The sequence below is a fragment of the Pseudomonas sp. genome (assembly GCF_048269965.1).
Lineage (GTDB): Bacteria > Pseudomonadota > Gammaproteobacteria > Pseudomonadales > Pseudomonadaceae > Aquipseudomonas.
On the sequence record NZ_JBLWTV010000002.1, the window covers coordinates 222,554 to 280,224 of the forward strand.

Sequence of the window (57,671 nt, forward strand, 5' to 3'; positions counted from 1 at the left end):
TGGGGTGCCATGCGGTCGCGTCCCAACAACAATTCAAGAGTCCGCCCATGGCCCGCCCCCTGATCCTCACCCCCGAAAACACGCTTCCCGAAGACGGCCTCGCCGGCACCTTGATCGCCCGCGTCTGGCTCCCTGGCGACTTGGCCGGGCCGGTTCCGGTGCTGCTGCATGAAGATGGCGTGTTCGACCTCAGCCCGCTGTCACCCACCCTGGCCGGACTGTGCGAGCTGGAAGACCTGGCCGTGCGCGTGCATGACAGCCGCGCCCGGCGCCTGTGCAGTGTCGCCGAGCTGCTGGCCAACAGCGGCAGCCAGCGTGACGTCGGTCGGCCGACCCTGCTGGCACCGGCCGATCTGCAGGTGATCAAGGCTGCCGGCGTGACCTTCGCCGCCAGCATGGTCGAGCGGGTGATCGAGGAGCGTGCCGGCGGTGACCCGCAGCGCGCCGAGGAAATCCGTGCTCAGGTGCGTGAGTTGATTGGCGATAATCTGCGCAGCATCGTGCCCGGTTCGGAGAATGCCCAGCGTCTCAAGGCGCTGCTGCTGGAAAAGGGCCTGTGGTCGCAGTACCTGGAAGTGGGCATCGGCCCGGACGCCGAAGTGTTCACCAAGGCGCCGGTGCTGGCGGCCGTCGGGAGCGGCATGGACATCGGCATTCATCCTGGCTCGGCCTGGAACAACCCGGAGCCGGAAGTGGTGCTGGTGGTCAACAGCCGTGGCCAGGTGCTCGGTGCGACCCTCGGCAATGACGTCAATCTGCGTGATTTCGAGGGCCGCAGTGCGCTGCTGCTGAGCAAGGCCAAGGACAACAATGGTTCGTGCGCCATCGGTCCGTTCATCCGCCTGTTCGACCAGAGCTTCAGCATCGACGACGTGCGCAATGCCGAGGTCGATCTGCATGTCGAGGGCGATGAGGGCTTCGTGCTCAAGGGCCGCAGCAGCATGAACCAGATCAGCCGCGATCCGCTGGATATCGTCGCTCAGACGCTCAACGCCAACCACCAGTACCCGGACGGCTTCCTGCTGTACCTGGGCACGCTGTTCGCCCCGACCGAGGATCGTGACCAGCCGGGCAACGGCTTCACCCACAAGCTGGGCGATCACGTCAGCATCAGTAGTCGCCAGCTCGGTGGCCTGCACAATCGGGTGCAGCACAGCAGTGCGCTGGCGCCCTGGACCTTCGGCCTGCTGGCTTTCATCGACAACCTGGCCCGCCGCCAGCGGGCCTGACTGGCCCCTAGCCCAGCGCCTGCTGCTCGCTGCGCAGGTGCTCCAGCAGCAGGCTTGCCAGCGGCGACAGGCTGCTGCCGCGGCGGTGGATGATCGAGCACGGCTCGTTGCGTGCCTGCAGGTCCAGTGGCAGGCGGCGCAGCAGGCCGAAGCCCTCGCTGGAGCAGGCGATGGAGTGGGGCATCACCGCCACCAGCTGCGGGTCTTCCTGCAGCAGGCTGAGCATGGTGAAGGTCGAGGAGGTCTCCAGCGGGTAGCGGGGAAACTCCAGGCCGGCTTCGCCGAACTCGCGCTCCAGCACCGTGCGCATCGGCGTGCCGGTGGGGTAGACCACCCAGCTGTAGCCGCTCAGATCGGTCAGGCTCAGTGCCGGGTTGCCCTGCTGCGGATGCTGCGGCGCGGCCACCAGCGCCAGGCGTTCGGCGTGCAGGCTCAGGCATTCGTAGTCGTCCGGGTGCTGGCTGCCGCTGGTTCGGGCGATGGCCAGGTCCAGGCGGCCTTCGTCGAGCAGCTTGAGCAAGCGCGGGCTGATGTCTTCGACGATCTGCACGGAAATCTCCGGTTGCATCTGCCGCAGGCTGGTGAGTGCGCGCAGCATCAGCGGCACCGAGCCGGCGATGGTGCCGATCGCCAGGTGGCCGCCATGACCTTGCAGGATGCTCTGCATTTCCTCATGCAGGTGCGCCAGATCCGAGTGGATGAGCCGCGCATAGCGGATCACGCAACGCCCCAGGTCATTGGCCTGCAGGCCCTGTGCCGAACGCGTGAACAGCGGCGTACCGAAGGTCGTCTCGATTTCGTGCAGCGCCTTGGTCGCACCCGGCTGGCTGATGGCGATGCGTTCGGCCGCGCGATGCAGCGTGCCCAGTTCGTCGAGGGCAATCAGCAGCCGCAACTGGCGAATACGCAGACGGGAAACGATGTAGGTCAGCGGTGGCAGCATGGGGATGACGAAAAGTTATCAGCTAATCAGAAGCTTTCATTAGGCAGCACCGCGGGCAGTTTTTAAAGTGCCCGCCAGCAACGTCGCAATCGCGACGCACAAGAACAACAGAAAAAACGGCAGGAGTGCTGCAATGCGGCTGATTCAGTTTGAGAACGAGCAGGGCCAGCGTCAGGTCGGCGTCGTCGGTGAGGCGCGCGTCAGCGTGGTCAAGGGCGTGGCCACGACCCGTGAGCTGGCGCTGCAGGCGATCCGTAACGGCCATGGCCTGATCGCCGAGATCGAGCGCCTGGGCGTCGAGCCTGGCCCGGCCTATGCCGAACTGATCGAGCAGCGCCGCGTGCTGGCGCCGCTGGATCACGCCGACCCGGCCCACTGCCTGGTGTCTGGCACCGGTCTGACCCACCTGGGCAGCGCCTCCACCCGCGACAAGATGCACCAGCAGGTCGAGGCGCAGCAGGCCGAAGGCAAGCTCACCGACACCATGCAGATGTTTCAGTGGGGCATGGCCGGCGGTCGCCCGGCAGCAGGCAGCGAAGGCGCGCAGCCGGAGTGGTTCTACAAAGGCGACGGTAGCATCGTGGTTCGTCCCGGCGAGGACTTCCCGGTGCCCGACTTCGCCGAAGACTTCGGTGAGGAGCCCGAGCTGACCGGCCTCTATGTGATTGGCGACGATGGCCAGCCGTATCGCATCGGCTTCGCCCTCGGCAACGAGTTCTCCGACCATGTGGTCGAGCGCAAGAACTACCTGTACCTGGCCCACTCGAAGCTGCGCTTCTGCTCCTTCGGCCCGGAAATGCTGATCGGTGAGCTGCCGCGTCATCTGTCCGGCATCAGCCGTATTCGTCGTGGCGACCAGGTGCTGTGGGAGAAGGAGTTCCTCTCCGGTGAGGACAACATGTGCCACAGCCTGGAGAACCTCGAGTACCACCACTTCAAGTACCGCCAGTTCCTCCGTCCCGGCGATGTGCATGTGCACTTCTTCGGCACCGCGACGCTGTCGTTCGCCGACGGCATCAAGGCGCAGCCGGGCGATACCTTCGAGGTCAGCCTCGATGCGCTGGGCGAGCCGCTGCGCAATGGCATTCGCCTGCACCAGCCCGCCGTGAAGGTCGGCGGAGTGCGTCAGCTGTAAGGCCTTTGCGGCCCGGCGGCAGGCTGTCGGGTCGAAATTCCGTTCGGCGGATTGCGGATTGCGCCCTCATGAGGGGACGAATGCCGAAGTTATCACTTATCATATGTCTGACAACTGCAGTAGAGTTGTCACCCCTCGACCCAAAAGGTCGAGGCCTCATTCATTGTCCCGGGGCGGCGTCGCCGTCCCTCCTGACAGGAGAACGCCATGCTGAGTCTGACTGGCCACAATTACATCGGCGGTGAGCGCCGCGCTGCGGGCACCGTGGAGCACAAGAGCCTCGACGCCAGCAGCGGTGAAGCGCTGCCCTACACCTTCATCCAGGCCACGCCGGAAGAAGTCGACGCTGCCGCCCAGGCTGCTGCCGCCGCTTATCCGATCTATCGCAACCTGTCGGCCGTGCGCCGCGCCGAGTTCCTCGAGGCCATTGCCGACGAGATCGATGCCCTCGGTGATGACTTCGTGGCCCTGGTCTGCCGCGAAACCGCACTGCCGGCTGCCCGCATCCAGGGTGAACGTGGTCGTACAAGTGGCCAGATGCGCCTGTTCGCCAAGGTGCTGCGTCGTGGCGACTTCTACGGTGCGCGCATCGACCGCGCCCTGCCGGATCGTCAGCCACTGCCGCGCCCGGATATCCGTCAGTACCAGATCGGTGTCGGCCCGGTCGCCGTGTTCGGCGCCAGCAACTTCCCGCTGGCCTTCTCCACCGCCGGTGGCGACACCGCGTCGGCCCTGGCCGCCGGTTGCCCGGTGGTGTTCAAGGCGCACAGCGGCCACATGGCCACTGCCGAGTGCGTGGCCGATGCGGTGATCCGCGCGGCCGAGAAAACCGGCATGCCCAAGGGCGTGTTCAACATGATCTTTGGCGGCGGTGTCGGCGAGCTTCTGGTCAAGCACCCGGCCATCCTGGCTGTTGGCTTCACCGGTTCGCTGAAGGGCGGCCGCGCCCTGTGCGACATGGCCGCTGCTCGTCCGCAGCCGATCCCGGTGTTCGCCGAGATGTCCAGCGTCAACCCGGTGATAGTCCTGCCGGGCGCCCTCAAGGCGCGTGGCGCCACCGTGGCCAAGGAACTGGCCGGTTCGGTGGTGATGGGTTGTGGTCAGTTCTGCACCAATCCAGGCCTGGTCATCGGCATTCGCAGCGCCGAGTTCAGTGAGTTCGTCGCCGGCCTGGCCGATGCCATGGGCGCGCAGCCGGCGCAGACCATGCTCAACGCCGGCACCCTGCGCAGCTACGCCGGTGGCGTGGCGCAGCTCAAAGGCCATGCCAAGGTCACTCACCTGGCGGGCAACGAGCAGGCCGGCAACCAGGCGCAGCCGCAGCTGTTCAAGGCCGACGTGAGCATGCTGCTCGAAGGCGATCACCTGCTGCAGGAAGAAGTCTTCGGCCCGACCACCATCGTCGTCGAAGTCGCCGACAGCGCCGAGCTGACCCGTGCCCTGCAGAGCATGCACGGCCAGCTGACCGCGACCCTGATCGCCGAGCGTGAAGACCTCAGCGCCTTCCGCGACCTGCTGCCGCTGCTGGAAGTCAAAGCCGGCCGCGTGCTGCTCAACGGTTACCCGACTGGCGTGGAAGTCTGCGATTCCATGGTCCATGGTGGCCCGTACCCGGCAACGTCCGACGCTCGCGGTACGTCGGTCGGTACCCTGGCGATCCACCGTTTCCTGCGTCCGGTGTGTTACCAGAATTACCCGGACGAGGTACTGCCGGAGGCCCTGCAGAACGCCAACCCGCTGGGCATCCAGCGCTTGGTCGACGGCGTGCACAGCCGTGATGCGCTGAACTGATCGGCACGCTGCAACGAAAAATGCCGCACCCGTAAAGGTGCGGCATTTTTCATTCAGGCGGCTGCGTCCTTATTTGGCGGCGGTCTGGGTTTTCTCCACCGCCTGAATGATCACCTTGGCCACATCGGCCGGGCGCGACTGCTGCGGCACGTGGCTGGCGGCGACCTCGGTGGTCTGTGCACCGATCTTCTTGGCGAAGTCGCGCTGCATCTGCGGCACGATCATGCGGTCATCGCTGGCGACGAGGTACCAGGACGGCTTCTGCTTCCAGGCCGCGACGCTGGTGCGGTCATCGAAGGCCGCCGCGCGGATCGGGCCCTGCGTGGCGGTCATGATCGCCGTCTGCTTGGCAGGCAGGTCCTGAGCGAAGTCAGCGGCCATGCCTTGCGGCGTCAGGTAGAGGAAGCCGTTCTTGTCCGCCACGATCTGGCTCGAGCCCGGCGCGGTGGGATAGCCGCCGTACACCTCGCCGGTGGATTGGCCGGCATTCGGCGCGAACGCCGCGACATAGACCAGGCTGCGCACCTTGTCGTCGCCACCAGCCTGGCTGATCACCGTGCCGCCCCAGGAGTGGCCGACCAGCACCACATCGCCATCCTGATTGTTCAGCACGCGCTGGGTGGCAGCGACGTCGTCGGCCAGCGAGGTCAGCGGATTCTGCACCACGGTCACCTTGATGCCCTTATCCTGCAGCAGCGGCACGACCTTGGCCCAGTCGGAGCCGTCGGCGAAGGCGCCGTGGACGATCACCACCGAAGGCTTGGCGTCGGCGGCCTGGGCATTGACTGCGAAGAAGGGGCTGGCGATGGCGAGGGCGAGGATCAGCGGCTTGGTATTGAACATGATTGAATCTCCTGTGCTTGGGGGAGTTCAGTGTCGATAATGCGCCGGTGTCCCGGTATCGGTCGTTTATCCGAGGCCTGCAAATAAAGGAGAGCTGCAAGGTGAATGACGCCGTCGCGCTGGAAGACGTCATGCTGGCGCTGGCCATGGTCGGTGACCTGAGCATGGGCCAGCCCATCGATCAGTCGCGGCGTACCGCGCGCCTGGCGCAATGGCTGGTGCAGGCCGGTGGCGGCGATCAGGCGCAAATCGATGCGGCCCGGCAGGTGGCGCTGCTGCGTTGGTCCGGTTGTACCGCCAACGCCGATGGCTTCATGCATCTGCTCGGTGACGACGTCGGCGGCCGCCGCGCCATGCTGGCACAAACCCTGGATGCCGCCGGCCAACGCGCCATGCTGCGCACCACGCCGCTGGCCCAGGTGCATTGCGAGATCGCCGGCGATATCGCCCGCACCCTGGCGCTGGGGGTGGAGGTCGAGCGAGGTCTGCGCCATATCTTCGAGTGCTTCGACGGCAGCGGTCGCCCGCTGGGCCTGCGTCACCCCGATATCCCGCCGGTGGTGTATCAGGTCGTGTTGGCGGGCGACCTGGAAATCCTCTCGCGCGCCCACGGCCTGGACGCGGCGCTTGAATGGATCGGCGCTCAGGGCGATCGCCGTTATCCCGCTGCTCTCGTCGATCTGCTCAGCCGCCACGCAGCGGATTGGCTGCAAGCGCTGCGCACACCCGAGGGCGTGCAGCCTGTCGGCGGGGCGGAGGTTTCCCTGACCCTGGTGGGCGACGTGATCGACCTCAAACTGCCCTGGCTGGCCGGCTATTCACGCCAGGCCGCGAGCCTGGTGCGCGACGCCGGTCGACTATGGGGGTTGCCCGAGCCGCGCATCGAACTGCTCGCCAAGGCGGCGCTGATCCACGGCCTGGGCCGGGCGGCAGTGCCCAATCGCGTCTGGAGTACGCCCGGCCCGCTGCTCGACGGTGATCTCGAGGCGGTGCGCCTGGTGCCCTACTGGACGCACCGCGCCTGCAGCCAGATCGGTGGCCTGAACGAAGCTGGACAACTGGCCGCGCATGCCTACGAACGTCTGGATGGCAGCGGCTATTTCCGCTCGTTGAGTGGCGACGCCCTGAGCCCTGAACACCGCCTGCTGAGCGCCGCCCTGGCCTGGCTGGCACTGCGCGGCGAGCGCCCCTGGCGCGCCGCCTTCAGCGACGAGCAGGCCGCGCGCGTACTGCTCGATGAAGCCGAACACGGGCGCTTCGACCCACGCGCCTGCCAGGCGGTGATCAGCGCTGCGCACGGCGAGCAGGCGCCGCTGGTCAGCAAGCCCGGCAACGGCCTGCTCAGCGAACGCGAGACGCAGATCCTCCAGCGCATCAGCAGCGGGGCGAGCAACAAGGAGGTGGCGCGCGACCTGGGCATCAGCCCGAGTACGGTGCGCACCCATGTCGAGAGTGTGTTCCGCAAGCTGCAGTGTTCGACGCGCGCGGCGGCGACCCTGAAGGCGCTGACCTTGGGGGTGATCTGACTCAGGGGCCTTGCTGCCCAGGTCATCAGGGATCTTGCCGCCGCTGGGATCGGCTTTCTCAGGATGTGCGCTTGGTTCGTGACCCAATCGCCTCAAATGCTGGCGTAGCAATTTCCAACGGCTGGCCGAGTGCCGTAGGCCTGCTGTCACCTGGCTTTTTCTTGCTGCTCAGGCGCTTCTCCAAGCGCTGCATCTCGGCAAATTCCTGGCTATCCCCGGCAGCGGCTTGCGCCTGTCGACGATGCTGGTCGAACGCCTGGGAACGCTGATGCGTCCACTGGTTCACCTGCTTCCGGCTGACGTTGCCAGCAGTGCGCAGCAGTGGCTGTTCGTTGCAGGCCATGAAACTGTCGATCTACTGCCGCCATTCGGCGAGTTGCCGGTGCTTGCGCTGCACGCAGCTCGGCCAGGGTACGCGTCACCGTGGCGTTGCTGCACGGCTGAGTCGCCCAGCACCAAGAGCGCCGACGCGGCTCGCGGCCTGCTTCTCACTCCCCTGGGGCCTTGGCTGCCGGCATGTGGCGGCCTGGTCGTGTTCGCAAGGCATTCATTGTTGTCAGATGAAAATCAAAACATATGTTGCCATTGGTAAAAATTTATGTGAGATTTTTTACAAATAAAAATAAATACGCCTTCATGGCGTACCCGATCGCCGTCGCGCACCAGCGCCCGGCAGGAGTCCAAGCATGGCTAGCTATTCCTGCCCCCTCGCGGGCGTTGCGCGAAGCCCCGGCACTGCTCGTGCACCCCTCTTCCTGTCCATGAACCAGCGCCTTACTGGCGACGGCTCGTCCTGTTGCCAGGCCGCTGGACGGCCGGCGACCTCATCCGGCGACTGCCCCCGCAGCGGTGCGCGCCAGGGCTTATGTGCGGAGGGTGTATGAGTATTTATCTGATCGGGATACTCGTCAGCGTCGCTATCTACGTTGCGATTGGCAATTACGCCGGGCGCAGGGTCAAGGGCCTCGAGGACTACTACGTGGCAGGCCGCAACGCACCGACACTGTTGATCGTCGGTACGCTGGTGGCCAGCTTCCTGAGCACCAACGCGTTCATGGCCGAAACTGGCTTTGCCTATGAGGGTTACGCCTTCCTGATGCTGGCGCTGACGGCGGTCAACAGCATGGGTTACGTGGTCGGTGCCTTGTTCTTCGGCCGTTATGTGCGCCGTAGCGAGGCGCTGACCATCCCCGAATATTTCGGCAAGCGTTTCGCTTCGCGACGGGTGCAGTGCACCGCAGGGCTGACCACTATTCTCGGCATCACCGCGTATCTGATCGCGGTTACCCAGGGCGCTGCGCTGCTGGTCTCCGAGATCGGCGGTATCGAGTACTGGCAGGCGCTGTTACTGGTGTGGTTCGGCTACACCCTGTTCACGCTCCATTCGGGGTCGGAAGGGGTGGTGCTCACCGATACCCTGATGTTCCTGATGTTCACCGTAGTGGCCTTCCTCGGGATCTGCTACTTGGTCGACGCCACCGGCGGCATACAGCAGACCGTGACCGCGCTGGCAACCTTCGAACAACGTCCAGGCATCCTCGCCTGGCACGGCCTGGAAGGTGACAAGGCATACTGGCCCTCGCATGCCAGTTCGTTGGTCTGGGCGCTGATCCTCGGCGTGGCCTGGGCCGGGGTGGTGGCAGTCAGCCCGTGGCAAACCAGTCGCTACCTGATGGCGCGCAGCGAGCACGTGGTGATCCGCTCGGCCTGCTGGTCCGGGCTCCTTCTGATGCTGCTGTACATCGCGCTGATGCTGATGGGGGCGGTGATCAACCTGCTCAACCCGGCGATCGACAATCCAGAGAAGGCGGTGATCTGGGCGGCCGTGAACGTCATGCCCGGTTGGCTGGGCAGCATTTTGATCATCGGCATCATGGCGGCGGCGCTGTCGTCTTGCTCGACCTTCCTGTCGCTGATCGGTTTCAGCGCCACCAACGACATCGTCGAACTCACGGGCAGTGATGCCGAGAAGCTGCGCTACAGCAGACTGGTGATGCTGGCGGCCGGCCTGGTCAGTCTGGCCATCGCCTTCATCAAACCGTCAGCGATCATGTGGATCACCTATTTCGCCGGCACCCTGTTCGCCTCTTCGTGGGGGGCGGTGGCCTTCATGAGCATCTGGAGCAAGCGCATCACCGCCTCTGCGGCTTTCTGGGGCATCGTGGTTGGCTTCGTCGCCAACATCACCGCCAACGTCCTGCGCAAGTTCGATGTGATCAGCCTGCCGGTCTACCTGGATCCGTTCATCGTTGGCAGCGTGCTCAGCCTGCTGGCCGTCCTGCTGGTCAGCCGCATCAGTACCGTCAGCCATGCCGAGCGCAGCTTTCTCGCACAGATCCATCGGACACCGGTTGAGGAGTGCGATAGCGCCACGGTGGGCGGCACCCTGCTGGTGCCGCGACTGATGATGGCCAGCGGGTTGCTGATCGCCGCCCTGCTGATCAACTACTACGCGATTCCCTACAGCCAGGCGCTGGGACAACCCTGAGAGGTAACACCATGCTGGGCGCATATCTGCTGTCGATTGGTTACGGTCTTTCGGTCTTTATGATGGGGCTGCTGGCGCACGCCGTGGTGCGGCGCGACTACGCGGCGCCGAGGGAACCGGAGCAGGTGGCCGCCGAATGAACGAGGCAATGCTGTGGCCTTCGCCTGTCCGGGGGAGCGCACTGATGCCGCAGGGTTGAGCCTGTTCGTTTCAGAAGCTCGGCGGGCTGATCGCCCAGACCACGATGGTTTCACTGTTGCCGGGGTTACGGTAGCGATGGGGCTCGCGTGACGAGAAGGCGCAGCTGTCCCCCTCGAACAGATGGAAGTAACGCTCGCCGACCCACAGCTCGAGCTGGCCGCTGAGCACGAAGCCCACCTCGTCGCCCTCGTGCGAGTAGCTCTGGGTGCTCTCCGAGCCCGGTGGCATGCGGGTGTAGAGCATCTCCAGCTGCAGGTTCATCTTCGGCGTCAGCAGTTCGTCCACGATGCCCTGGTCGTATTGAAGGCGCAGACGGTTGTTGCGCCGCACTACGTAATTGCGCTCCTCGCTGGGCACCGGCTCCTCGCCGGCAAAGAACCACTGTACGGTCACGCCCAGGCTGCGGGCGATATTGACCAGGGCGGCGATCGACGGAAAGGCCAGGTTGCGTTCCATCTGGCTGATATAGCCTGGCGAGAGGTTGCTGCTTTCGGCGAGCTGCACCAGGGTCATCTTGCGGCGCTTGCGCAGGCCACGGATGCGTTCGCCCAGAAAGGGGCTGTCAGTCAGGTCGTCGGCGGTCGCCGACAGTCCGGTGTCGGTTTGCATTGGGTGGGTCATGCGCAGGCCTTGCTCTCTACCCTGCGGGTTGACGCTTAGCAGGGGACGGGTCGGATATCGGTTTGCCGGCTGCAACAATAGCGCATCTGTCCCGGACGATGGCGGGAAATGCCCACCGTGACATCAGGCAACGTGCCCCGTGGCAGGGTGCATGCCGGGGCAGGAAAGCACGCCGCGACTGCCGGCACCATGCCGTTGCTCGGGGCAGCGCGGACCGCCAGTAGCTCGTTGGCGATACCCTGGCCCCGAGGCGCATAGCTTGCTCCGGGGCACTCTCGCAGAAGGGCTTTATCGCCATCTTGACGTTGATCCGATCGACGTTGCTGCCGGTATTGATCCGGACCCTGGCCTGTCATCGAGCGCGGTTCACACAGACCAGCACCCTGTGCATTTTTCCACGGGCGCGCAGGTGGAAGAGACAGTCCTTGGGCTTAGTAAAAAAAACAAAGATTTTTTTACTAAGGGGAAATTTATGGCTAATGTCTGTTGGCAGTCGTTCCAGTCCGTTGCCCTGCCCGGAGAACTCGCCTGATGAGCAGCACGTTGTTTCCCCATCTGTTCCTGCCGCTGCAGATTCGTGGCGCACGCCTGAAGAACCGCATCATTTCCACCGGCCACGACACCACCCTGCCCACCGACGGACAGGTCAACGACGCGCTGGTGGCCTACCACGAGGCCCGTGCCCGTGGCGGCGTCGGCCTGATCGTCACCCAGGTTGCCGGCGTGCACGAGACGGCTCGCTACACCTCGCAGATGCTGATGGCCACCGAGGACGCCTGTATCGAGGGTTATCGGCGCCTGGCCGAGGCCTGCCACAGCCACGGCTGCAGGGTGTTCTCCCAGCTGTTCCACCCCGGGCGGGAAATCATGGAGAGTGCCGACGGCCTGCTGGCGGTGGCCTGGGCGCCGTCGGTGTCACCCAATGAGCGTTTTCACGTAATGCCGCGTGCCCTCGACCGCGCGTTGATACGGCAGATCGTCGCCGGCTATGGCCAGGCGGCGCGGCGCATGCGTGATGCCGGGCTGGATGGGGTCGAGCTGGTGGCCAGTCACGGTTATCTGCCGGCACAGTTCCTCAACCCGCGGATCAATCGCCGTGAGGACGCGTACGGCGGCGAGCTGGACGGCCGGCTGCGTTTCCTGCGCGAGGTACTCGCCGAGATGCGCGCCTGCACCGACGAAGACTTCGTCATCGGCATGCGCATCTGCGGTGGCGGCGAGCGCGACGAGGAGGGGCTGAGCGCCGCCGAGACGCTGGACGCCTGCGTGCGCCTCGAACCGCTGCTCGACTACGTCAACGTCACCGCCGGCACCTCCGCATCGCTGGGCGGCGCGGTGCACATCGTGCCGCCGATGGCGGTGGCCAATGCTTATCTGGCCACCGACGCCGGGGCATTGCGCCGCGCATTGAGCATCCCGGTGTTCATCGCCGGGCGGGTCAACCAGCCGCACGAGGCCGAGGCCGTGCTGGCCGCCGGCCAGGCCGATGCATGCGGCATGACCCGCGCGCTGATCTGCGACCCGCAGATGCCGGCCAAGGCCGAGCAGGGCCGGGTGGACGACATCCGCGCCTGCATCGCCTGCAACCAGGCGTGCATCGGCCATTTCCATCGCGGCTACCCGATTTCCTGCATCCAGCACCCGGAAACCGGTCGCGAGCTGATCTACGGCACGCTGCGGCCGGCGGCGCGACGCAAGCGGGTGATGGTCATCGGCGGCGGCCCGGGCGGAATGAAAGCCGCCATCACCGCGGCGCAACGCGGTCACCAGGTCACCCTCTACGAGGCGAGCGCCCAGCTCGGCGGCCAGGCGCTGCTGGCCCAGCAGTTGCCGCGCCGCGCCGAGTTCGGCGGTATCGTCACCAACCTGGCGCGTGAGCTGACACTGGCCGGCGTCGAGGTGGTGAAGAACACCCGCGTCGAGCGCAATTTGGTGATGGCCGTGCAACCGGACGCCGTGATACTGGCCAGCGGCGCACGGCCCTACGTGCCCGACCTGCTGTTCGACGGCGACCTCCAGGTGGTCGATGCCTGGCAGGTGCTGCGGCGCGAGGTAAAGGTTGGCGCGCGCGTGCTGGTGGCCGACTGGCGCTGCGACTGGATCGGCCCGGGGATCGCCGAGCTGCTGACGCGCGAAGGCAGTCATGTGCAGCTGGCAGTCAACGGCACTCATGCCGGCGAGACGCTGCCGTTGTACGTGCGTGACGACCTGGCCGCCGAGCTGCATCGCCTGCAGATCCCGGTCACCCCCTACGCACGCCTGTATGGGGGGGATGGCGATACGCTGTATATGCAGCACACGACCAGTGGCGAGCCGCTGCTGTTCGAGGGTATCGACACATTGGTGCTGAGCCTGGGGCATGTGCCGCAGGACGAACTGGCAGCCAGCCTGCGCGATGTGGTCGCCGAACTGCACCTGATAGGTGACTGCCTGGCCCCTCGCACTGCCGAGGAGGCCGTGTACGAAGGCTTGCGCGTTGGCTGGGCGCTCTGACGATGATCGCATCGGTATCTGCCAGGAGTGGGTCAGCGGCATCGACAAGGTGGTGGCGCAGGTCGAGCCCAACCAACTACCGGCGGCGATTTTCCAGCAGACCGACGAGCATGCCTGCGTGGTCCTGTTCGTCCAACAGGGCTGCCGCTATATGGGCCAGGAAAATCGTATTCGTGCCTGCTACCTGCACTGCTGCCTGAAATACGTGAACCGCGAGCCGATGAACAGCACCTGGTTGCCCGAGCGTTTGCAGATCGAAGAGGGTGATAGCGCCATGGCCAGCCGCATCATCAAGCAGGCCACCGAGGCCAAGGCGGAGATCATGCTGGAGCACTTCATCGATCAGGTCGCCACGCCGAAGAAGCTCAAGGGCCAGGCCGAGGGCAAGGCGTGCAACAGGGCCATGGTCAGCGGGTAGTCGGCAGGCAGACATTCGCTGGTGACCAGATAGGTGCAGCCCCAGATGATGGGCGCCAAGGCAGTGATGGAGATGTCCAACAGCTGTCGGTTCGAGTTCATGGCAGAGCCTTTGGTGCAAGGAAGGCCGGCAAGTCGAGGCCGCATGGCAGCCTCTGGGGAGTCAGTCGATTGGTAGGGCTACCGGACGCATCGGTGCACCATCAGCCCCGCGCAACTTGAGCGGCGCGCCGAACCAGGCGAACTGGTAGATCCTGTCGGCGGCCAGTTCCTCCAGATAGACGTTCTGCATGATCGGCACGCCTTTGATCGACAGCATTGAGCTGTGCACCGGAATCCAGTTGTCTTTTTCCTTGGACGGCCAGACATCGGTGCTGATGTTGTCGACACCAATCACCACGGCACCCTGTTCTGCCAGGAAGTCCGCCGACTCGCGAGTCAAGCCCGGGGTGTTGTGCATGTAACGTTCCGGTTCCTTGAACCACTGCATGCGCCCGGTACGTACCACCACAACATCACCGGACTCAAAGCGGATGCCCTGTGCTTTGGCCGTCTGACGCAGATCCTCGACAGTGATGCCGTAGGACTCGGGAAGTACCTCGACGCCTTTGTAACGCGCCACGTCAAGTAGAATGCCGCGGGCGATTATCGGCGGATAGTTCTCGATACCGGCCTTGTGCCAACCGCGATCACCCAGGTGCTCATCAGTGGCGAAGCCGTTATAGATCTTTCCTTTGAGACCGAAGTGCGAGAGCGCGTCGATGTGTGTGCCGGTGTGGGCATACATCGAGATGGCCGACCCGGAGTAGCTGATCAGGCTGTTCTTCTCCTTGCCCAGGCCATTTGGATCGTCAACGATCGTGCCTTGCGGGGTGTGTACGTTCCAGATCTGATAGCGCGGTTGTCCCAGGAAGTAGTAGCTGGGCATGCCCACGTAGTACTCGACACTGAGGTCGTAGGTTTTGCCGCTTTTCACGCGCTTTACGACATTCAGGATCGACTCTGGAGTGATACGGTTCAGGGCGCCAATTTCGTCGGTACTGCCCCAAGGGCTCTGGCCAACCGTGGTGGTATCGGCCTGGGACAGTTGCGCGCTGAGGCAGAGCGCGGTGACAAGTGATAGGTATTTCATGGGACGTTCTCCGCGATAGTTAGCGGTGGCTACTCTAGGTTTGCGCGGAGGACTGAAAAACAGAGTGATCGCGAAAGTACTTTTCGTGCTTCGCAAAAGGCCAGGTGGGTGGGAATGGACAGATTGCAGGCAATGCGCTGCTTCGTGCGGGTCGTCAAACTGGGGAGCTTTTCGGCGGCGGCAGATGAAATGGCGTGCTCCAACGCCACCATTAGCAAGTACGTTAAATATTTGGAAGACTGGATGCAGAACCTGCTGCTGCAGCGCAGCACGCGCAGCCTGCAACTTACGGAAGCCGGACAGCTTTTTTACGAGTACTGCCTGCGTGTTGAGCAGGAAACCCAGGTACTGCACGATCAGCTCAGCGAGGAACGGCAGCAGATAGCGGGTCGCCTGGTGATCTCGGCTCCCGTGTCACTGACGCTGAGCTTGATCGGGCCTCTGCTCCTCGATTTCCAGAGTGAGCACCCGCAGTTGCAGTTGGAGCTGCGCCTCAGTGACCAACCGGTTGACCTGGTGCGCGATGGCATCGATCTGGCGCTACGCGCATCTGCCGAACTGGCTGATTCAAACCTGGTAGCGATGCCGATGACCACGCTGCAGCGAGTCGTGGTGGCAACCCCTGCTTACCTGGAGCGGCACGGAAAACCACTGAACCTGGAAGACCTTGCCGAGCACAATTGCATCGTTTACAGCCGCAGCAGTGACGCCACAGACTGGCAGTTCACCGCAGGTGATGAGATTCGCTCGGTGCGAGTAGGGGGGAGGCTGAGCGTGGATAACAGCCTTATGCTGATTCAGGCGGTGCTTCACCACCAGGGGCTCGGCCTGGTACCGCGGGTAATGGTCGACCGAGAGCTGGCTGCCGGGACTGTGCTGCCAGTACTGACGGATTACCCACCCACGGCGCGAACCCTCCATGCGGTTTACCCGAATCGCCAGTATTTGCCGCGAAGGGTGAGCATGCTGGTGGCCTACCTCAAGTCCCGCTTCAAGGAGACGCTGGAAGCCTCATAGCTCAAGAAATAACGCCGTAAGCCAGCAGGAGTGGGGAAGAGCGTTTTTCCAAACCTGTCGCGCTATTGAGCCTGAGTATCGACTACCAACCTGCAGTGAGCACCTTAGCCCAGTACCTCACCGGTGGAGCGTTGAGGTTAACAGATCGCTGGTACCTGGCGCTGACCTGGCTCCATCGCCGCGAGGCATGGCTGCAGCTAGGTTTCTGGCTAGTACTCAGAACCCCCGCTCGCAAAATAGGGAACCAGGCTTCAAGGCACGGTTTAGGCACATATTTGGCACAACCCGACAAGCAATCGAAACGCGGCGCTGCGGGCAATGCTCACAACAGGCTGAGTATCGGCATGAAGATCAGTTGTGGGAAATAAGCCAATTCAGGATCTGGATCGGCAAAGCCTTGGGGAAAAGACTTTTAAATTACATAGATATGGCGCACTCGGCGGGATTCGAACCCACGACCCCTCCTTCGGAGGCCAATACGGTACAGGAATTTTGGTTGGCGGCAAACGCTCAAAAATGCCCTTAAGTACCGTCCCGCAAGGCTTTGGCCTTATCTCGCTGCCTGCAGTTTATAGCTCTTAGCGGTATCTATGGGTGGTTATCTAGGGCACAAAAAACGAAATTGGCCCCAGCGATTTTGACACCTAGCTAGCCCGGTCTCACGTCCTGCGACTGAACAGATAGTGTGAATGTCGACTAGCTGACAACTGTAGAGACCGATACAGGCCCCCTTTTGCTGCTAGCTGCAGTTCAGCGGGTGATAAAAATAAAAAGCGATCTACAAGAGATCGCCTTGGCCCAAGCTTCATCACCGGTACATAGGCTCGGGAGAGGGCGCTCGGGCAAAGACCTAGCTTAGCATGGAGGGGTCTGCATCGTATTGCATTAAGGTGCCCTGTGGCGTTGCGGGGGCCAGGGTTGCCCTTGCTCGCAAAGCACTCGGCCACTGCCTGCGATTTGCCTAGGGATGGTCTGAAGTAGCCAGATATTTTCTGGCCTCCGCTGCATTGAAATATGCAGATTTTGAGTTCTTCGGAATAACGCTGGTTGCTCATGGCACCAGCTGCGAGAGATCGAATTCGAAAATAAGCTACGGGCATTGATGAACGAGTACGGAGTGAACCTGCGCGGCCTGATCTCCATCATGGATCCACAGACCGGTGCTGCGGTACCTCGGCCGGCCAGTACCAAAGCACCACGTAAGCTGAAGGTTTACAAAAACCCCAACACTGGCGAGGTCGTCGAGGCCAAAGGTGGCAACCGCAAAGTGCTCAAGGCCAGGAAGACAGAGTTCGGTGCCGAGGTGGTCGAGGACTGGCTTCAGTAGTACCGTAAGCCACGAAAGCTCGAAGCCCGCATTTGCGGGCTTTTTAGTTCAGTACAGACAGCTAATCAAGGATGTGATCAACAATGTCCGGTCAACAGAAATCTAAGCGGAGACGAGTCACGCCTGCAAGAAAACAGCGCGATGAGCTGGAAGAAAGCCAAACACGCACCAAAGAATGGCTTACGAGTCAAACCACACGCGCTATTAAACTTCGTTCGAAAGACAAAGAATTCCATGGATTGGAGCGCGAGCTAGTAAACCTGCAAGCCAAGATGGTGCGAGAGTACGAGATCTCCAAGGACATCAAGCACCCTAGAGATGTTGGAAATGTAAGAGAAACCCTGCTCAGAAAATTCTTTATAGAAACAAGGCTACTACCTGGAAGATTCTCAGTCTCAGAAACAAGTGTTCGCGCAGCATCAACTAGTGGCCATCTAAGCAACGAGCTAGATATATTATTTTATGATGCCTTGGATTCATTCACCTTAATGCAGCGACATGACATCTACGAAGTCCTGCCTATCGAGTACTGTTACGGCGCAATTCAAGTCAAATCAAAACTCACAAAGTCGGAGCTGAAAAGCGCATTCAAAAATATTTCTTCTTTCAAGCAGCTGAAGCGAATGAAGAGCAATAGGCCCGAAATTACCTTTGGAAATGAAAGAGTAGAACACAACGGCTTTGGTATAATTTTCGCCTACGATACAGACCTCGACTGGATGACCATAGTACGCGAACTTGAATCAAACGCTGAAGCCTATGAAAGAAGCGCATTACCCAATGCAGTATTCATACTCTCCAAAGGATTCTTTACGTATGGCAACGACAAGTTCTCGAGCGTCTTCAATTCCGACATAGAAAGTCATGAAACGCTGAAAATTAGCGGGCACCCTGACCACCAAGGCTACTGCCTTTACCAGCTCTACGATATTGTATTCAACCTACTCAGATGCACCAGGCTTCAAAGTGCCCTCCCCCAGAATTACTTCAGACTTCCACTCACTGCGGGCAAATATTCTTATGAATATGCTTTCGGGGGTTTTGCAGAACTTGGAAAGTGTGAAGAACATGGAGACTTCTCTCGACTGTACACTCCCGAGAAACTTGAAAAAATAATTACTTGGTGCCAGGCGGCAGAACCGGTCAACTGGATTAAGGCCAATGATATCGCTTATGGAAAAGCCGGCGACAATTTCGAGGCTTATGCCCGTCAACCAGGCGACGTGCGAATTTACAACCCAGAGAATCTGCCACTAACAAATATCTTGGTGCATGAGACTACGCTTATGAGCGATGGGGAAGAGGTAACAGCCAAGGCACTTTCCTATGACGTGATATCAAGTGAAGGCTTGTCCATCTTCATACCCTACTACTATCAAATCACCGAAGACCTAGTCCAAAGCTGTCCTCAATGCCAAAGAAAGAACAAAAGCAAGAGGTAGATGAGATAGCCTCACTAGGCTAGAAAGACAAAAGCCCGCTGATAGCGGGCTTTTGCTTGGAGAGTTCGACCCCCGCGAAGCGCAATCTCCGGAGGGGGGAGCAGCGACCATGAAACAGAGAACCTAGCATTGCGGCCAGCAACGCTGAATCACTACGCGCACCGAGATGGTACACCACCACACACAAACTGCAAAGTTGCTACATTCATGGCAGAACGCCGCCACACTCACGCTTAGGCTGCTTCAAAATTGGGAATCAACGTATCTGCGACCAAGGAAGTGCAGTTCAACGGAACACACCAAAGGATGGTCTGAAGTAGCCAGAAACAAATGGCATCGGCTTATTCATCCTTGGCCAAGTCGCTTGCGGCCTTGCCAAACGACTCCCAGTGGCCAACCAGCTCATCCACGCGATCAGGAATGCGCGGTGACTTACTGAGCACTAGGCAGCGGGTCGTGCCCACATACTCCTCAAGGAGGTAGAGCGTATCTCCGACGTCGACGCCCATCTCCTGCAGAACGTCGTCGGGTAGGCGAATAGCACCGTCGCCGTCCCAGTCCTCAATCACTACATGATTCCGCATCGTGACCCCAGGGAACGGTTGAATGGGTGTCCGCAGGGGGAAGCAACGGCGAGCCGTTGCCAACGAAGTCCCGCGGCGCAGATCGACAGGATAGCAAAAAGCTCCTGGGCTCAGAGCGTTGTAACGACGACTCCCCTCATCTCTAGCCGCAGCTTCTGATATTTGAACTCGCCCCAGGCCTGTTAGCTACCACCGCCGTTGTTGAGCTGAAAATCCCGCAATACCACCGGGGAAATTCACTATCCCCATGCCGCACTCAGCTAATGCACCGGCAGCTCACTGATAGGTCATCGTGACTTCGCTCTGTAGCCACCGTGGCTGCACTCGATTACCGCAGACTGTCGGTGGCAGTCCTGCAAAAACCACTGAGCCGCCACAAGCGCTCACTGGGGCACCTTCGCCGAACTAGCCTAATACACCCTCGTGACGACAGAACCCTCCACCGAATCGCCAATATCCAGCATGCGCCCCCGGAATAAATCGTTAAACCTCGACTGGCCTGGCCTTTCACTCACTCTATTCAAATGACACCGCCCCTGCGGACCATTAAACGGAGCCCACCCGCCAGGACAAATACGTATCATGAGACAGCGGGTTAGCTTGGTAAGCTCGCTCTCAGACAACCTTTGTCAATGTGGCCGTCATGGAAGAAAGCGCGCAACAGCGTTCAGAACGCTATGTATCCGCCCGCAGCCAGCACCCAGCGTGGCTTTTGCTCGCCTCGCGGCGTGCTCCGCTCGTATTGGGCTGCCTGCGCACACTATTCGAGCGGGCGCATGATGGGATCCCCATGGAGGATGCGCTGCAAGCGCTGTCCGAAATGCTGGCTGCTTATGCCAGCCAGGAGCTTTACGAAATCGACCCGGATGCAACGCATCTCCAAGCAGGTCGTGAACTTCGTGAATGGATCAAGCGGCGCCTCGTCGTAGAGCGAGAGGGCCGTATCTACGCAACCGACGCGCTGGAGTCAGCCATCCAGTTCGTAGATTCGCTGGATAGTCGGATCATGACTTCCACAGCATCTCGCCTTTCGGTGGTTCAGCGCGAGATCGAAAACCTGGAAACGGGTCTGAACCCCAGCCCAACTGGCCGTATTGCCAGCCTGCGCCGCCGAATCCAGGATTTGGAGCACGAGCTAGCGCAGGTAGAAGCTGGCCACGTCGTCGTGCTGGATGAAGTGCAGGCGATAGAGGGCATACGCGAGGTATATAACCTGGCCACCAGCCTGCGCGCAGACTTCCGACGAGTTGAAGACTCTTGGCGCGAGGCGGATCGCGCCCTTAGACACTCCATCATCAGCGAACAGTCTCACCGTGGAGAAATCGTCGATCGGTTGTTGGACGGGCAAGATGCTCTACTCAACACGCCGGAGGGGCGTGTCTTCGAAAGCTTCCAGCAGCAACTGAGGCAGTCCGCTGAGCTGGAAACCATGCGTGAGCGCTTGCGCACCATCCTTCGTCATCCAGCGGTTCCAAAGGCGCTGAATCGTCCCCAGCAACGTGAGCTGCGTTGGCTGGCGTTACGCCTGGTTCGGGAGTCGCAGGCTGTGCTCCAAGCGCGCGCCCGAAGCGAGCGTGATGTTCGTGGCTTCATGAAGACAGGGCTGGCCGCCGAACATCATCGCGTCGGACAGTTACTCAACGACTTCTTCAATCTAGCGCTCAGCGTCGACTGGCAACGCCAGTCAGAACGCCGTAAGCCTGCATGTTTACCACCAGTTGGCGTAGCCATTACCGGTGTTCCTGCAATCGAGCGTCTCCGCTTCAAGACCCTGGATGACGATGATACGGGCGAGCTGGATCTGAGTTTGAAGCCGGCGGGGTTGGAGCAGATTGATGATGACTTCTGGGATGCCTTCGACGGGCTGGATCGTGAAGCGCTGATTCATGACACTCTGGCTGTGCTGGTGGAGCAGGGTCGCCCTGTGAGTCTCGTGGAGCTTGCGTCTTTGCTTCCACCTGTTCACGACCTGGAAACCTTTGCGCTCTGGCTGGCGATGGCACGCGAGGCAGGTATCGAGGTGCTGGCAGAGGAGCGTCAGCTCGTGGAGCTAGTTGACGAGGATGAGCAACGCTGGCGCTTCAATCTGCCTTATGTCGGACTCGACCACGAGGCACTCAAGGACATCGATTGGGAGTTGTAAGCATGGCAGGGATCTTCGATCGAATTGCAGGCGCCTCTGGCACCGACGAAACGGAGCTGACGTTGGAGCCCATGGCGTTGGATGACGGCATGGATGATGAACAGCCTCTTATGAGCGCCGCTGTTCAGGTCGATGAGCGCCGGACGCCGCAACGGGTACGTGAGGCCGTACAGGAAATGCTCAAGTACGGGCTGCTGGAAGAAAGTCACAAGCCCAACCTGTATCGCTCAGCGCTTTCCAATATCGAGGCGGTCGACAGAATTCTGGAACCCCTCGACCTTGCCATGGGGGTCGACGAGGTTCGGGGACTGGTGTTTGTTACCGTTCGCCAGGGCGAGGTAGCCGAGCAGGATGAATGGTCGCACCCCCTTGTGCGTCGGCAAAGGCTGAATCTGGAGCAGTCCCTGCTGATAGCCATTCTGCGACAGCATTTCATTGCGTACGAACAGGAAAGCGGTACGGGCGCCAGTCAGGCACTGGTAGCGGTTGATGAACTGATTCCCCAATTGCAGGTTTACCTGGGCGAGCTGGGCAGTGAGGCTAAGGAGCGCAATCGCATCATCACACTGCTGGACCAGCTCAAGGGGCATGGTCTGGTGTCGGCTCTGGATGCTCATGATCGAGTCATCATCCGCCCCATCATTACCCACTTGGCCAACCCAGAAAACCTGCAGGCACTCGTGGCTTGGCTGCGCGAGCAGGTGGAGGGCGCGGCTACGCCGGTTGCTGGTGCTGAGGAGGATGAGGCGTGAAGCAAGCACTACTCTGGCGTGACAGCGAGACCTTCATTCTCAGCAGCATCGAACTCTATAACTGGGGCGGCTTTCAGGGCTATCACCGTGCCGAGATCGATCCCTCAGGCACCGCCGTGATCGGCCCAACGGGTAGCGGTAAAACGACGCTGGTGGACGCACTGATGACCTTGCTGTGCGCCAATCCGCGCTACAACCTGGCCTCCACGGGTGGACATGAAAGTGACCGGGATCTGGTGTCCTATGTGCGGGGAGTAACCGGCCCAGGGGACGGGGGTGTGGAGCAATCTCATATCGCTCGCCAGGGTAAGACGGTCACCGCCATTGCCGCCACGCTCGAGCGTGATGGTACGCAGGTTCGACTGGGTGCTGTGCTCTGGTTCGAGGGCACAAGCTCCTCGGCGTCCGATCTGAAAAAACTTTGGCTTTTAAGCGAGTCCCCCGAGCAGACGCTGGAGCATTGGCTGAGCCAGCATCACGCAGGTGGCATGCGGGCGCTGCGTCAGATGGAGAAGGATGGGACGGGTATCTGGCCTTATCCCAGCAAGAAAGCTTTCTTAGCTAGGCTAAGGGATTACTTCGAAGTGGGTGAAAACGCCTTCACCTTGCTCAACCGCGCTGCCGGCCTGAAGCAGCTCAACAGTATTGATGAGATCTTTCGAGAGTTGGTGCTGGATGATCGCTCTGCCTTCGAGCGGGCTGCCGAGGTCGCAAGCAGCTTCGATGATCTAACGGACATTCACCGAGAGCTGGAAACCGCTAGAAAGCAGCAGCGCTCATTGCAACCGGTCGCCGATGGCTGGGAGCGTTACAAGGCCTTGCAGCAACAGTTACACGATAAACAGACGCTCGAAGGCATTCTTCCGGTCTGGTTCGCCGAACAGGGGTATCGCCTGTGGTTGGCTGAAACCAACAGGCTTGAGAAGGCGCAAAAACAGGCCGAACTGAATCAGGAGCAATGCAGGGGACAGTTTGATATCCAGAAGGGCGTGGTCGATCAGCATCGTCAGCGCTACCTGCGAGTAGGCGGTGCAGAGATAGATCTATTGCGCGCGCGCATCGCGGATTGGGTTCGGGAGTTTGATAAACGGCGCCTGAAAGCCGAGCAGTACCAGCGTTTGGCCAAAGGGCTAGGACTCGTGGAGGAGTTATCAGCCGCTGCGCTCGAGGAAAATCAGCAGCAGATCACGGCACGCCTGGAAGTACTGGCCGAGCAAATTACTGAGGCACGGCAAAAGGCGTTCGATGCAGGCATCGTCCAGAAAGAACTCGATGGCCGCCTGCAGAGCTTGCAGCATGAGCGTGCCGAGGTTGAGCGACGGCCCGGCTCGAACCTGCCTGGGCATTTTCATGCTTTTCGAGGTGATCTGGCGCAGGCGCTTTGCGTCGATGAATCGGCCCTTCCTTTCGTCGCCGAACTGGTGCAGGTCAAGCCCGAGGAGCTGGCTTGGCGGGGGGCCATCGAGCGGGCAATCGGTAGCCACCGGCTGCGTATCCTGGTGCCGCAGGGCTCGTCCGAGGCTGCATTGCGCTGGGTGAACCAACGACACAACCGCTTACATGTGCGCTTGTTGGAGGTCAAGGAACCGTCATCGCGGCCAGTGTTCTTTGACGATGGTTATACCCGCAAGCTGACTTTCAAGGAGCATCCGTACCGAGAAGCTGTAAAGGTTCTACTGGCGGACAACGACCGACATTGCGTGGAAAGCACAGAGCAATTGCGTCATACCCCTTTCGCCATGACGGCCCAGGGGCTGATGTCGGGCAAAGAGCGCTTCTTCGACAAGCAGGACCAGAAGCGCCTCGATGAAGACTGGCTGACCGGCTTCGATAACCGCGACCGTCTGGCCTTCCTGACTGAACAAATTCGCGAGGTCAATGAACAGCTCGCGCCTGCCAAGCTGGCCTTGGATGCTGCCCAGGGCGATGTCCGCAAGTTGGAGGATCAAGCTTCGCTGCTGCAGCGCGTCGAAGAACTGCAGTTCGAGGAGATTGATCTGCCGGGTGCCGAGCGTCAGCTGGAGTCGCTGCGTGCTCAGCTGGACACCCTGACACGCCCCGACTCTGACCTCGCCCTTATCAAGGCTGAGCTGGATGAAGCTGAGGCATTGCTGGACTCTCTGGATCGACAGAGGCAACAACTTATCGAGCAGTGCGGTCAGTTGAAAATTCAGTTCGAGCAGGCCGCATCCGCTACCCGTAAGGCTTATCGCGGCGCCGAAAAGGGGCTGAGCGATACGCAACGTGAGTTGGCGCTAGCGCACTTCCCGACGCTGAGCGCTGCTGACCTCGGCGATATTGTCGAGCTGGAGCGCAAGCATACGCATGAGCTTCAAGGGCAGCTCAAAGCGCTGGGTGAGAAACTGGGCGATCAGAAATCCGAGCTTGCCAAACGTATGTCCGACGCCCTGAAGGTTGACACCGGTGCGCTGTCAGAGGTCGGGCGGGAGCTGGTGGACGTACCAAAGTATCTGGAGCGTCTACGTGTGCTGACCGAGGAAGCCCTGCCCGAGAAACTCAAGCGCTTCCTGGAATACCTCAATCGTTCCTCGGATGACGGCGTCACCCAGCTACTTAGCTATATCGACCATGAAGTCTCGGTGATCGAGGAGCGTCTGGATGACCTGAACAGTACGATGCAGCGTGTTGACTTTCAGCCCGGGCGCTATCTGCGCTTGGTTGCGACAAAGGTCATCCATGCAAGCCTGCGCACCTTGCAACAGGCTCAGCGCCAACTGAACTCGGCGCGTTTCATCGATGATGAAGGCGAGAGCCATTACAAGGCATTACAGGAGCTCGTTGGACTGCTCAAAGATGCCTGCGAGCACAGCAGGAATCAGGGCGCCAAAGCGCTTCTGGATCCGCGCTTCCGCCTGGAGTTCGCGGTCTCAGTGATCGATCGAGAAAGCAAGAGTGTCATCGAAACCCGAACAGGCTCTCAGGGCGGTAGTGGTGGTGAGAAGGAGATCATCGCCTCCTATGTGCTGACCGCATCACTCAGCTATGCGCTTTGTCCCGACGGCAGCAGCCGGCCGTTGTTCGGCACCATCGTTCTCGACGAGGCGTTCTCGCGCAGCTCCCATGCGGTTGCCGGTCGGATCATCGCGGCGCTGAGGGAATTCGGCTTGCACGCTGTCTTCATCACGCCCAACAAGGAAATGCGGCTGTTGCGCCACCATACGCGTTCGGCAGTCGTCGTTCATCGGCGCGGCGTGGAATCCAGTCTAGTTTCCCTGAGCTGGGAAGCGTTGGATGAGCATCATCAACAGCGCATCAAGGCCATGCATGAAGTCGCCCACTGACATCAGTCGCAGCCTGGCCAGACAATGGCAGCGCTCCAGCGTACGCTTGGAACGCTTGCTCAATCCCGCTAGCTGGCCGCAAAGCCTCAACATCGGCAAGCCTTCGGCACGTCTATTCACTGACAACATCCAGGCGGTACTCCGGCATGTGGAGAACTGGCGGAGCGTGAGCGTGGGTAAAGTCGACTGGGAGCCCGTCAGCTACCGAGCAGGGCTGGCCCCCATTTCCTTGCCGATGCGTTGGCACTTGCGTAGCCCCTCCGAATGGATTGCCGCGAGCGATGATCCAAGGGTCAGCCAGGAATACGCTCAACTCGAGTATCTGGTCGAGCAGGTAGACAGTGCCTTTCATGCGCTGCTGGTGGCACAACGGAGCTTGTGGTTGACGAAGCCGTCTGAAGAAGTCGTCGCCACGGTGCGACTCGCCACCCGGTTGTCGCCAGGCTGTGCCCGAGGCCGTCCGCTGCGCCTGCTTGCCGAGCACGGCGTAGACACCAAGTTTTTCGAGCGCAACGCCAGCTTGCTGACCTGGCTCCTCGACGAGCGCTTCGGAGGCGCGGCGTCCGAGCAAGGCCTGACGACTTTTCTGGATGCCTTTGAAGAAAGCAGCCACTGGGTTCTGGTCGTTCCCCTTCAGCCTGAGCTGTTGCCCTTCAAGCGGCTCAGACTCACCACTGCGGAACTGGCCGAAACCCCACTTCCCGGTTCGCGATTGCTCCTGGTGGAAAATGAGCAATGCATTCACTTGCTGCCTGAGAACTTACCGGACACCCTGGCTGTGCTGGGCTCAGGACTCGATTTGCAGTGGCTAGCGTCCGCGCACCTGGCCGGGAAACAGATCGCATACTGGGGCGATATGGATACCTGGGGCTTGCTGATGCTGGCGCGAGCGAGACTCCATCAACCAGCAGTCGAAGCACTATTGATGGAGCAAGAGCTGTTTGAACAGTACTCACCGGTGAGCGCAGTCGTCGAGCCGACCAAAGCTCTGGATTCGGCCCCACCTGGTTTGCTGGCTGACGAAGCGGACTTCTATCGGTATCTGCTGGTGCAAGAACGAGGACGTCTTGAGCAGGAGTACCTGCCAAAGGAACAAGTTGAGCGCGCTATCGAGCAGTGGGCTCGAAAGATCCCTGTATAGAGCGGCTGGCGGTGGGCTCAATAGCCCTGTAATCCTGAGACCGCCTACCCTTAAACCACAGCCTTCAGATATGCCTTCTCTGACATTTCCAACGTTGATCGCTTTAGGCGGCCGGTTTTCAGCGTTGGTCTGCAACGAGTCTTTCCACCTCGTCGACGATCTCAGCTGCGGTGCAGCCCAGGGGGTTAGCTAGCTTGATCAGGGTGGTGATCGTTGGCTGGTTGATGCCCCGTTCCATCAGGCTGACGTAGTTACGCTGCAATTCCGCCTCATGGGCCAATTGCTCCTGGGTGAATCCTGCTTCGACACGCCGTCTGCGCAGGACCTTTCCGAACGCCAATCCGACTTCCACAGATGACTCCCCAAAAGGGAGGACTATCTGGGCGGCGTCATCTCTGGTCTTCACAGTATATTGTGAATTTGGTAAAACGTGACCTCATGGCATGACGTCACCCCAGCGAATTGCAGGGCTGCCTTCCTACATGCCGTCTTCGTAATTGGCTGTAATTCAGTGCAAACGATTAATTTCCGATAAATAAGCAGTTAAATAGAAGGATGTTAAAAGTATATGAGGATTATTGGCATAGCTGCTTATGTGTCATTTGCATTTTTTTTGCAATCAGGAGCCTTCGCTGGCGAAACTGGAGTTCAGCAACTTGTTAAAAGATGCGAGGCTGCTTCCAAGGCTCGCGGGTCCTCACCTGCGCTCTGTTCGTGCACGTTGGAAAGAATGCAGGAGTATGGGTTCACTGATTCGGAGATTGTTAATTTTTCTCGACGAGACTTTAAGCCAAAGGATCTACATGAAACTGAACGCCATATGGACTACAGCATTAAGATTCGATTAATAGCAGGGCAATGCGGCTGATTAGCTTTTCCACAGTCGTCAGTCTAGTCGTACGTCATTGATTATGTGATTTGCCGTAAAGGATTTTATGCGAAACTTTTCTAGGTTTGTTTCATTAGCTCTTGCTAGCTCTATTCTTGCTGGTTGCGGCAGTGAGGATTTCACAGGTGCGTATCGTTATAAGATACCCGGTAGCGAGAGGGTAATGGTTCTCAACGTTCACGGTGATGAGGCCGAGATATTTGGAGAGGATGTGAACGACGGTCGCATCAAACCGCTGGTTAAAATGAATGTTTCAGTAAAAGATAAAAAGTTACTCCTTGATGATGTTAATAGTTCCGAGCGCTTGGCCCTCGCGCGAAATGTAGATGAGCAGAGTGTCGATTGTCTCAACTGCAAGGTGCTTGGCATCAATGACGCATCGGTTTGGAAGTATGACCCTCAAGGACCTTATGACTTGGAGAGGATGCTGAAAGACCAAGCCCTTAAGGATGAAGAGGCACTGAATGCCGAAATGCTCAAGATGCAGGAGCAAATTTATGAGCAGGCCAAGCGAGACGAAGAAGCAACCAAGCTAGGTCCATATGAAGGCGATTGGGTTTATCAGAGAGCAACGAAACAAGATGCCTTGATCATCATGACGGTCTGGCGAAAAAGTCAGATTAAACGCTGGTCATTTCGTTTTGAAACCATGGATCGAATAGGGCAGGAAGTGCCAGGGTTCGAGGTTTCAGATGTTGGGTTGAAGATCAAAGTTGGCTCTGAGAGCCTCCTATACAGTCTCAGCCCTGATAATCAGGTATTGACCTGCACGAACTGCAACAGACCTGAGCGCTGGGTAAAAGCTGACCCCAAGAAAGACCTCAGCGATCGCCATTACGCTCGACAGATGGCTGGCAATCCATAGTCCCTCTTGGGGCTCCCCTGTACGTTGGTGACCAGTAGTGAGCGATGAGCATTGTGGATGCTCATCGCCGTCCCCTCCTCTGCGAGCAGCGGAGCACGGAGGTGTCATTCAGCCATGCTCACGCTGTTCCCAAGTGGCCAGATTTTACGGCAGTAGGACGGCTGCGTCGGAAATCCATAAATATTTCTCATTTCCTAATCTAGGAACTGACGAAATTTGCGGCATCTGCGTTAGTGCAGCGGAACATCGAGTTACCGTGTGTCTCGTATGTAATCGGGAGCGCACGTTGATGAGATGGTTTTTCGTGGTGATGCTTTGCGGTGGCGCAGGCCTCTTTCTAAGCGCCCAATATCAAATCCCGCAATTGTTGCTCTGGCCTTTGCTGGCGCTGGGAACCACGATGTGGGGCTTGGCCAAGTGGATGGAGCGGCAGGAGGCCGAGACGAAGCGCAATCATGATCGCAGGTGATTGGGCCGTAAGGGATTTCCCAATGCTCGCAACGCTGAACTGCGCGCTGTGGGGTAGGCGCTGGCGAGCCAGCCGTCCGGAACTTTGAGCTCATGACCAGGAGATAGCGAGATTGACCCTTCCCTATGAAAGAACACGCGCCATCGTCAAAACCGAGGAGTTCCTGCGTGAACTCTCCCGTCATTCGGGGTTACCGCAGGATATCCGCAGCTATGCGAAAAGCCTGCTCAGGCACTATCCATCTGCCGATCAAATTTTCTCGCTGGGGCGCCTTGAGGAATGCCTGGTAAGCGATGGGCCTGAAGATGAGTATCGACGTCGGGTAATCGCTTTCCATCAGCCGTTGCTCTGCTCGTCGCTGGAGTCGACACGATAGCAATGTCCCGCCCTCATTCTGAGCCGCCGGTGTCTCACCTCGTCACGCAGCGGGTTAAGTTTCTGCGCAAGGGGAGGCCTTTCAGCATCAGGTGTCTTGCAGAGCTTGGTTCGAGCTCGGCCATCTCCAAGGCAGTCGCCCAACTGGTTCGCCGCGGTGAGCTTGAGCGTGTGTACCGTGGCATCTACATGCGGCCGAAATACAGTCAATACACCGGCCGGGTTCGTCGTCCTGGGCCTTGGGACTTGGTGAATCTGATTGCCAGGCAGAACCGTTGGACACTGCAGATCCATGGCGCTGATGCCGTGAGACGTTTCGGGCTGAGTACACAGATGCCGGTCATCCCGATCTATTACACGAGCGGCTCCAGTCGATCTCTATTTGTGGGGAAAGCCGAGATCAGGCTCGTGCATGCCGCCCCAATGCTGATGCAGCATGCAGGGACCAGGGTGGGGGTGGCCATCAGCGCACTGTTTTATCTCGGCAAAGGTGGTACTACTCCGGAACATGTTGCTGTAATCAAAAAAGCTCTCAGCCCCGAAGACCTGAGCAAATTAGTGGCCTGCAGAATGCCAAAATGGATGCGCGCAGCGCTGGAGACAACATGAGCCGGTAAGAGGCAGCCAGACACTCCGTTTGGCTGCCTATCCCTCTATCAGTGTCGGACCTGCATCTATTGCTGGCTGCCCTTCTCTATATTTATCCGCGCCCTGCGGATATAGCTCGCCGACACGCCGAGCTGGCGGGCGATCTCGGCGTCGGAAAGGCCCCCGAGCTCCAAGATAATTTCGGGTGTCATTTCGGGCAACGATCGCTTGTACGCTTGTATTCCAAGCTCCCTACGCATTTTTTTGACCGGAAAATTACTGACGCCTAAACGGTCAGCGACTTCTGTATCCGGCATCATCCCCAGTAGAGCTATGGCTTCGCTGGTCCAAATGTCCTCCAGTGGTTTGAAACGCTCACGACTGATCTTTGACTCTGGGATCTTCAGCTCCGCTCTCGCACGCTTGATTCGGTTGATGGAAACACCAAATCTTTTTGCCAGTCGGTAATTGGTTTCCGTCGCCAGTTGCACAATCAAATCAGGTGACAGCTCGGTGTCTTCGGGGCAGAACCCAAGAATGTTATTTGATTGGCGATATCGTCGAACGGTGCTGGCGCCCAGCCCAAAGCGCCTGGCCACCTCCCGATCGCTCATTTTCCCAACGCATGCTTTCCAGTCATTCATCGTGCTCTCTCCTAATACATGAGACGACCAGGCAATTATTTGCGTGGCCTTGTATTCAGAGTGCGACTTTGAATACCCCCGGCTTACCAAGCTGCATAGCGAGGCATTGTTTGTAGCACCTGGGCCAATACGACCAATACCAAAATCCGCGCATGCGCGGATTTTTGAATGAGCGGGCCGCATGGCTCTGATCTCAGCCGTCCAGTCAAGATCAGCTAGTAGGCCAGCAGGTCTGTCTCGTAGCGCCGCTTTAGAATGGCCTTGGGCATATTGGATGTATCGATATGACGATTTTTCCGCGCATGCGCGGAATTTTGAACAACTCAAAAATAAAATTGCCTGCGCGTAGCTCTACCCTCAAAACCAGTGGCCTTGGGAATTTCACTATCAGGTAGTAATCCAAAAAGTGAGAGCCCGTAAATGCCAGATACATCCAATCATTCGGAGAGTGTGGACCAGCCACACATCAGCCCTGACTCACGGCATGCACAGCTGCTAGCGTTGGCTGCAGATGCTGGGCGTGATGTTGGTGTGATAGTGGAGATGCTGAGGTTTCTGGATGTTCATTCGCAGCTAATTGATTTCCCCCGAGTCATGCAGGGGTTTGTGAATGCGCTTGATGCCATGGACGTAGCGCCAGAGCTCAGCCTAGGTGCGCGCGATCTCAGAGCCTGGCGGGACGAGTGCTGCTGGATTATTTCAATCCGAAACAATCCTGATTTTGTTGCGGCTTTGGGCCCCATGTTTTACCAGGGAGATGAGCGGCGTACGCGCAATCCGGTCATCGGTAAGGGCGTACAGGATCACGCCTTCCCCTACGCGACGCTGTGGCATGAGCCTGCGGATTCAGAAAGCCAGCTGGATTACTACCGTCTCATTGGTCAACTTCTTGTAGCCTATCAGCAACGGGCAGATGATCTGGGACTGCGCGGGCAGAGATACAGCGCTTACCTTGAACTCCGAGCACTCTGCGCACTGCAGATACTGTCTATACCAGATGATCTTAATATATGGTCCAGCTCTGCTGTATTTGCGCAGGGTTGCCGCCAATTCGACGCCGGCAGTTCAATCGATTACCTAGCAGAGTACTACCCGCCAATAGTTCGTCTCGTCCGCTACCTCGGTGGTGAGGAACCGCCAGAACGTCACGGTGGCGGTGGCCATCGTCAGCATGGCGGCTCAAATAGCGCAGGCCTAGGTGTACTGATTAGCCAAGGGGCAACCGAGTTCCCGCTCGAGGATCCAGACGACCCAGATTTGCTCCCTGGATATATAAGTTTCGTGGCGTCTCAACCGCTAGACGATAATTTAGACGAAGCACTGCCGCTGGGCGAAAGAACTGCTGCAAGTGAAATATGTTTGATCGATACAAGAGGTGAAGTCAGACCATATGTAGCTGAATTGCTCAGTCATGAGGGTATGCTTGCTCATATTGCTCGCAGTCGGCAGTTTTTACCGTTTGGCTACAACCTGCTCACGCAGTATGAACTAGCAAACCTACTATTTGGTGTCACTGATGAATTTTTGCTCTGTCGGGAGCGAATTCGTAATGCTCCTGCCCAAGAGCAGATAAAGAATCGGAGGCGCTTGGAGGCACTGCTGGTACTTCATCTCATGCTCTGGTTCGGTCGTTCACTTGAGGACTGCAAAAAACTACGGATAGCTGAGCGTAATGCGCGCCCGAGCTCGGTGCTGGAGTTGGTTCTGGCTGATGAGGCAGGGCCGGCGGAGTTCAGATTTTTTGCACCTACACCGGACTATGCAGCGGAAGAGCACTTGCCTCGAAAGGCCGTTCGAGCATCTCAGCCAACAATATCGGTACCGGACATGGTTGGGGCAACTGCGCTAGTTATGGCAATCAGGGACCTGTCGCCGGTGAATGGTTCTGCCGTTATCACCTGCAAGGTCAAAGACCTAGAACGTGAAATCCGCACTTTGTTGAGCGAGCTTGGGGGCGAAGATCCTCGCTACACGATGCACAAAGTGCGCTCCTACCTACATCGCCAAATCATCACAGACTCTCACGATGTGGTTGCAGCCACCATGCTATCGGGGATGCCTTGTCTATCGGCCAACACACCACTGTATTACAGCCAGTACAGCATTAACTATTTACGAGGTCTTTATCACCAGTCAGTTCAGAAGGTTTTAAATGGGGTTTATGCCACCGTGGGGCTGGAGGCTCCGAGTGCCCCAATGCCCGCCGTTCCGGAGGCGGCTGTTGGTGCCCGAAACTGCCTTAGACTGGATACGGTAAAGGCTAATCTCGAGGCGTTGCTGGTAGTGCTGCGTAAACGCCCTCGAAAAAATCTTCAGCAGCTTGTTCATTGGCATAACTGCTTTTCGCTGTGGACGGTTCAAATGTTCTTTATGGCGACCGGATGTCGAGCTATTCGCGACCCGTTGAAGCAGGAAGACGAATTTATATCGCCTGGGGGACACGGCGCGCTGGGGGACAAAGGCTCAGATGATGGGCATATGAGTCGCCTAGTAGTGTTGACTGACCTGCTAAAACGACAGTTAAAAGCCTATAAGGCTCACTGCAGAGCAATTACCGCACAACTCGAGTTACATGCACCGGCTCCTACCAACGGATTTTTCCTGCGCTTAACCGATGATGGTTGTCTTTGCTACGAGGAAATTCGGCCGCTCCATATCAAAGCTGTAATGCACCAGATTGAGGGTTTCACACCTCATGCAGTAAATGGCTTCCGTAAGTTCTTGAGAACTGAGCTCGCCGAGCGCGGATGTCCGCCTGAGACACTGTCGGCTCTGATGGGCCATTGGCTGAGTGGCGAAGAACCACAAGATATTTACTCGAGCTTTTGTCCGCGTACCTATGTCCAGGGCCTTCATACCTACTTGTTGTCACTCATGCGGGAGCTCGGTTGGACGGTTCGCAACAGCCACCTGGTTGTGGAGGCTGATGCATGAATAGCTCACGACTTTCGGATGAAATGCTGTCTGTTGTCTGGAGCCCGGATAAACATGATCCAGAGTGGAAAAGCGGATATCTGATAACACTCCGGGAGCGCTGCCAAAACTCCGGCAACAGCATCGGTGAATGGCTCTGCGGACAACGTTCGCTGCGTACCTTTCCCATCAAGGAAATGCAAAATCTCGAGAATCAGCTCGAAAGCTCGACATTGCGCAACACACTGCTAGATGTGACGCGTCGGGCACAGCGTTTTAATCCGAGCTTGCCGCTGGCTCGGATAGCGATCGAAACGCAGCGCCGCCCTAATCCGATTAACCCAGACCTGTACAACTCAGAGAATCTGTCGGCCAGTCAAGACTTGGTTGATTCGATGGGGCGCGCCATCAGGCGTGATCTAGATGAACTCACACCCCATGCGCGGATTGGGCTGCTTCTACTGAGTGCTGCCTATTATGGCGCTCTGATGGACATTCCCCAACTGAACGCGCTGACTCAGCTTGATCCTGGGCAGGCCATTTGGATATCCGGAATACCAGAGTTCCGGTTGCAACTCTCAATCCGAGGTCAACCTGAGGCTGAGAACCGGCAGTGGTTTCCAGACCCAATAACGCTCTCGCTTCTGTCGCGCTGCGCTGCAGATCTAGCCGAGAGCCGGTCTTACTTGGATCGAAAGGGCGGGAAGTTAAGGTGTATTCAAGCGGCGCTGGCCAAAGGAGAAATTTGCCCTGATAACCAGCCAGCCTCTCTAGAGCGAGTGTTTGAGTTGCTGCGTATTGAGCGTCAAACACAGTTGCCACAGTTGTCAATAAATTATGCTACAAGATCAAACTTTGTGTCGCATTCTGTTTTGTCGGACTCTTGGCAGCATTTGAATAGGAATGCACCGGTACCAAGTAGCGAAGAGAAGCAGAAACGGAAAAAGCACCGGTTTCGCAGACCCCGACAAAATGTTCCCGAATGGTTGACTGTATTGTGCCGAAAAGTCCGCAAGCGGCAAATTTCACCAGTCGAGAATATACCTCCACCTCAGACGCTTGAAGCTTTGATCAATGGCTGGGCGGCACTCCTGCTTCACGGCCGCTCGTTTTACGGCAACATGTTACAGCCCAAAACAGTTGCCAACTATGTTCGGGATGTCGGTGTAGGTTTAGACAATCTGCTATGTGCCGACTCGATCTTGGAAGTTTCGCCGGATGCGCTTGAGGAGCTCTATGAGCTGATGCTAGAGGCTCAGCCCACCTCGTCTATGAGGAGGAATCTCGCCAAGGGATTGTTGGAGTTCCATGGTCACCTGCAGAAAACTTTTGCGTATCCACCAATCAGCCCCTATAGCACGCTGGGCATTGGGAAAACACCTCAGTTCGTCGATGCTCAGATCCTCAATGAGGACCAATATCGTCTGGTCCTCCGGGACTTAGCCACAGGCCCTTTGAGCCAGCGCTCACCACGTCTCGCCATCGTTGCTCAAGCCATGATGATCTTCGGATTTCGTCTCGGATTGCGCCGCAATGAGGCGCTGAAATTGCTGCGTCGAGACCTGCAATTGCCTTCGCTGCCTGATGCGCGAGCCGCTGCAGTAAGGCGTCGACATCAGAACCTCAAGCGGCTATCGCCTGAGCGATTTACTGTTCTTGAGCGACCGATCAACTTGCTTATTCGACCACATGCTCAGCGCGCGTTAAAAACACGCAACTCGACACGGACGCTGCAACTTCACGTGTTGCTTGAGCCAGATGAGTTGCAGCTCATTGAGCGCCTGGCCCAGCTACGCGATGACGAAGAGCTGAAGAGTCCATATTCGGAATTCTTGTTCTGTATCCCGGAATTCCAGACTCGATGGGTATCTGAGTCAACACTGATGCCAGCTATTCATGACGCACTACGCCGGGTGACTGGGTGCAGCGATATGCACTATCACCACCTGAGGCATTCGGCCGCGACTTGGCTGACGTTTAAGTTAGCCGCGTCAGCATTCGGTATTAGTCAGGAGGCTGGGTTGCTGTTCGGTGAGCATCCGCAAACCATGAAATGGCTGCTGGACACAGAACGGTTCAATCGAGCCTTTCTTCACTCCCCGGAGTCCGCCACTCGACGTGTGATCCATATCACCAGCGCTGTGCTCGGGCATGCGAGTCCCAAAACATCCCTGCTCTACTACATCCATTGCATGCCATGGTTATCAGCGCTGTGCTGGCAGTGGAATCCTGAATTTTGGCCGCCTGGCCATGTCATCGCGAAAATTGCCCAGGTCAGTTTGCCAAACAAGCCGGACGACCTACCTGCGCCAGGCCTGCCTGCAGAGATTCGGCACATGCGGAGAATCATCGGCCGCATGCGGGTCTATAGGCGCAGCAACCAAGGAAAAATTAAGCGTCCGCTGATTTCCCATCAGACGAGTGAGGGTGGATGGGCACTGACGAGAATGAATGAAATCTCATCCATGCTCTCCTATGAGGCATACGCGGAGGCATCGGGGCAGTCGGTCAACATGGACTGGGTTGAGTTTACCGAAGCTGATCGGTCGGCCATGCTGGAACGGGCGAGGTACATTAGCCACCTCGGCAAGCATCGCCTGCAGAGCCCAGCAATTTCTGACTCAGATCATAGAATTGAGCTTGTCCCAAGACCGCCTAAACACGGAGGTCTGGTCGGGGTGGTGGCCTATGCGGATCAGCTCTATCGCCTGCTAAGCAGCCGGCATAAAGCCAAAGCTGGTCGAGTGCTGGACGATTTCGTGGAGCGCTGCTGGGCGAGCGAGACGACACTGCGCTTCTACCCCGGTAGGGATGATCAGAGTGCTCGTGAGTACCTCTGGCTGTTATCTGAGCTGGGCGTCCCTTGGGCTGATATTGAGTTCATCATTTACGATGATCGCACGCCCAGGCAAACCAAAAGTCGTTGGCGCACGGTTCTGGGAAAACCTCGTTTGAGGTTCATTGAACAAGTCCCGGAGAATCGAAGCAGCCAGAACAGTCACATAGGCATTCGAGTGATGCTGCGTTTGCCAGGTGCCAAGCCTACTGCTCAGGAGCATAACCATCACTCCGGCGCCGCCTTGCGCTACCTGATGCTGATGGCCTCCATCGACTGGCATTTCCGTGCCTGACCAAGTTCCGGAGGGCATTCAGCCCTCCGGATCATCCTGCAATTCCAGCAAATCCCCCACCTGGCAGTTCAGGTATTGGCAGATCGTTTCCAGGTCCTTGAGCTCCACCCGCTGCGCGGTCTCGTGATAGAGCCGCGTGAGGGTTCCGCGGTTGATACCCGTGTCCCTGACCACGTCGCTGATCTTCAGTTTCCGCTCGCCGAGTAAGCGAGATAAATGGCACTTGACCATCCCAATCTCCAAAAATGATCTACAGAAGATCATTTTGTCCTTGCAAAGCTCAAAATGAGCGTTATATTGATCTGCAGGAGATCATTATGAGCATTCATAAGCTCATAAGAATCTGCTGTCGTTCAATTTAGCAGAGAGGGCATAACCATGTCTCACACATACCTGACTACCGAGGAACTGGCCACGCGCATGAGGTACGACGCGCGCACCATCCGTAATCGCTTGAAAGATTCAGTCCTGCTCGAAGGAATTCACTACTTCCGTCCCTTTGGCGGCCGCAAGATTCTTTTCATCTGGGAAGCTGTCGAAGAAGACATGCAGAAATTCTCGCGGGCTTCTGGGCTGGTTCCGATGGCTGGTGGAGGCATCTGCCATGGGTAAGATTCGTGCCCGTGCCGACAACGAAAAGTTGTTCTTTGACTTCACCTACCTGGATCAGCGCTGCCGCGAGCAGACCACGTTGCCTGATACGCCTGCTAACCGGAAAAAGCTGGAGAAGATCCTTGAGCGCATAGAGGCGGAAATCACCCTCGGCTGCTTCGACTACGCCACCTACTTCCCTCAAAGCAGCAAAGTGCAAGAGATCAGTCGGCTGCAGGCTGGCTGTGCATCGCTGAAAACACCACTGTTCAAGGATTTTGCCGAATTGTGGTTTGAGGAGATGAGGGTCGAGTGGCGTGATACGCACGCCAAAACCGTGCGCCTTACCCTTGATAAGCATTTGCTGCCTGAGTTCGGCAAAAAAGAGGTCAGCGCCATCACCAAAGCAGAACTTCTGTCATTCCGCTCGGCACTCGGCAAAGTCCCCGGGCAGAAAGGTCAGAGTCTGACAGCGACGCGAATCAACCACATCATGACGCCATTGCGCATGATCCTTAGTGAGGCAGCTGACCGCTTCGAGTTTACCTCGCCATATCTCAACATCAAATCACTGAAAGTCCCCAAGACAGACGTGGAACCCTTCACCTTGGATGAGGTGCTGCAGATCCTCAGCACAGTGCGTGAGGACTTCCGCAACTACTACACCGTGCGCTTTTTCACAGGCATGCGGACGGCCGAAGTTGATGGCCTGCAATGGAAGTACGTCGACTTTCAGCGGCGGCAGATTCTGATCCGTGAAACCTGGGTGGGCGGCAAGCTCGACTACACCAAGAACGACGGTTCACAGCGTGAGATCGATATGTCCGAGCCGGTTTACCAGGCGTTCCTCGGCCAGCGGGAGAAAACCGGCAGCGGACAGTTTGTCTTTAGCACCCGCGAAGGTACGCCGCACGCATACCGCAACATCAACGACCGGGTTTGGTATCCGCTGCTGCGTCACCTGGGTTTGCGTAGGCGGCGTCCCTACCAAACCCGTCATACGGCCGCGACCCTCTGGCTGGCTGCAGGCGAAAACCCGGAGTGGATCGCCAGGCAGATGGGGCACACCACCACCGAGATGCTGTTCCGTGTCTATTCGCGCTATGTCCCCAACCTGACCCGGCGTGATGGCAGTGCCTTCGACAACCTGATCAAAGCCAATCTCAAGGCCTGAGGAGCTTCCAAATGAAACTGATCAAACGTGACAACGTAACCCCCCTTCATCCATCGATGGAGGCCCGCGAGCATCAGTACCTCAAGCACTTGGCTTCAGCCATGAGTCACTACCTTAAGAACCCTCATGGCACAGAGCTTGTTTGCATCCTCGGCTCCGGCTACGAGAAAGATAATCGGCATGCCCTCGAAACCTGGGTCGCCTACCACCGTAATGAAGTGTTTGAAAAGCGCCTGGAGGGCCGAAGCCCGCTGGACTTCTTGATCGAGAAGCTTGAGAGCCTGTTGGGTAACTAAGTTCGAAGGGGCCGAAAGGCCCCTACATTGTTCTACCTTGGCAGTGACGAGACTGTTCCATTCATTCGCCAATCTTCGTTTGTGTGGGGTTACCAGTCCCTGCCGGCCGCAGTTCAACTTGAACATGTAGTCAGGCATGTAAGGACCCGGATCGACGGATTGGTTTACTATCCCGGGCGCGAACCAGAGCACATTTTTCTCCTGCCCGCTCATGGGCAAGAGGGGGCGGGAGTATAGGGACAGTGATAAAGAAGCAGCTCGTATTGGCCAGCTGGGTGGGCGGGAATGATCTCAAAGCAGTTGCTGGTGCTGAGGCTGGCCCGATTCTGGCGACCCTGAACACGATGGCTGTTGATAAAGTCGAGCTGCTTTGTTCATACCCCGCCGAGCGCGTTGAACCCTACCTAGCCTGGCTGCGCCAGCAGGTCGATGTATCAATCACCGCGCATTACGTCTCCCTGTCTTCCCCCGTTCATTTCGGGGAGATCTACCAGGTCGCCAGTCAGCATTTAAAGCGCCTGAGTACTTCCAGCAATCAGCTTTCCATTCTGCTTAGTCCCGGCACACCGGCCATGCAAGCGGTGTGGATTCTGCTGGGCAAAACGCGCTATCCGGCGACCTTCTACCAGTCCTCACTTGAGCAAGGCGTTCAGCAGGTCGAAGTGCCTTTCGAGATCGCGGCCGAGTATGTGCCGGCCGCCAATACCATCAGCACCGACAAGCTGGTTCAACTCGCCGGGCTGGATGCCCCCGTGGATGCAGCCTTCGACAGCATCGTGACGCAGAGCGAGCGCATGCTGGCACTCAAGGCGCAGGCGCAGATACTCGCGACGAAGCAGGTCCCAGTACTGATTTACGGTGAAACCGGCACCGGCAAAGAGCTGTTTGCCCGTGCCATTCACAACGCCGGTCCACGTTCTGCAGCGCCCTTTGTTGCGGTGAACTGCGGTGCTATCGTGCCGGAGCTGATCGACTCCACCTTGTTTGGCCACAAGAAGGGCGCATTCACTGGCGCTATTACAGATCGGCCCGGGGTGTTCCAACAGGCCCATGGCGGCACGCTGTTTCTGGATGAGTTCGGTGAGCTAACGCCGGATGTGCAAGTGCGCCTCCTGCGCGTACTGCAGGAAGGCACCTTTACTCCGGTAGGCTCCAGCCAGGAGCTCAAGGTCGATGTGCGGCTGATCACCGCTACTCACCGCAACCTGATGCAGGAAGTTGCTCGCGGGCGCTTCCGTGAAGACCTGTTTTATCGCATCGCTGTGGGTGTGCTGCACCTCCCGCCGCTCAGAGAGCGCGAAGGTGATCTGCTGTTACTGTCGGAAAAGCTGCTAGCCGGCATTGCCAGCCAGGATGCCAGCCTCGGCGATAAGAAAATTTCCGCAGAAGCAAAAAATCTTATCCTTCAGCATCCCTGGCGTGGCAACGTTCGCGAACTGCAATCCACCTTGTTGCGCTCGGCTCTCTGGTGCTCGGGCAATCTGATTGCTGCTCATGATATCGAGCAAGCGCTGTTCAAATTGCCGCACGCGCAGGCCGATGTACTGGCCATGGATGTTGCGCAAGGTATTGATCTACAAAAGATAATCGCCGACGTAGCAGGGCATTATCTGCGCAAGGCGCTGACGCTTACCGGCAACAACAAGACCCGTGCGGCCAGCCTGCTTGGCCTCAAAAGCCAGCAGACGCTGAGCAATTGGATGGACAAATACGGCATCGAATAAAACTTGGCACGGTCCTCGCTCTAGGACCGTTATGGACAGAATCGCCTACATGAAATCAGTCAACTTCGAGTTTCTCCGCACCGGCAACGAACTGCTGGCGAACCTCGCTGGCCTCGCCGAAGCCGTTCTGCACATCGATCCGGGCAGCGCGCTCACTCGCCTGCGCAGCTTCGCCGAAGAGCTGACCAAAGCCATCTACAAGGAAGAGCTGCTGCCGCGTATGCCGCAGTCAACCTTTTACGATCTGGTGAAAAGCTCGGTATTCACCGACTGCGTCAGCAAGCCGCTGGTTCACCAGATCAACTTCCTCCGTATCCAGGGCAACGACACCGCTCACGGCGCTGAAGGTGACCTGCGCAACGCACAGCTGGCACTAAAGACGGCTCATCAGTTGGCCATGTATATGGCCATCAAGTACTACGGCACGGCACAGGCCGATATTCCGCCCTTTGCCGAGGTGCAGGATCCGACCGCGACCCTTGCCCGTCTGCAGAAGACAGTTTCCAGCTACGAGAAGGAGCTAAATCAGCAGCAGGAAGAGTTGCAGCGTGTCATGGAGAAGCTGGAGCAGGAACGCACCCGCCATCTCGACAAGCTGGAACCGCCTGCCAAGCCTGACCAGCAGAAGCGTCAGCAGCAGAGCCAAAAGGTTGCCGACAGCCTGCAGTGGAACGAGGCCAAGACCCGCGCCCTGCTGATCGACGCCATGCTGGTGCAGGCGGGCTGGGATATAAGCAATCCCTCGCAGGTCGGCCAGGAAGTGGACGTCGACTTTCCCGATAACGTTTCTGGCAAGGGCCGTGCGGACTACGTGCTATGGGGTGATAACGGTCAGCCGCTGGCCGTGATCGAGGCCAAGAAGTCCGGCAATGTCAGCCTGCAGGCCGGGCGCGAACAGGCTCGCATGTATGCCGACGGCTTCGAGCGTATGGGCATGCAGCGCCCGGTGATCTTCTACAGCAACGGCTACGAGACCTTCATCTGGGACGATGCGCAGTACAACACCTACCGCCCGGTGTATGGCCTCTACAGCAAAGACAGCCTCGAATACCTGATCTATCAGCGGCAATACCGCAAGCCAGAACTGGAACGTCATAACCCTGATCTGAACATCGCTGATCGCCCCTACCAGATCGAAGCCATCAAAACGGTTGCCGCTCACTTCCAGCAGCAGCGTCGCCGCGCGCTGATCATCCAGGCCACCGGCACGGGTAAGACCCGCGTGGCCATCGCCTTGGCCGAGCTGCTGCTGCGCACCGGTTGGGCTAAGCGCGTGCTGTTTCTGTGTGACCGCAAGGAGCTGCGTGTGCAGGCCGATGATGCCTTCAAGCAGAACCTGCCCAGCGAGCCGCGCTGCGTGATTGGTGAAACCAACAAAGTGGACCAGACCGCACGCGTCTACATTGCCACCTACCCGGGCATGATGAACCGCTTCGCCCAGCTCGACGTCGGCTTCTTCGACCTGATCATTGCCGACGAAAGCCACCGCAGTATCTACAACAAGTACCGTGACCTATTCGATTACTTTGATGCCCTGCAGGTAGGCCTCACCGCCACCCCGGTGAAGTTCATCAGCCGCAACACCTTCGACATCTTCGACTGCGAGACCACTGACCCGACCTTCGAGTTTGGCCTCGATGCAGCCATCAACAATGATCCGCCTTACCTGGTGCCGTTCCGCGTTAAGGACCTCACCACCGATTTCCTGCGCGATGGCATTCACTACAACGACCTGAGTGAAGAACAGCAGCGTCAGCTCGAAGAAGACCTCGGCGAGGAGGAGGCCAAGCGCACCACCATCGCCGGCAAGGATATCGGTCGCAAGATCTTCAGCGAAGACACCGATCGCATCATCCTGGAAAACCTGATCAACAATGGCATCAAGGACGAGACAGGCTCGCTGGTTGGCAAGACCATCATCTTCGCCCAGCGTCAGGACCACGCCGAGCACCTGGAGGCGCTCTTCTGCAAGCTTTACCCGCAGTACGGCAGCAAGGTTTGCAAGGTCATCCATAACGCCATCCCGCATGTGGATACCTTGATCAAGGAATTCAAAAAGCCGGGCAACGACTTCCGCATCGCTATTTCGGTGGACATGCTTGATACCGGCATCGACGTGCCCGAAGTGGTCAACCTGGTCTTCGCCAAGCCAGTCAAATCCTGGGTGAAGTTCTGGCAGATGATCGGACGCGGCACACGCCTGCGCCCCAATCTGTTTGGTCAGGGCAAGCACAAGACCGAGTTCCTCATCTTCGATCACTATGGCAACTTCGACTTCTTCGAGCAGGAGTACGAAGAGCCCGAAGACCAGGGCGGCAAGTCGCTGCTGCAGACCACCTTCGAAGCGCGGCTGGAGCTGGCGCAGGCCGCCCTCAAGCACAACCATGCCGCCGCCTTCGATACCGCCATCGAGCTGCTGCGTGCCGACATCAACGACCTGCCGGAGAGCAGCGTTGCCGTTAAGCGCGAGCTGCGTGCCGTGGATCAGTTACGGCAAAGCGAGCAGCTACAAAAGTTCGACGCCAAGACCCAGCACCTGCTGGCAACCACCATCGCCCCGCTAATGTCGGCTCGTGTCCTACGCGACAAACATGCCACCGCGCTCGACAAACTCATCGCTGGTATCGAGCGCTGCCTGGTGGAACAAGCCAGCTGCTTCGAGGATGGCAAGATCACCCTGCTGGAAGAGATCGACAAGCTCGCCATCAATATCCAGGCCGTGCGCCAGAAGGATGCCTTGATTGCGGAGGTACGCAGCGCCGACTTCTGGCTCAACGCCAACGTGGGCAAGCTGGAGCGCGCGCGGCAGGAACTGCGCGGCATCATGAAATACCGCAAGTCTGGCGAAGGCCCAACCTATACCACTCCGGGCACCCGCACCGCTGATGGCGGCGTGCAGGAGGCTGAGCGTCAGATCAAGATTGCCGGGGCCAACGAAGCGATGATCTACCGGCGCCGCCTCAAGGACATCCTCGACGGCATGCTGGCTGCCAACCCGACCCTGCAGAAGATCCACAAGGGTGAGCCGATTGCCGAGCAGGAACTCAGCTCGCTCACCTCGACCATCCTCACCACCCACCCCGGCGTCAGCCTGCAGGTGCTCAACGAGTTCTATGGGCGCACCGCCAGTGAGCTGCAGTTGACCGTGCGCGAGCTGATTGGCTTGGATGTGCAGGCCATCGAGCAGCATTTCGCCCAGTTCCTGCATACCCACCCCAGCCTCACGGCCCAGCAGGTGCGCTTTATGAATCTGCTGAAAAGCTACATCGCCCAGCACGGCAGCATCGTCATCGAAAAGCTCTACGACGCTCCGTTCTCCAGCATTTCCCACGAAGGCATCGACGGTGTGTTTACCCCAGCCGACGTGGGTGAGCTGGTGGCCGTACTCAAGCCCTTCTTGCGCGGGGAAACCCCGCCCACCAGTCACTAGGAGTCAACATGCAAGCTAGTCAGTGGACGCCCGAGATCATCGTGATCTGCGCAGTGCTCGCCCTCGCCGCGGCCGTCATAGGCTTTGTGCTCGCAACCTTGCGCCAAAGCCGGCAAATCAACCAACTCGGTGCACAGCTTGAACAAGTGGCAGAGGCCAAGACTTCGACAGAAGCACAGTCGCAAATACTTCAGAGCCAGCTTCGCGAGTCAGAGGGCCGTAGCCAGGCGCTTCAAGTGGAGGATGGCAAGCTCAAGGTGCAGCTCCAGGCATCGGTCGAAACCAACGCTCGCCTGATGCAAGAACTACAGGATCACAAAGCTGTGGCAAGTGATCTGCAGGTGAAGCTCGACCAAGCTAACCGGCAACATCACGAAGCTGCCAAGCGCTTGGAAGCAGCACAGACCAGTGTTCAAGGTCAGCAAGAGCAGATGAGGGAGTTACGCGAACGTCTCGATACAACGAGCACGGCCAAAACCGCGTTGCAAGAGGAGCGTGATCGCCTGAAGGATGCATTGGCGAACGAGGAAACTCGCGCCAAGGTGGCGGAAACCTCCGAGCGCGATGCCCGCGCGCAGTTGGCTGAAACCAAGCAGCAACTGCATGAGCAGGTAAAGGAGTTCGGCGAGCTCCAGGAGCGTTTCAATACCCTGTCATCGGAGCACACCAAGCTCAAAACCACCCTGAGTCAGCGCGAGGAGCACTTCCAGGAGCAGATGACGCAGCTGGCTGATGCGCGCAAGTCGCTGACCCAGGAGTTCGAGAACCTGGCCAACAAGATTTTCGAGGAGAAGGGCAAGACCTTCACCCAAACCAGCCAAACCAGCATCGACGGTATGCTCAAGCCATTCCGCGAGCAGATCGAAGGTTTCCAGAAGCGCATCAACGAAGTTCACGATGCGTCCCTGCAGGGCAACACCAGTCTCAACTCTGAAATCAAAAAGGTGCTGGAAATCGGCCTGCAGATGAGCAAAGAGGCCAACAACCTCACCTCCGCGCTCAAGGGAGACTCCCAGCAACGTGGGGCCTGGGGGGAGGCGCAACTGCGTCGCACGCTGGAAATGAGCGGGCTGATCGAAGAGGCACACTACGAAGTGCAGGCAGCCTTCAAAGATGCCGAGGGTCGCTCCAAGCAAACCGACTACCTGATCAAACTGCCTGACGGCAAACACATCATCATCGACAGCAAGGTCTCTCTGGTTGCTTACGACCGCGCCGTTGGCGCCGAGTCACCAGAGGAATACCAGCTGGCCATGGCTGAACATGTCAAAGCGGTGCGCAAGCACATCGATGACTTGGCCTCCAAGGACTACACCAACCTGGCCGGCATTCACAGCCCTGACTTTGTGCTCATGTTCATGCCCATTGAGCCTGCCTACATTGAGGCCATGAAGCACAACAAGGATCTGTTTGAATACGGCTACAAGAAGCACATCGTGCTGGTTTCCCACACCACCCTAATTCCCATTCTGCGCACCGTCGCCAACCTGTGGATGATCGAGCGCAGCAATGCCGAAGCGCGTGAGATCAGCGAGAAGGCTGGCGAGATCTATAACCAGGTATGCCTTGTGGCTGAGCGCATCGGCAAGCTGGGCGGTACGCTGAATACGGCGAGCAATCACTACAACAGCGCGATAACAGCATTGGCGGGTCAACAGGGGCTATACGGCAAGATTGATCGCTTCAGCCAGCTGTCAGCCAAAGTCAGCAAGACCCTGCCGACGCTGGAGCCTGTTCATGTTGATTTCCAAAACGAGCGACTCTCGCTGATCGTCGAGGCCCTCGACGAGTCGCCTGAGCCAAACGAGAGCCTGCCGCAGCTACCAGCCGACGACCACGAAGGCGAGCAGTCCTCTCACACAGAAACCAGCCCTAAAAACGAATTCGAGTTCTTCTGATGCTAACTGGCAAAATCCGCAACGATATCGACAAGCTCTGGGAAAAATTCTGGACTGGCGGCATCACTAACCCGCTGACCGTAATCGAACAGATCAGCTACCTGATGTTCGCCCGCATGCTCGACATGCAGGAGGACGTGGCCGAGCGCAAAGCCAACCGCACCGGCAAGGCCTTCGATCGCCTGTTCCCCAATACCCCGGAAGGCCAGCTGCTGCGCTGGAAAAACTTCCGCAACATGAGCGGCAAGGAGCTGCACAGCCACCTCAAGCAAAAGGTCTATCCGTTCTTCGCCAAGCTGGGCAGCGCCGAAGGCGAGGGCGGTGAGCGTGAAGGCCTTGGCCATATCAGCGAGTACATGCAGGACGCCGATCTGGAGATCAAGAACGAGTCCGTGCTCACCTCCGCCGTGGAGATGATCAACGACCTGCCGCTGACCCAGAGCGATGTGAAGGGTGATATCTACGAATATCTGCTGAGCAAGCTCACCACCGCCGGCATCAACGGCCAGTTCCGCACGCCGCGCCATATCATCGACGCGATGATCGAGTTGATCGCTCCGCTACCCACCGATGTGATCTGCGACCCTGCTTGCGGCACCGCCGGCTTCCTGGCCCGCACCATGGAATACCTCAACCGCGTGCATTCCAGTCCGGAAGGCACCTTCACTGACGAAGACGGCAACCGGCACTACTCCGGCGACCTGCTCGAACCCTACCGCCAGCACATCAACAGCCAGATGTTCTGGGGCTTCGACTTCGACACCACCATGCTGCGCGTCTCCAGCATGAACATGATGCTCCACGGCGTGAACGGCGCGAACATCCGCTACCAGGACTCCCTGAGCAAATCCATCAAGGAACACTACCCGCGTCAGGAGCAGAACTTCTTCGACGTGGTGCTGGCCAACCCTCCGTTCAAAGGCAGCCTGGACGAAACCAACACCAACCCCGACGTACTCGGCTTGGTGAAAACCAAAAAGACCGAGCTGCTGTTCGTCGCCCATATCCTCCGCTCGCTCAAGCTCGGTGGCCGCGCCGCTGTGATCGTGCCGGACGGCGTTCTGTTCGGCTCCAGCAAGGCCCACCAGCAATTGCGCCAGGAGCTGCTCGACGACAACCAGCTCGAAGGCATCGTCAGTCTGCCCAGCGGCGTGTTCAAACCCTACGCCGGTGTCAGCACTGCCATCCTGATTTTCACCAAGGGCGGCACCACCGAGCGTGTGTGGTTCTATGACTTGCAGGCCGACGGTTACTCACTGGACGACAAGCGCACCGAGCTGAAAGGCGAGGGCAGCAACGACCTGCCGGACGCCATTGCCCAGTGGCAAAAATACCGGCAGATGGTCGAGGGCAATATCAGCGCCAGCACCATCAATACCCTGTTCGGGGACAAGCGCAAAAAGGCCTTTGTCGTGCCTGCCGAGGACATCGCTGCCAATAAGTACGACCTCTCCATCAACCGCTACAGGGAAGTGGAGTATCAGCAGGAACAGTACGAAGACCCGAAAGTGATTCTGCAGCGGCTCAAAGGGCTGGAGCAGGAGATTCTGGCGGATCTGGATGAGCTGGAGGGGATGCTATGAGTTGGCCGCTGGTAAAGCTCAGGGACTGTTGCGAGGTTGTTGGTGGCGCTACCCCAAAACGCGAAGTTCCAGAGTATTGGGACTCCCCTGACGTGCCGTGGGTTACCCCTAAGGATGTGTCTGATCTGGCCTGTCCAACCTTAGAGGATGCGCCTGAGTACATATCTGAGGCTGGATTCAAGAGCTGCTCGACATCAATGCTTCCAAAGGGAAGCGTTCTGGTGACTTCCCGTGCGCCGATTGGAAATATCGCTATTGCTGGTAGAGATTTGTGTACGAACCAAGGCTTTAAGAGCCTTATTCCCAGCGAGAATGTGGATGGCCTGTACCTGTATTACTGCATGAAACATAGTTCTCAGCGGTTGCAGGCACTCGGTAATGGTGCAACATTCAAAGAAGTTTCCAAGAAAATCGTGGAGGAGTTTGAAATCCCCCTCCCACCCCTGCACGAACAAAGGCGCATCGCCGCCATTCTTGACAAGGCCGACGCCATCCGCCGCAAACGCCAGCAAGCCATCCAGCTCGCCGACGACTTCCTCCGCGCCGTGTTTCTGGACATGTTCGGTGAGCTTGTCACATCTTCTGGGTATGCAAGCTCGCAAAAGTACAAGCTGCTGGAGTTGGTTGATTACATTGACTACAGAGGGAAGACCCCTGAGAAGTCAGAGTCTGGGATTCCTTTGATAACGGCAAAAAACGTCAAGAGTGGTTATGTCGATGATGAACCGAGAGAGTTCATTCCCGAAGAAAACTATGACGCATGGATGACGAGAGGATTTCCCAGAAAGAACGATGTTCTTTTTACTACTGAAGCACCGCTCGGAAATGTTGCCTTGCTAGGTGACTATGAGAAGGTTGCAATTGGTCAGCGTTTGGTAGCTCTGCGATCCAAAGGGAAGGTGACACATGAGTACCTTCTGTTCTTGTTGCTGCACCCGTTCGTTCAGGACTTAATTTTTGCTCGCTCTTCCGGTAGTACAGTAAAGGGAATTCGTACAAAAGAGCTTTATGCCATTGAGCTCCCAGTGCCGGACATGCAAAGGCAAAATGCGTTTTCAGCTATCTATTGGAAAAGCAAATCGCTAATAAGCAATCAAGAGTCAGCGGATAGATTGGGTGTATTGAATTTCTCTGCCTTGTCTTATAAAGCTTTTTCCGGCCAGCTGTAGATAAGGAAATTACCATGCGGATAACGGAAATCACCCTCACCAACTTTCGCTCCTTTCAGGCGACTCAATCCATCGCACTGGCACCTGTCACACTCCTGTTCGGTCCGAACAGCGTGGGTAAAAGTTCGGTGCTGATGGCGCTGTTCTATATCCAGCAGTTGCTGGAAAAAGGGCAGTGCGACCCTCAGCGCCTTGATGCGCTGGGCGAAAAGCATATTGGTGGTTTCAAGAGCCTGGTGAATGGCCGGGACCTAGCCAAGCGCATGGTCATCAAGCTGACCCTGGATAAGTCCGGCTCAATAGGTGCCAGCTACAACCAGATCGTGGATCTGGTTGGGGACAATTTTGGCCTAACCGTCGACAGCCCTACGGTTGAAGCCAACCGTATCGCTGTGGAGTTTCATATCGCCTGGTCGAAAGCCAAGAACATGGCGTATGTGGCCTGCTACAAGGTCTGGCTGGATGACAGCCTGATCGCCGAGCTTGTCAGCGATGTCGGTCTCAAGCAGCCTGTTATTACCTGGCTCAATTACCGGCACCCGGCTTTGTTGACCGAGGCTGATTTGGAGGAATACACAGACGGGCTCTTTGTCAGCCGCCTGCACGAGCTGCTCAACGCCGACCGAAAACCCGAAACCGTGTCCAGAGATGATCTCGAGCAAAGCACTGCGGTTTCCTTTGAGCATGCAGCTATCGGCTTTGATGGGCTCGCCGGAGCCTTGCCGGTGCCAGGTAAGCGGCTTAAGACGGTCATCGATGCGGATGATCCTATTCTGGCTGCGCGTTTGCACGAAATCCTCTCAGATGTGGTGGTCGCTCCCCTAGACAACCTGTTAGCGCTGCTCAACCAGAGCCTATGCATCGGGCCGTTACGCCTCGTCCCGGACGCCCTGCATCAGTCTAATCCCTACCCACAGCAGAAGGACTGGTATTCCGGTGCTGCCGCTTGGGATGTCACTGATCGATTGACCGCCTCCAACATGGCAGAGCTCAATCACTGGTTGAATGCGCCAGAAACCCTGAATCTCGGCTACTCCATTCGCCTGAAGAGCGTGATTAGCCAAGCCGCATACACGAGGGGTGGTGATACCTTCAGTGAGTTGAGAGCACTACTTGAGGCCTTCGGTGATGAGCTTAGCGTGGGCTTCAGTGAGACGGATGCAGGCGGTAATTCGCTGCCTGACAAGCATTCAGTGACGCTAGATAAACTGAGGGAACTGCTTGAAGCAGAGAGAAATGCTTTAGAAGCCCAAACCCTGCCGCTGTTGACGAGTGAGTTTCACCATAAGTGGGTGCTGTGGGACGACCTCAACAACATCGAGGTAGCCTTTTCCGACGTGGGTGTAGGGATTTCTCAGTTGTTCCCGCTGGTGGTCGCAGCCGTACAGGCCGGGCGGGGCGTCATCGCTTGCGAGCAGCCGGAGCTGCATGTCCACCCAAGGATCCAGGTTGGTATCGGCGATTTGCTAACGCAAGCCAACAAGACAACTACTTTCTTGATCGAAACCCACAGTGAACACCTGATTCTGCGGATCTTGCGCCGCATCCGTGAAACCTCCGAACGTGAACTGCCGAAGGGCCTGCAGCCTGTTTCTCCAGCTGATGTCTCCATCGTCTACATGGAGCCCGGTGCTGCAGGTGTGAGAACCCAGCGTATTGAAATAGACCGCACAGGCGAGTTCACCAGCCGCTGGCCCAATGGCTTCTTCGCTGAGCGTAGCGAGGAGCTGTTCTGATGCACGCCATATTTGCCATAGAGCCTGAGGCCATCAATAACTGGCAAGACTTGCGCTATGCCTTAGAGAAGTTTGGTTATAGCAAGGGGCTGCTGATCGCGCGCTATCCGAAGACATGGATGCGACTCGTGATGGAGGCTTGCCGTAGCAGAGGACTTGGCGATATCGAGTTGAAGCGTATAGAGGAAAAACTACAGAGCGCCAAGGATGATCGCTTGGTACGGATAGGCTTGCCCTATGATGGTACTAGCTGGTTGGAGAGTGTCAATGCTGAGGCTGTTTTAAGTCAACTAGCAGCGGTCTTGGTACGAAACAGAGTCGACATAGATAAGTTTCATCGCATTGATGATGCAAGCGAGAACTTATTCGATAATCGCCGAGATTTTTGTGTTAAGCGTAATGCAAATGCGCTAGCAGAAACTGCTAAGTATGTATTGGCTGCATCGGATCAAGTAGTGCTTGTAGACCCCTATTTTCAATCCAGACGCAAATGCATAAAAGTGCTAAATTCTATGCTTAGCATTTGCGCGGCAAGTGGCGACCTGCCGAATCATATCTTTATCTTCTCAGACCACAGTAAAGATCCCCGGCAACTAGGGGAGGTGAAACTTGAGTATGAGAATCAACTTAACGCCTGGGTGCAGCGCGGAGTCAGATTCAGTATTTTCAGGATGGCGGGTGACCAGTTGGATCAAGACATCCATGCGCGCTATCTATTTAATCAAAAGGCAGGCCTTCGGTTTGACCGGGGCTTTGTTGAGCCCGAAGCTCATAATGAACGGGAACATGAGACTGACGTTGTCTGTATGGATACAGATCTCGTCAATAGATTGTATGCGCGTTTCATTGAGGCACGCGCAACGATCGATGTGGTAGATGAAATTTTGCTGTAGGGCTCCCAAGCAAGCTTTCAGAGCGCGTTTAAATCTCATGCTCTTTGGTTACGCTCTTCGAGTTGTTGCGTGCGTTTTTCCCATTATTGTTAGGCGTAGCGGCTGGAGCTGGATACCAGCAATCAGTCGAAAAATCGGATACGCATTGCGATCAGTCACCCGATCAGACGCTTGGCTAATATTGCGCCTCTTCAGTTTGGTTGCTGAAGATGGTGCCATGCAGGAACGTGTTTCGCTCTTGAGGACTCGTCAGCGAAAACTTGGCGATATGTGAATGAGCCATTTCTTTCAATTGTTCCTGCCACCTCTCCTTTAATTCTTGGTCTTTAATATTGCGTCCATCCAGAACCTCTGTTGGAAATACCTCTGTTAGGTCCACGGGTAGAGCATGAACCGTGCCGATGCGAGAGCGTAAATTGGCCGAGCAAAGCTCTACCACTAGCCCAGTGATCCCCTTCCCCATCAGTTGCTTTAAAACCTTGATTTTATTCTTCGTCGTAAAATTCGTCGCTTTAAGCAGGGAGTTGTAATACGGCTTGAAGTGGTTGATCAGTCCCGCCTCCGCTAGCGACACGACTTCCTTACGACTCAACCGAACACTTCGGAGGCGATCGAAATGAGCCGAATCCTGCTGGGCGGAGGCTTGGGCATCAACATTAAAATCACCTCCATTACTAATGATCGTCCTGCCGTGCTCGAATCGATACAGCAATAGAAGCAACTCGCGCTCCGGGAAATGCGTGGAGGTTTCGGCGAGGATTTGCTGAAATTTGCTATGCGAAAGCAAGCGATCTAGAGCAGTCCGCGACCCGGTTCGTCCAATACTCTGTCCCACATAGAGTACCTCCAGATCGGTATCATGCATTTCCAGCTCACTTTTAGCGTCCGCGATAATGACGTTTACCGCAATAAAGTGCTTGCCCTTTGGAGTCAGCGCAATCAACGATGTACCATTAAGAGCTACTGCGACATCCTGAATGGTTATGCCATCCGGCACTGATGATGGGCTAATTTCATACACGAAGGGGACTGCACTCATACCTTGTTCTCGCATCACCAAAAAATCTCCGGTGATAATCCGGCCATTTAAGGTGAACCCGTCGGGCTTCAAGTAAATGCGTTGGCGGCGGACGATGAGATAGATGTTGCAGTCTAAAAGGGCGGCCTTGTGTGTCGGATTGTCTTTGACACGATAGAGATCCGCCGGCGTAAGCATTGCCGGGGAGCTTGAGTAGAGATGGGTAGCCCCTTCCATAGAAAACTGGCGGTTGATCTCGCCGAAACCGGTCATGCATTGCTCCAATAAGTCACGAGTTTAAAATTGCCAGTTGTTTTGGGTAAATCCACAGCCAGAAACAGCCATTCTTTCAAATCTGTTTTTGTCCCGTTGGTGGCGGTGGAGCTTCATCAGTCAAGATCGGCGGTCAAAGGCTGAGCCAGGCCTTAAGCCGAGTCCAGATGCTACGGGAGTGCGCAGTCGAACTCTGGCCACCAGTAGTGGAACCGGGTAACTCACGACGCACTTCATGCAGCGAGCCATAATGCGCAGCTTTGGCCTTCTTATCGCGTAGACGCTCCGCCTCTATCTGGCCTTGCGACCATGGCCCCGCCTCCAAAACTCGACCCCGCTGGATCACGTAGTGCGACCGGCACTTCTGATTCCAGTTGCCTACGGAGGGCTGAAGCGAGATGGACTCACCATCGAACGTCATCCGCCAGTCGGTCGGCGTGAATGGGGTTACCACGCGATCCCCGCAACCGCAGCAGCACGAGTGCACTGCGGTTGCGTAGTCCATCGAGATGTACAAGATGCCAGGCTCCAACTCGCGTGGAACGTTTCGCACAAAACGATGTTCCAGACTCAGATGGCGCATCATGATTGGTCTCCGTTGAGCAACATGCCCCCATCGGTTGTGTACGTGCTGTGATGCTCGCTCTCTAGGTCGCGGTAGAAGCCGCGGAGCTTTTTCCACTTCACTACTGCGAGGCAAGCATTCAACGCGTTCAGGTCGGCCACCTGGATATTGGATGCGTACACGTCCTGGCCTCCGCCACCAGCGAAAGAGATGCGCCCTGCGTGGACATGCTCGCGTTTCGCCGGCGTGCTCGTCGTCACCCGCAGGATACCGCCCAAGCTACCGTTGCTAAGTTCAAGCCCCATCCCGACGTCGATGAAAGGCACACCAAGTGCTTCGAGCTTCGCCACCACGGCGCGCTTTTCCTCGCCCGCGTCCATGCTGATGAACGCAAACGTGATGCCGTCAAGCAGCCCCAGCGTCTCCGTTTTCATCTTCACGGGGTGAGCCACGATCCCGCGATGCATCTGTTCATAGATGCCCTTCAGGTAGTGCACCTTTTTAGGGGCGTCCCGCAACTCCTCGAGCGATGGCGCCCCGGGCGCGCGGAACGCGTTATGGGAAAGAAAGTCGTCATCGTCGAAGAGCCGGATTTCCCTCACCGGCGTTTTCGCGACCAGATCGAGGATGTACCCACCAGTACCACCTGCGCCGAGGATGCCCACCACCTCACCTTCCAGTTTGCTAGCTAGCGCGCCCAGGCCTACCCGGCTGGATGCTGTATCGAGATAGTTGAAGACGCTGGGCTCATTCTCATCATCAGCGCCACGGATCAGCCGTGGGCTGATACCGGGCTGCAAGACGGCCGCCGGGCCGGCCAAGATGGTCGCGTAGGTAGCCATCTTGGCGTAGTAGTCCGGGTAGCCATCCGGGTTGGGTTTACTGGAGAAGCTGTGCCTTGCGGTGAGCCCGTAACCGAGGTCGGTGTTGGGCGACGCATGGGAGATGCCTGGCAAGGGCGTCCCATTCGCGCTGCAGGGGAAGTCGCCGTCCCAGTGGATTACGTGTGTCTCTGGCTTGCGCGTCCGGTCCCCAGCCAAGTCAAGGTTGGACACCAGCGTGCCGGTGCGCACACGACATTGAGCGTCGACATAGGGCACTTCCAGCATCACTAGGAGACTCCCCTGAATGCGAACGAAGTAGCCCTCCGTACGCAACCGGGCCAGGTCGGCATTAAGACTGAACAGTTCGTGTGACATTGAAAATTGTCCCCTGTTTTTTGACTTCAACGGAGCCACCCTCAGCGAGTTCACCAGCGCGGGGGTGCGAGGCAGCATTGCGGTATGTCATCGAGAACTTGACGTTGGTCTCTGCCGGCGCGTTCGGATGGGACAACTTGACCACCTGCTCGAAGGTGACATGCTTGTCCGGCACAATCTCCTCGACAGCATTGACCACGATGACGTAGCCCTTTTGCGGCTTTAGGGCGGTGATAAACCGCTCAATGCCAGGGTTGTCGAGATTGATCCTGTCATCCGGCTCGATGAGGATGTCTTCGCCGCCTCGTACTTCCAGGAAGATGGCCTCTTCGGGCGAGGCGTCGGCTAGGTCATACAGAACGCTGCCCAGCAGCTCCGGCTGCCCCCAGGCCATCTGGCGATCGTTCAAGGAGAACTTGAAGGCGCGGTCGGACTTGAACGCAATGAAGCGCTCAGCACCCTTGCCTCGTAGATCCACTGTCTCGTCGAGACGAACGTCCTCAAAATCGCCCGAGGCGAGAAGTGCATAGAGTTGATAGTCGCTTTGGCGATCGAGCCCCGCGCTATCCAGGATTTGCCGGCCGGTGGGTACCGGGTCAGGCACGTCGATGTTGCGGAAGGTCAGTCCTTCCAAGCCGAAGCGGATGCGATAGGCGCCGGCCTCTCGCAGTGGACGATCCTCACGGATCGCGTCACCAACGTCGTCAAACGGAGAGTTTTTCATATGGTCCTCTAAAGTGTTGCGACAGAGTTTTTTCTGCCTTCAACTCTTTAATCGGACCCAGCGACTGCCGCCGGTAAACTTTTTTCAGAATTGTTTTGAGAGGGTTCCAGGGGGGACTGCACCACACACGAAAAAGGCCGGGCAGTTCGGGCAAGTGGCGTCCGAAGTATTTGTTCGGAACTGGCCACCTCGGATGCCGCGGAAAATCTCGCCCAATTTTTCTTGGCGATTGCTCAACTCTTTGGGGCTGAGTTTCAACGGCTTGCTTTCAGCATCAGCTAGGTAGACCAGTTCCAGCTCGGCACCCGGGAACTCCGCTTGGGCCGCTAGTACAAATGCAGCTGCACCGACGTCCTTGCTGTCACGGCTGGGCGCATGGCCAGTTCTCACCCGACGTATGGCCCGCTTTCCGTCTTTCACGAGAACATCATCCGGTGTTACTTCGATCTCATGGCCGTCTAGCACAATTCGCAGCGGGGTCGGAGCTTCAACCTGCGCGCCAGCCCTCGATGCCAGGAAGTATTGGAGCATGGTGGAGGCTATCGCACGGTAGTCATCGAAATAGCCATGTTCATGAAGCCCCTGAGCCGCGAAGGCCTGAGAAAGCAGGTCCTCCCACTCAGCACTAGAGCTGCCCTGCGCGACGATCTTCCGGTAGACCTCACGTATCGCTTCATGCATATGCATAAATGAACTCATGCCGCGCCGGCCACCCACCTGAAGCAAGTGTGTGTAGAGGAATCGCCGTGCACACGATTCGTAAAGCGCGACCGCATCTGAGCTGAACCGCGGGGTTCCCGAGAAGACGATTGGTATTTGCGTATCGTCCGGGGCAGGAGGTAATACAGTAGTAGGCGTGACGGCGCGCCGTTGAGCTGGACCAATGCGATCCAGGAACTGCGATAGCGGCCTGGCACGCCCATTTGATGTTGAGGTCGCTCCGTAAAACGCCAGGCGTGTCTTCGCCCGGGACATTGCGACGTAGAACAAGCACTCCTGCTCTTCGTTGTGGGCCGCCCGTGCAATGTCCTCTGCGCTCCCTTGACCTCCTGCGACCATGCCTGCGGGTGGGGGACACTTTGATGTCCGAAGCGCCCCTGGGATGGAGTCCTTATTGACGCCGGCAATGTGAACCGCTGGAAATTCCAACCCTTTCGAGCCATGGATAGTCATCAGGCGAACCGCATCAATCCCCTGGGCTGCCGTGGGTAGCTGCCTCAAATCTCTATCGTCCCGAAGGCGCAGCAGTCTCCTCACGCGATCAGAAAGCCGCTGGATCGGGAGACCATGGCCGTTCGGCTGCGCTCGAACGAAGTTCATGAACTGCCAGATTGCGATGCCCTGGGCCTGGTCCGAGACGCTGGCGGAAGACGCGATGCGGGCTGCCTGTCTAGTCCGGTCGAGCAGAAGGGTTGCCAGCACGGTCCAAGGTTGGGAGGTCGCGTTGAAGCCTGCAAGAGCTGCATTTAGGGAAGACAGAGCAGTCTGACCAGCAGGTGTCAGTTCAGCTGGAATGCTAAGTCGCCAAGCGCCAGGTTCCGCGTCGGTACCTCGTAGATGCTCGAAGACACAAACAGCGTCCTCCAAGCTCATGGCGAATTCTGGCCAGCAAGCCGTCCGGATCATCCCCATCGCGCGCCGATCCACGAGTAGCGATAGCACCGCGACGAGGTCTTTTACTTCCGGACGCTCAAACAGGCTGCCCAGGAAAAGCACTGGAATGCCGGCACGCTCGAGCTCACGTCCGACGTCCGAAAGTCGATCGTTGCCCCGGCAAAGGACTGCCTGGTCCCGATACCGATAGCCCGACTTACGAAGCTCTTGAATGCCATCAGCGATGGCCGAGGTCAGCAGGGAGGCGTTGTCCACTGTGATGATTTCGGGCGGCTTTCCGCTTGGACCTCTATCCGCCTCAAGGGCCTCTTCTCCATCAGCTGCGGACATACCTGCAGCAAAAGCAGAAAAGGCATGGACAACTTCAGGGGTGGAACGGTAGTTGATTTTCAGGCTATCCCGTACCGCGCCAGCGAAATCTTGGCAACCGAAGCGGGCCATGTTGAACGAAGAGGCGCCGCGGAACCGATAGATCGACTGCTTAGCGTCCCCCACCACCCAGAGGTTATTGCCTGACGGCTTCAGTGTCGCAAGAAGCCGAACGCTACTGTGGTTCACGTCCTGATACTCGTCGACCAGAATGTGGTCATAGTCGCTCTGCAACTGCCTGCGAACGGCTTCATCGCTCTCCAGTAGTTGAACCGGGCGCATAACAAGGTCGCCAAAGTCGACACACTGAGCGAGTGTTTTGAGCTCTTCATAGCGAGCGTAGACCTTGGCAACTTCTGCCGCTTTCTCCGCAGCCTCCACCTCGTTCGGGTTACTCGCCGCGTTAGCCATTGCATTGGCCAGCGCTAGATAGCCCGCCGCATCAACAACTTCATCCTTGGCGCGTGAAATCGCGGTCAGGATTTCAGCAGCCGTCTGAGATGGATCATAAAGGTTGCGATAGTGGGTCAGGCCTAGCCGAGGAAATTCGTTTTCAAGCAGTTCTACTGCTTCGGTTCGGTCCATCAGGCGGGGGTCGACCGGAAGGCCACATCGGTCGTTGAATCGTCTGAGGATGTCCAGGCCAAAGCTATGGAAGGTCCCAATGCAGAGAGCTGCAGCTTCCGCTGGCCGCTTCAGCGCGATCCGCTCGGACATCTCCGCAGCGGCCTTGTTCGAGAAGGTCAAGAGAAGGATACGTCTTGGATCTACCCCCTCATCCAACAAGCTCTCAACTCGCGCCACCAGCGTGCGGGTCTTCCCAGTGCCTGGTCCAGCTTGGAGAAGGAACGCGGCCCCGCGATGGTTGGCTGCTGTTTGTTGCTTCTCGTTGAGTGGGATTTCGACAGGCGCTTCTGCAGCAACTACTGACACAGGAGGGAGCAAAAGTGCATCAAGCATCTGCTGTGCGACGACCTCGAAGGGTGCACCCAACCGATTTGCAATCTCCGAGCA

General features: G+C 57.9%; 44 protein-coding genes (1 of these 44 cut by a window edge). 30 read left to right on the plus strand and 14 right to left on the minus strand.

Annotation, left to right across the window (positions count from 1 at the left end; genetic code table 11):
• The first annotated feature begins 47 nt into the window (after nucleotides 1-47).
• Nucleotides 48-1,229 carry a fumarylacetoacetate hydrolase family protein gene (locus tag ACN0X6_RS03340; protein WP_417702090.1) on the plus strand — a complete coding sequence of 394 codons (1,182 nt, stop codon included), beginning with the start codon at nucleotides 48-50 and terminating at the stop codon, nucleotides 1,227-1,229.
• A 7-nt stretch (nucleotides 1,230-1,236) separates the two neighbouring features.
• Here the strand turns inward: ACN0X6_RS03340 and ACN0X6_RS03345 are convergent, their stop codons facing one another.
• Nucleotides 1,237-2,172, minus strand: a complete 936-nt coding sequence (locus tag ACN0X6_RS03345) for a LysR family transcriptional regulator (protein ID WP_417702092.1) — start codon at nucleotides 2,170-2,172, stop codon at nucleotides 1,237-1,239.
• 133 nt (nucleotides 2,173-2,305) lie between these two features.
• Here ACN0X6_RS03345 and araD1 point away from each other — a divergent pair, with 133 nt between their 5' ends.
• Together araD1 and ACN0X6_RS03355 are read left to right on the plus strand one after the other, a co-directional pair.
• Nucleotides 2,306-3,307, plus strand: a complete 1,002-nt coding sequence (gene araD1 / locus ACN0X6_RS03350) for an AraD1 family protein (RefSeq protein ID WP_417702093.1) — start codon at nucleotides 2,306-2,308, stop codon at nucleotides 3,305-3,307.
• A gap of 207 nt (nucleotides 3,308-3,514) precedes the next feature.
• On the plus strand, nucleotides 3,515-5,098 hold the full coding sequence (locus ACN0X6_RS03355) for an aldehyde dehydrogenase (NADP(+)) (protein WP_417702095.1): 1,584 nt from the start codon (nucleotides 3,515-3,517) through the stop codon (nucleotides 5,096-5,098).
• 69 nt (nucleotides 5,099-5,167) lie between these two features.
• Here the strand turns inward: ACN0X6_RS03355 and ACN0X6_RS03360 are convergent, their stop codons facing one another.
• Complete coding sequence (locus ACN0X6_RS03360; RefSeq protein ID WP_417702097.1) at nucleotides 5,168-5,941, minus strand: alpha/beta fold hydrolase; 774 nt, start codon at nucleotides 5,939-5,941, stop codon at nucleotides 5,168-5,170.
• A gap of 101 nt (nucleotides 5,942-6,042) precedes the next feature.
• On the opposite strand from ACN0X6_RS03360, the gene ACN0X6_RS03365 reads away from it, so the two are divergent.
• On the plus strand, nucleotides 6,043-7,467 hold the full coding sequence (locus ACN0X6_RS03365; RefSeq protein ID WP_417702098.1) for an HD domain-containing phosphohydrolase: 1,425 nt from the start codon (nucleotides 6,043-6,045) through the stop codon (nucleotides 7,465-7,467).
• Nucleotides 7,468-7,525: 58 nt separating this feature from the next.
• Here the strand turns inward: ACN0X6_RS03365 and ACN0X6_RS03370 are convergent, their stop codons facing one another.
• On the minus strand, nucleotides 7,526-7,810 hold the full coding sequence (locus ACN0X6_RS03370) for a hypothetical protein (RefSeq protein WP_417702100.1): 285 nt from the start codon (nucleotides 7,808-7,810) through the stop codon (nucleotides 7,526-7,528).
• Nucleotides 7,811-8,347: 537 nt separating this feature from the next.
• Here ACN0X6_RS03370 and ACN0X6_RS03375 point away from each other — a divergent pair.
• Nucleotides 8,348-9,955, plus strand: a complete 1,608-nt coding sequence (locus tag ACN0X6_RS03375) for a sodium:solute symporter family protein (RefSeq protein WP_417702101.1) — start codon at nucleotides 8,348-8,350, stop codon at nucleotides 9,953-9,955.
• Between the two features lie 11 nt (nucleotides 9,956-9,966).
• Complete coding sequence (locus tag ACN0X6_RS03380; RefSeq protein WP_417702103.1) at nucleotides 9,967-10,095, plus strand: hypothetical protein; 129 nt, start codon at nucleotides 9,967-9,969, stop codon at nucleotides 10,093-10,095.
• Nucleotides 10,096-10,165: 70 nt separating this feature from the next.
• On the opposite strand, the gene ACN0X6_RS03385 is transcribed toward ACN0X6_RS03380, so the two are convergent.
• On the minus strand, nucleotides 10,166-10,765 hold the full coding sequence (locus ACN0X6_RS03385) for a cupin domain-containing protein (protein WP_417702333.1): 600 nt from the start codon (nucleotides 10,763-10,765) through the stop codon (nucleotides 10,166-10,168).
• 543 nt (nucleotides 10,766-11,308) lie between these two features.
• On the opposite strand from ACN0X6_RS03385, the gene ACN0X6_RS03390 reads away from it, so the two are divergent.
• Nucleotides 11,309-13,270 (plus strand): FAD-dependent oxidoreductase, encoded by a 1,962-nt coding sequence (locus ACN0X6_RS03390; protein WP_417702105.1) that lies wholly within the window; start codon nucleotides 11,309-11,311, stop codon nucleotides 13,268-13,270.
• Complete coding sequence (locus tag ACN0X6_RS03395; RefSeq protein WP_417702107.1) at nucleotides 13,254-13,688, plus strand: hypothetical protein; 435 nt, start codon at nucleotides 13,254-13,256, stop codon at nucleotides 13,686-13,688. Before ACN0X6_RS03390 ends, ACN0X6_RS03395 begins: the two co-directional genes overlap by 17 nt.
• Before the next feature lie 162 nt (nucleotides 13,689-13,850).
• On the opposite strand, the gene ACN0X6_RS03400 is transcribed toward ACN0X6_RS03395, so the two are convergent.
• Entirely contained in the window at nucleotides 13,851-14,819 is a 969-nt protein-coding gene (locus tag ACN0X6_RS03400) for a cyclase family protein (RefSeq protein ID WP_417702109.1), read from the minus strand.
• 114 nt (nucleotides 14,820-14,933) lie between these two features.
• Between ACN0X6_RS03400 and ACN0X6_RS03405 the strand changes: the two genes are divergently transcribed.
• The 3 genes from ACN0X6_RS03405 to ACN0X6_RS03415 all read left to right on the plus strand — a co-directional run bounded on the left by ACN0X6_RS03405 (nucleotide 14,934) and on the right by ACN0X6_RS03415 (nucleotide 18,605).
• On the plus strand, nucleotides 14,934-15,836 hold the full coding sequence (locus ACN0X6_RS03405; protein WP_417702111.1) for a LysR family transcriptional regulator: 903 nt from the start codon (nucleotides 14,934-14,936) through the stop codon (nucleotides 15,834-15,836).
• Between the two features lie 1,072 nt (nucleotides 15,837-16,908).
• Nucleotides 16,909-17,163 carry a histone-like nucleoid-structuring protein, MvaT/MvaU family gene (locus ACN0X6_RS03410; RefSeq protein ID WP_417702335.1) on the plus strand — a complete coding sequence of 85 codons (255 nt, stop codon included), beginning with the start codon at nucleotides 16,909-16,911 and terminating at the stop codon, nucleotides 17,161-17,163.
• 83 nt (nucleotides 17,164-17,246) lie between these two features.
• Nucleotides 17,247-18,605 carry a DUF6602 domain-containing protein gene (locus ACN0X6_RS03415; protein ID WP_417702113.1) on the plus strand — a complete coding sequence of 453 codons (1,359 nt, stop codon included), beginning with the start codon at nucleotides 17,247-17,249 and terminating at the stop codon, nucleotides 18,603-18,605.
• Nucleotides 18,606-18,946: 341 nt separating this feature from the next.
• On the opposite strand, the gene ACN0X6_RS03420 is transcribed toward ACN0X6_RS03415, so the two are convergent.
• A complete protein-coding gene (locus ACN0X6_RS03420; RefSeq protein ID WP_417702115.1) occupies nucleotides 18,947-19,189 on the minus strand; it encodes an AbrB/MazE/SpoVT family DNA-binding domain-containing protein in 243 nt (80 codons plus the stop codon).
• Nucleotides 19,190-19,832: 643 nt separating this feature from the next.
• Here ACN0X6_RS03420 and ACN0X6_RS03425 point away from each other — a divergent pair.
• The 4 genes from ACN0X6_RS03425 to ACN0X6_RS03440 are packed head-to-tail and all read left to right on the plus strand — an operon-like array spanning nucleotide 19,833 to nucleotide 26,527.
• Complete coding sequence (locus ACN0X6_RS03425) at nucleotides 19,833-21,332, plus strand: DUF3375 domain-containing protein (RefSeq protein ID WP_417702117.1); 1,500 nt, start codon at nucleotides 19,833-19,835, stop codon at nucleotides 21,330-21,332.
• 2 nt (nucleotides 21,333-21,334) lie between these two features.
• Complete coding sequence (locus tag ACN0X6_RS03430; protein ID WP_417702119.1) at nucleotides 21,335-22,084, plus strand: DUF4194 domain-containing protein; 750 nt, start codon at nucleotides 21,335-21,337, stop codon at nucleotides 22,082-22,084.
• Nucleotides 22,081-25,386, plus strand: coding sequence for an ATP-binding protein (locus ACN0X6_RS03435; RefSeq protein ID WP_417702121.1), 3,306 nt, complete (start codon nucleotides 22,081-22,083; stop codon nucleotides 25,384-25,386). The genes ACN0X6_RS03430 and ACN0X6_RS03435 overlap by 4 nt, the downstream gene beginning before the upstream one ends.
• On the plus strand, nucleotides 25,337-26,527 hold the full coding sequence (locus tag ACN0X6_RS03440; RefSeq protein WP_417702123.1) for a Wadjet anti-phage system protein JetD domain-containing protein: 1,191 nt from the start codon (nucleotides 25,337-25,339) through the stop codon (nucleotides 26,525-26,527). Before ACN0X6_RS03435 ends, ACN0X6_RS03440 begins: the two co-directional genes overlap by 50 nt.
• 118 nt (nucleotides 26,528-26,645) lie before the next feature.
• Here the strand turns inward: ACN0X6_RS03440 and ACN0X6_RS03445 are convergent, their stop codons facing one another.
• Nucleotides 26,646-26,879 (minus strand): helix-turn-helix domain-containing protein, encoded by a 234-nt coding sequence (locus ACN0X6_RS03445; protein ID WP_105446919.1) that lies wholly within the window; start codon nucleotides 26,877-26,879, stop codon nucleotides 26,646-26,648.
• Nucleotides 26,880-27,579: 700 nt separating this feature from the next.
• Here ACN0X6_RS03445 and ACN0X6_RS03450 point away from each other — a divergent pair.
• The 3 genes from ACN0X6_RS03450 (at nucleotide 27,580) to ACN0X6_RS03460 (ending at nucleotide 29,734) form a co-directional block, all read left to right on the plus strand.
• Nucleotides 27,580-28,281: a hypothetical protein gene (locus ACN0X6_RS03450; RefSeq protein WP_417702126.1), complete on the plus strand. Its 702-nt coding sequence runs from the start codon at nucleotides 27,580-27,582 to the stop codon at nucleotides 28,279-28,281.
• A gap of 581 nt (nucleotides 28,282-28,862) precedes the next feature.
• The gene (locus ACN0X6_RS03455) at nucleotides 28,863-29,126 is read left to right on the plus strand and encodes a BPSL0761 family protein (RefSeq protein ID WP_071535074.1); all 264 of its coding nucleotides are present in this window, start codon (nucleotides 28,863-28,865) and stop codon (nucleotides 29,124-29,126) included.
• Between the two features lie 2 nt (nucleotides 29,127-29,128).
• Nucleotides 29,129-29,734: a DUF6088 family protein gene (locus ACN0X6_RS03460; protein WP_268180502.1), complete on the plus strand. Its 606-nt coding sequence runs from the start codon at nucleotides 29,129-29,131 to the stop codon at nucleotides 29,732-29,734.
• Nucleotides 29,735-29,799: 65 nt separating this feature from the next.
• Here ACN0X6_RS03460 and ACN0X6_RS03465 read toward each other — a convergent pair whose 3' ends face one another.
• A complete protein-coding gene (locus ACN0X6_RS03465; RefSeq protein WP_417702130.1) occupies nucleotides 29,800-30,357 on the minus strand; it encodes a hypothetical protein in 558 nt (185 codons plus the stop codon).
• A 420-nt stretch (nucleotides 30,358-30,777) separates the two neighbouring features.
• Between ACN0X6_RS03465 and ACN0X6_RS03470 the strand changes: the two genes are divergently transcribed.
• The gene (locus ACN0X6_RS03470) at nucleotides 30,778-33,291 is read left to right on the plus strand and encodes a hypothetical protein (RefSeq protein ID WP_417702132.1); all 2,514 of its coding nucleotides are present in this window, start codon (nucleotides 30,778-30,780) and stop codon (nucleotides 33,289-33,291) included.
• Nucleotides 33,288-36,401 carry a hypothetical protein gene (locus ACN0X6_RS03475; protein ID WP_417702134.1) on the plus strand — a complete coding sequence of 1,038 codons (3,114 nt, stop codon included), beginning with the start codon at nucleotides 33,288-33,290 and terminating at the stop codon, nucleotides 36,399-36,401. Before ACN0X6_RS03470 ends, ACN0X6_RS03475 begins: the two co-directional genes overlap by 4 nt.
• Before the next feature lie 18 nt (nucleotides 36,402-36,419).
• On the opposite strand, the gene ACN0X6_RS03480 is transcribed toward ACN0X6_RS03475, so the two are convergent.
• A complete protein-coding gene (locus tag ACN0X6_RS03480) occupies nucleotides 36,420-36,632 on the minus strand; it encodes a helix-turn-helix domain-containing protein (RefSeq protein ID WP_003292745.1) in 213 nt (70 codons plus the stop codon).
• A 147-nt stretch (nucleotides 36,633-36,779) separates the two neighbouring features.
• Here ACN0X6_RS03480 and ACN0X6_RS03485 point away from each other — a divergent pair, with 147 nt between their 5' ends.
• The 10 genes from ACN0X6_RS03485 to ACN0X6_RS03530 all read left to right on the plus strand — a co-directional run bounded on the left by ACN0X6_RS03485 (nucleotide 36,780) and on the right by ACN0X6_RS03530 (nucleotide 50,895).
• Nucleotides 36,780-37,013 carry a hypothetical protein gene (locus ACN0X6_RS03485; protein ID WP_034021807.1) on the plus strand — a complete coding sequence of 78 codons (234 nt, stop codon included), beginning with the start codon at nucleotides 36,780-36,782 and terminating at the stop codon, nucleotides 37,011-37,013.
• The gene (locus tag ACN0X6_RS03490; protein WP_034021810.1) at nucleotides 37,006-38,166 is read left to right on the plus strand and encodes a site-specific integrase; all 1,161 of its coding nucleotides are present in this window, start codon (nucleotides 37,006-37,008) and stop codon (nucleotides 38,164-38,166) included. Before ACN0X6_RS03485 ends, ACN0X6_RS03490 begins: the two co-directional genes overlap by 8 nt.
• A gap of 11 nt (nucleotides 38,167-38,177) precedes the next feature.
• Nucleotides 38,178-38,462 (plus strand): hypothetical protein, encoded by a 285-nt coding sequence (locus tag ACN0X6_RS03495; RefSeq protein WP_417702138.1) that lies wholly within the window; start codon nucleotides 38,178-38,180, stop codon nucleotides 38,460-38,462.
• 242 nt (nucleotides 38,463-38,704) lie between these two features.
• On the plus strand, nucleotides 38,705-40,186 hold the full coding sequence (locus ACN0X6_RS03500) for a sigma-54 interaction domain-containing protein (RefSeq protein WP_417702140.1): 1,482 nt from the start codon (nucleotides 38,705-38,707) through the stop codon (nucleotides 40,184-40,186).
• A 49-nt stretch (nucleotides 40,187-40,235) separates the two neighbouring features.
• Nucleotides 40,236-43,616, plus strand: a complete 3,381-nt coding sequence (locus ACN0X6_RS03505) for a DEAD/DEAH box helicase family protein (protein ID WP_417702142.1) — start codon at nucleotides 40,236-40,238, stop codon at nucleotides 43,614-43,616.
• A gap of 8 nt (nucleotides 43,617-43,624) precedes the next feature.
• Nucleotides 43,625-45,514, plus strand: coding sequence for a DNA recombination protein RmuC (gene rmuC / locus ACN0X6_RS03510; protein ID WP_417702144.1), 1,890 nt, complete (start codon nucleotides 43,625-43,627; stop codon nucleotides 45,512-45,514).
• Entirely contained in the window at nucleotides 45,514-47,097 is a 1,584-nt protein-coding gene (locus ACN0X6_RS03515; RefSeq protein WP_417702146.1) for a type I restriction-modification system subunit M, read from the plus strand. The genes rmuC and ACN0X6_RS03515 overlap by 1 nt, the downstream gene beginning before the upstream one ends.
• Nucleotides 47,094-48,266 carry a restriction endonuclease subunit S gene (locus tag ACN0X6_RS03520; RefSeq protein WP_417702148.1) on the plus strand — a complete coding sequence of 391 codons (1,173 nt, stop codon included), beginning with the start codon at nucleotides 47,094-47,096 and terminating at the stop codon, nucleotides 48,264-48,266. The genes ACN0X6_RS03515 and ACN0X6_RS03520 overlap by 4 nt, the downstream gene beginning before the upstream one ends.
• Before the next feature lie 14 nt (nucleotides 48,267-48,280).
• Complete coding sequence (locus ACN0X6_RS03525) at nucleotides 48,281-50,002, plus strand: AAA family ATPase (protein ID WP_417702150.1); 1,722 nt, start codon at nucleotides 48,281-48,283, stop codon at nucleotides 50,000-50,002.
• Complete coding sequence (locus ACN0X6_RS03530; protein ID WP_417702152.1) at nucleotides 50,002-50,895, plus strand: hypothetical protein; 894 nt, start codon at nucleotides 50,002-50,004, stop codon at nucleotides 50,893-50,895. The genes ACN0X6_RS03525 and ACN0X6_RS03530 overlap by 1 nt, the downstream gene beginning before the upstream one ends.
• 175 nt (nucleotides 50,896-51,070) lie before the next feature.
• On the opposite strand, the gene ACN0X6_RS03535 is transcribed toward ACN0X6_RS03530, so the two are convergent.
• The 5 genes from ACN0X6_RS03535 to ACN0X6_RS03555 all read right to left on the minus strand — a co-directional run.
• Complete coding sequence (locus tag ACN0X6_RS03535; RefSeq protein WP_417702154.1) at nucleotides 51,071-52,186, minus strand: hypothetical protein; 1,116 nt, start codon at nucleotides 52,184-52,186, stop codon at nucleotides 51,071-51,073.
• A 133-nt stretch (nucleotides 52,187-52,319) separates the two neighbouring features.
• Entirely contained in the window at nucleotides 52,320-52,772 is a 453-nt protein-coding gene (locus ACN0X6_RS03540) for a DUF6527 family protein (protein WP_073662248.1), read from the minus strand.
• On the minus strand, nucleotides 52,769-53,950 hold the full coding sequence (locus ACN0X6_RS03545) for a ThiF family adenylyltransferase (RefSeq protein WP_417702156.1): 1,182 nt from the start codon (nucleotides 53,948-53,950) through the stop codon (nucleotides 52,769-52,771). The genes ACN0X6_RS03540 and ACN0X6_RS03545 overlap by 4 nt, the downstream gene beginning before the upstream one ends.
• Nucleotides 53,925-54,674 (minus strand): multiubiquitin domain-containing protein, encoded by a 750-nt coding sequence (locus ACN0X6_RS03550; protein ID WP_417702158.1) that lies wholly within the window; start codon nucleotides 54,672-54,674, stop codon nucleotides 53,925-53,927. The genes ACN0X6_RS03545 and ACN0X6_RS03550 overlap by 26 nt, the downstream gene beginning before the upstream one ends.
• Nucleotides 54,675-54,758: 84 nt before the next feature.
• A protein-coding gene (locus tag ACN0X6_RS03555; protein ID WP_417702160.1) for a UvrD-helicase domain-containing protein crosses the window boundary here: on the minus strand, nucleotides 54,759-57,671 show its 3' portion. Its footprint extends 471 nt past the window's final position; 2,913 of the gene's 3,384 nt are visible here — the last part of the coding sequence; the start codon falls outside the window, past its right edge — the gene reads right to left on this strand; it ends in the stop codon at nucleotides 54,759-54,761.

What these genes read in the sequence shown, in the direction of transcription:
- ACN0X6_RS03375 (WP_417702101.1), top strand. Translation starts at nt 8,348, where the DNA reads ATGAGTATTTATCTGATCGGGATACTCGTCAGCGTCGCTATCTACGTT.
- ACN0X6_RS03405 (WP_417702111.1), top strand. Translation starts at nt 14,934, where the DNA reads ATGGACAGATTGCAGGCAATGCGCTGCTTCGTGCGGGTCGTCAAACTG.
- ACN0X6_RS03355 (WP_417702095.1), top strand. Translation starts at nt 3,515, where the DNA reads ATGCTGAGTCTGACTGGCCACAATTACATCGGCGGTGAGCGCCGCGCT.
- ACN0X6_RS03485 (WP_034021807.1), top strand. Translation starts at nt 36,780, where the DNA reads ATGTCTCACACATACCTGACTACCGAGGAACTGGCCACGCGCATGAGG.
- ACN0X6_RS03535 (WP_417702154.1), bottom strand. Translation starts at nt 52,186, where the DNA reads ATGACCGGTTTCGGCGAGATCAACCGCCAGTTTTCTATGGAAGGGGCT.
- ACN0X6_RS03345 (WP_417702092.1), bottom strand. Translation starts at nt 2,172, where the DNA reads ATGCTGCCACCGCTGACCTACATCGTTTCCCGTCTGCGTATTCGCCAG.
- ACN0X6_RS03530 (WP_417702152.1), top strand. Translation starts at nt 50,002, where the DNA reads ATGCACGCCATATTTGCCATAGAGCCTGAGGCCATCAATAACTGGCAA.
- ACN0X6_RS03420 (WP_417702115.1), bottom strand. Translation starts at nt 19,189, where the DNA reads ATGCGGAATCATGTAGTGATTGAGGACTGGGACGGCGACGGTGCTATT.
- ACN0X6_RS03460 (WP_268180502.1), top strand. Translation starts at nt 29,129, where the DNA reads ATGTCCCGCCCTCATTCTGAGCCGCCGGTGTCTCACCTCGTCACGCAG.
- ACN0X6_RS03520 (WP_417702148.1), top strand. Translation starts at nt 47,094, where the DNA reads ATGAGTTGGCCGCTGGTAAAGCTCAGGGACTGTTGCGAGGTTGTTGGT.
- ACN0X6_RS03540 (WP_073662248.1), bottom strand. Translation starts at nt 52,772, where the DNA reads ATGATGCGCCATCTGAGTCTGGAACATCGTTTTGTGCGAAACGTTCCA.
- ACN0X6_RS03360 (WP_417702097.1), bottom strand. Translation starts at nt 5,941, where the DNA reads ATGTTCAATACCAAGCCGCTGATCCTCGCCCTCGCCATCGCCAGCCCC.
- ACN0X6_RS03495 (WP_417702138.1), top strand. Translation starts at nt 38,178, where the DNA reads ATGAAACTGATCAAACGTGACAACGTAACCCCCCTTCATCCATCGATG.
- ACN0X6_RS03465 (WP_417702130.1), bottom strand. Translation starts at nt 30,357, where the DNA reads ATGAATGACTGGAAAGCATGCGTTGGGAAAATGAGCGATCGGGAGGTG.
- ACN0X6_RS03430 (WP_417702119.1), top strand. Translation starts at nt 21,335, where the DNA reads ATGGCAGGGATCTTCGATCGAATTGCAGGCGCCTCTGGCACCGACGAA.
- ACN0X6_RS03525 (WP_417702150.1), top strand. Translation starts at nt 48,281, where the DNA reads ATGCGGATAACGGAAATCACCCTCACCAACTTTCGCTCCTTTCAGGCG.
- ACN0X6_RS03490 (WP_034021810.1), top strand. Translation starts at nt 37,006, where the DNA reads ATGGGTAAGATTCGTGCCCGTGCCGACAACGAAAAGTTGTTCTTTGAC.
- ACN0X6_RS03545 (WP_417702156.1), bottom strand. Translation starts at nt 53,950, where the DNA reads ATGTCACACGAACTGTTCAGTCTTAATGCCGACCTGGCCCGGTTGCGT.
- ACN0X6_RS03415 (WP_417702113.1), top strand. Translation starts at nt 17,247, where the DNA reads ATGTCCGGTCAACAGAAATCTAAGCGGAGACGAGTCACGCCTGCAAGA.
- ACN0X6_RS03400 (WP_417702109.1), bottom strand. Translation starts at nt 14,819, where the DNA reads ATGAAATACCTATCACTTGTCACCGCGCTCTGCCTCAGCGCGCAACTG.
- ACN0X6_RS03440 (WP_417702123.1), top strand. Translation starts at nt 25,337, where the DNA reads ATGAGCATCATCAACAGCGCATCAAGGCCATGCATGAAGTCGCCCACT.
- ACN0X6_RS03470 (WP_417702132.1), top strand. Translation starts at nt 30,778, where the DNA reads ATGCCAGATACATCCAATCATTCGGAGAGTGTGGACCAGCCACACATC.
- ACN0X6_RS03475 (WP_417702134.1), top strand. Translation starts at nt 33,288, where the DNA reads ATGAATAGCTCACGACTTTCGGATGAAATGCTGTCTGTTGTCTGGAGC.
- ACN0X6_RS03450 (WP_417702126.1), top strand. Translation starts at nt 27,580, where the DNA reads ATGGTTCTCAACGTTCACGGTGATGAGGCCGAGATATTTGGAGAGGAT.
- ACN0X6_RS03370 (WP_417702100.1), bottom strand. Translation starts at nt 7,810, where the DNA reads ATGGCCTGCAACGAACAGCCACTGCTGCGCACTGCTGGCAACGTCAGC.
- ACN0X6_RS03385 (WP_417702333.1), bottom strand. Translation starts at nt 10,765, where the DNA reads ATGCAAACCGACACCGGACTGTCGGCGACCGCCGACGACCTGACTGAC.
- ACN0X6_RS03390 (WP_417702105.1), top strand. Translation starts at nt 11,309, where the DNA reads ATGAGCAGCACGTTGTTTCCCCATCTGTTCCTGCCGCTGCAGATTCGT.
- ACN0X6_RS03515 (WP_417702146.1), top strand. Translation starts at nt 45,514, where the DNA reads ATGCTAACTGGCAAAATCCGCAACGATATCGACAAGCTCTGGGAAAAA.
- rmuC (WP_417702144.1), top strand. Translation starts at nt 43,625, where the DNA reads ATGCAAGCTAGTCAGTGGACGCCCGAGATCATCGTGATCTGCGCAGTG.
- ACN0X6_RS03550 (WP_417702158.1), bottom strand. Translation starts at nt 54,674, where the DNA reads ATGAAAAACTCTCCGTTTGACGACGTTGGTGACGCGATCCGTGAGGAT.
- ACN0X6_RS03480 (WP_003292745.1), bottom strand. Translation starts at nt 36,632, where the DNA reads ATGGTCAAGTGCCATTTATCTCGCTTACTCGGCGAGCGGAAACTGAAG.
- ACN0X6_RS03505 (WP_417702142.1), top strand. Translation starts at nt 40,236, where the DNA reads ATGAAATCAGTCAACTTCGAGTTTCTCCGCACCGGCAACGAACTGCTG.
- ACN0X6_RS03380 (WP_417702103.1), top strand. Translation starts at nt 9,967, where the DNA reads ATGCTGGGCGCATATCTGCTGTCGATTGGTTACGGTCTTTCGGTCTTT.
- ACN0X6_RS03425 (WP_417702117.1), top strand. Translation starts at nt 19,833, where the DNA reads ATGGAAGAAAGCGCGCAACAGCGTTCAGAACGCTATGTATCCGCCCGC.
- ACN0X6_RS03340 (WP_417702090.1), top strand. Translation starts at nt 48, where the DNA reads ATGGCCCGCCCCCTGATCCTCACCCCCGAAAACACGCTTCCCGAAGAC.
- araD1 (WP_417702093.1), top strand. Translation starts at nt 2,306, where the DNA reads ATGCGGCTGATTCAGTTTGAGAACGAGCAGGGCCAGCGTCAGGTCGGC.